This is a genomic window from Flammeovirga sp. SubArs3, assembly GCF_947387565.1.
In the GTDB taxonomy this organism is placed as follows: Bacteria; Bacteroidota; Bacteroidia; order Cytophagales; family Flammeovirgaceae; genus Flammeovirga; species Flammeovirga agarivorans.
The window spans coordinates 346,029-403,699 of record NZ_CANDOA010000006.1 but is presented as its reverse complement, the minus strand read 5'-3'; the positions used below and the strand labels follow the sequence as shown (position 1 = coordinate 403,699).

The window sequence follows — 57,671 nt, the reverse complement described above, 5'->3', positions numbered from 1 at the left end:
TCTGGAAGAACAGTCGCTTTTTGAACACCAGCATAACCATTATAAGATAATTTGATTTTTTCGTTCTTGCCACCCTTTTTGGTTGTAACTAAGATTACACCATTGGCCGCTCTAGTACCATAGATTGAAGCAGATGCTGCATCTTTTAATACAGAGACACTTTCAATATCTGATGGAAGGATATCTTGCATACTACCTGGAATACCATCAATTAGAACTAGAGGACTAGAGTTGTTTAGTGTACCATTACCACGAATAGTAATTTCAGCTCCAGCTCCTGGCTTACCACCTGACTGTGTTAACTGAACACCAGCGATTCTACCTTGTAATAATGTTTCTGTGTTAGTGATGGCTTGGTTACCGATATCTTTATCAGGCGTAACCACACCTACAGCACCAGTTAGATTTTCTTTCTTTTGTGTACCATAACCTACAACTACTATCTCAGAAAGTAATTCAGTTGACTCTTCTAATACAATATCAAAATTTTGATTTGTACCTACTACTACTTCTTGAGCTTCATAACCCATAAAGCTAAATAGAATAGTATTGTCTGATGATACACCCGCTAATGTGAACTCACCATCAAAATTTGTAATTGTACCAGTAGTGGTAGATTTAATTTTAATGTTAACACCAGGAAGTGGTATTCCACTTTGGTCTTTAACAACTCCGGAAATAGTCTTGTCTTGAGCCTGAACAGTTAGCCCTAGAAAGATCATACTAAGCACAAGTAGATAGCGAAATGTTTGTGCTTGCTTCAGTGAATAAAAACTTTTCATAAAATAAAAAATACTTTAATTGATGGCTAAAAAACTTCTATTTGCTCTATAGAAATAGAATTGCCGATTCATTTCATTTTAAAGTGTGTTTGTAACGTTTGTGCAAATTTGATGAGTTGTTTAATTTTATGTTTGTCCATTTTCGTCAATGGATGACGAAAATATTTCATTCTGTTTAAGTGATTGAAAATAAGGATATTGACAGTGTTAGTGATTGTTTTCGTCAAAGATGAATGACCGATTTGGTCAATAAATTGATGAAATTAGTCAATAACAAATATACATTAAACTCTATTTTTGTGGTGTATTTGTAACGTTTAAAATGTTAATCACTATATAATGTTTGTCAATAATGGTTTGGTCAAAGCGATATATTTTCTTTTTTAGTTTGCTATCACTCTTCTCCTGTAAGAGTGAAAAAAGTAAGCATTATAAAACCACCGAGAAGTCACCAAATATTCTTTTTATAATAGCAGATGATTTAGGAGCACATGACTTATCAACAACGGGGTCACAATATTATGAGACACCTAATATAGATGGACTAGCGGCGAAGGGTGTACAGTTCGATCAAGGTTATGCTTCTTGCCAAGTTTGTAGTCCTTCAAGAGCAAGTATTATGACAGGGAAGTCACCAGCTAGGCACGGAATAACAGATTGGATCGGTGCACTTGAAGGGGAAAAGTGGCGTAAGAAGAAAAGAAACAATAAACTATTGCCTGCCTATTACCAACATGCATTAGATACTTCTTATGTAACCATGCCGGAAGCTTTTAAAGAACATGGATATACCACTTTCTTTGCTGGTAAATGGCATATAGGTGATGAAGGATCTTTACCTGAAGACCATGGTTTTGATATCAATATTGGAGGGTTTGAAGCTGGTTCGCCTAAAGGAGGTTACTTTTCACCCTATAAAAACCCAAGATTGGAAGATGGACCCAAAGGTGAAAACTTAAGCATGCGTCTAGCCAATGAAACGGTAGCTTTTATGAAGAATAATAAGGACAAGCCGTTTTTTGCTTGCTTATCTTTTTATGCTGTTCACGGTCCAATTCAGACAACGGAGGAGAAATGGAAAAAATACAGAGATAAAGCAACAACTAAAGAAATAGATCCAACAGGATATAAAATGGGTAAGTTCTTACCAATCCGTCAATATCAAGATAACCCAGTCTATGCAGGGTTAGTTGAATCAATGGATGATGCTGTTGGTAGAGTATTATCATCTTTAGATGAATTAGGATTAAGCGAGAATACTATCATTGTCTTTACAGGAGATAACGGAGGTGTATCTGCAGGAGATTCATTCTCTACATCAAACCTTCCATTAAAAGGTGGGAAAGGATATCAATTTGAAGGGGGATTAAGAACACCTTACATTATTAAAGTTCCTGGTAATAAACATCAAGGAATACATAGTGATGTTCCTGTAACAGGAACAGATTTCTACCCAACCTTATTGGATCTTGCAGGATTACCTTTGTATCCAGAACAACATCAAGATGGAATCAGTGTAGCTCCGATATTCGAGGGAAAACAACCGGAAGAAAGAGCTATAGTTTGGCATTATCCTCATTATGGTAATCAGGGTGGTGAACCTTCTTCAGTGATTCGTTCTGGAAAATGGAAACTGATTCATTATTATGAAGACAATAGAGAAGAGTTATATAATTTGGAGGAAGATGGTGGTGAATTAACCGATTTATCCGCTGACTATCCTTCTATTGTAAAAAACTTAAGTGATGGATTATTTACTTATCTGAATGATTTAGGAGCTAACTATCCTGAAGAAGATAAACTTTGGACAAAAGACAAAGAGGATAAATATCTGAATAAGGTTAGAACAGTAAAAATGAAAACCTTAGAGAAAAGCCGTATCAATATGTTAGGTGAAACGTACCAACCCAATGCAGATTGGTGGGGAAGCCAACTGATTGTTGATTAATTTTTCTAACGAGTAATAGGCAATAGTTTTAAATATTATAACTATTGTCTATTTTTTTCTAAATATTTCTTAGTGTAAATTTAACGCTAATTAAACTCGGGTTAAATGAATAGACTACTACACTTTTTTGTTCTTTTATTTATTACCAATATTGGCTTAGCCGATTCGAAAGAAGACTATTTATACGAATACCTGAATGTATCTAACGGACTGTCGAATAACTCTGTAACTAGAGTAGTTAAAGATCATTTGGGGCAATTATGGTTTGCAAGTAGTGAAGGTATTGTCAAATTGGATGCACAAGGTTTTGAATACTTCAAACCCTCTAAAAGGTATGACCAATTGATCAGTGAAGATATTGAGACCCTAGAATTAGGGGCAAATAATATATTGTGGGTAGGAACAAAAAGTGGTGGTTTATCTGCTTATGACATTGCAAAAGACCAGTTTACAAGCTATAATCATCTATTTGAAAAATATATTCCAAAGAATTCATACCTCAGAATTATCTCTTTGAAAGAAACGTCTTCTGGACATTTATATGTGGGCACTTGGTATCATGGTTTTTTTGTGATCGATTTAAATACGGGAGAACTTATATTTCATCGAAAAGACAAGAAAGTAATTCAGTCCATTATAGAAGTTAACAACGGAAATATTTGGTATGGTACATCTGGTAGTTTATATGAATACGATGTTCAGGAAAGAAAAGTAAAAAAACATATTGTAGATAAAGTTCGATGGATAACGAAATTAACTTACGATAAAAATAGAGACCTTATATACTTTGGTTCTAGTACCAGTTTAAATCAGTTTGACCTTAAAACTCATATCAATAAAAAAATTAGCGGTAAAAATTCTGATAAATTACGTTTAATCAATTCATTATTAATTGATAAACAAGGAAGACTTTGGGTAGGAACATGGAAGGATGGACTCTACAGAAGTAACCCAGAGAAAACACACTTCACCAAAATTGATCTATTGCCTGATGCTGAAATCAATAAGAACTATGAAGGGATTACTGATATTCTAATTGATGACCTTGGTATTATTTGGATTACAACTACTCATGGAGGTGTGGTAAGGTTAACCGAAAACAGAGGAATTTATAAAGTAGCGAACTCTCATCGAGAGAATATAGGTTTTACGGACAATAACATCAATAGTATTTATGTCGACTCAAATAACAATCAATGGATAGGAACTAAGAATGGGGGTTTGGTATATAAGAGTGCATCTGATAATAATTATAAGGAAATTACTGTCACTAAAAACCAATTAATTAATGCCTTCCAAGAGATCAATGGTTCTATGTATGTGGGGGCCTCTAATGGTTTATATATTTTTCCTCTCAATGATCCCAATAAGAAGCATCAGTTGTTTGGATCAACTAGATTTAGAAAAATAAAATCCATTTACCATGATCAACCAACAAAGTCCATCTGGTTTGGTTTACAACAAAGTGGTCTTGCAACAATTAAGAGTGACATAGTATTCTCTCTTGACCAGATTACTTTTTATGCTCCCGATGTGAGAAAAGAGAATAAATTCGTTTCAGATAGAGTTGAACATATCATTGCGGGAAACAATAATTCCATATGGATTGGGTCTTATCATGGCTTGTTCAGATGGAACACTATCACCAACAAATACCAATTTATAGATCTAAAAAGTAAATTCGATTTTCCGTCAAATATCATATTATCACTTTATACAACTCCTAGTTTAGATACACTTTTTGTAGGTAGTGCGAAAGGGCTATTAGTATTAGATAATACTGGAGAAGAATTACAATTTATCGATTTTTTCGATCAGTCATCTGGTTTAGAAAATGATTGTATCAATGCCATTACTTTAGATAATAAAGGTTTAGTATGGCTAGGTTTATCAAAAGGAATAAGTAACATTGATTTATCAACCAATACCATTCAGAACTATATTAAAGAAGATGGAGTTAATGTTTCTTCTATAAATATTGATGCAGTATTTAATACGAATGATCTGATCTATTTTGGTGGACAGAAAGGTCTACTTGTCTTCTCTCCACAGTTCCTTGATACAAAGAAAACGATTCCACAATTATACTTTTCTAATCTATTTATCGATAATAAGAACATAAGTGTAGGAGATAGCTTACATCAAAAAATCATATTAGATAAAATATTGGCCTTTACTAAAGAAATTGATCTTACTTATAGAGAGAAGGTCATTCGATTAGACTTTAATACGAATAATTATATTGATCAAAAAAATATCACTTATTACTATAGAGTTAAATCTATTTCTGATCAATGGATTAATAATCAGCATACCACTAGTATAACATTTACTCAGCTGCCTGTTGGAGAAAATATTATAGAAATTAAAGGCTGTAAAAATGGTGAATGCGGGGAATCAACTCAACTACAAATAAACATTAGTCCAGCACCTTGGCAAACAACCACTGCTTATGTGATCTATGTAATTGTAGTATTAATTATATTTTATGGGGTGTTCAGTTTCTTTATTAGAAAGGAAAAACTGGAGAACAAAATCAAACTAGTCAATATTGAGAAAGAAAAAGAACATGAAATCACAGAAGCGAAAGTAAGGTTCTTTACCAATATTTCTCATGAGATTAGAACTCCACTCACATTAATACATTCACCATTAGAGGAAATATTGGAAGAGGAAGACCTACCCAATAAATACAGAACAAAACTTCAGATTATAAATAAAAACGCCAATAGCTTATTGGTATTAGTTAATCAATTACTTGATTTTAGGAAGGTTGAAAATAATAAAATCACACTTTCTTATCAATTTGTCTCACTCAAGAAGCTAATAGAAAATAAATGTTGGGAGTTTCAGTCACTTATTCAAACTGCTGGTTTAAAGTTAGACTTTCAAACCCAGGTATCAGAAAATCAACTTTATAAACTAGATCAGGAAAAGATTGAAATTGTGATTAATAACTTGATCTCAAATGCTATAAAATTTACACCAAGAGGTAAAAAAATCACAGTGAATTTAGAAGTAAACGAGAAAATTAAAATTAGTATCAGAGACGAAGGAGTAGGGATAAAAACAGAAGACCTCGACGCAATCTTCACAAGATATTACCAAGGAAGTACAAAAGAACTTACTGAACAAAGAGGAACTGGAATCGGGCTATCTCTATCTAAGAACATTATCAACTTGCATGATGGTGAAATCTATGTAGAAAGTACAGAAAACGAAGGAAGTACTTTTATCATAGAATTACCTATAATTGAAACCAAAGAATCTGAAGTTGAGAACAAAATTGAAGATCGCCCAATAAATAAAAATAATACCTTATTGTTGGTAGATGATAACCATGATATTTTACAATACTTGGAATCAATATTTACAGATCAATACCATATTCTAACTGCGACCAATGGGAAAGAGGGGTTAGATATAATGAATAAGCAAGATGTGGATTGTGTCATATCTGATGTAATGATGCCAGTGATGGATGGCCTCACTTTTTGTAAAGAGGTAAAAGGTAATCCTGAATTACAACATATTCCTTTCTTACTACTTACAGCAAATGCAACAACAGAAAATGAACTAGAAAGTTTAGGATTAGGAGCTAATGATTTCTTAAGAAAACCTTTTAATAGCAAGGTGATTAAAGAAAAAGTAAAAAACCTTCTCGCCTATAAGTTACAGTTGATCGCTTTCTATCGATCGACCCTTAACCCAATACAAAAAGCAGAGCCAAAGATAGATAAACCATTAACAGAAGACGAGAAGTTTATCCAGAACGCCGTACAGTTTATTGAAGATAATATAGACAATGATGAATTGAATGTAGAAGTACTGGCTCACCATATGGCAATGAGTCAATCCACTATTTACAGGAAGCTGAAAGCATTGACAAATAATACTATAGTTGGGTTTATACGTTCAGTTCGACTTAAAAAAGCAGCACAATTAATCTTAGAGACAGATGATTCAATAAAGGTAATCGCTGAAAATGTCGGAATTAACGATGTGAGATACTTTAATAGAGAGTTTAAAAAACAATATGAAGTAGATCCTAGTGTGTATAAGGAATATCAACTAGATGATAATACCTGATTTTTGTTCTATAATACAATCTAGTTATGTATTTTGTGATACAAATAAACAACTAAATTCTCAATGTTACTTGTATTATGAACAGATCGATTACCTTAAAAACATTTTATTTTACATTGCATGTTATTTTTTCAATTTCTATGCTTTGCCTTATCTATATTTTTAGATTTGGAATGGAAGAGTTTAATGTGATAGAAGTAGTAAAGGATAATAAATACTTGCTACCTTTTATATTATTTATCAGTTGGAGAATGAATTTTAAAATTAAATTATAAAGATCATCTTCCTGTGGATTGCTTCATAACATTGATTACTTCTGGAGTGTTGGTGTTGGTTAGAATATCACTAATTGAATATTTATAGTGCGTAATTGATAAAGTATTAACATCCTTCTCTTTCTCATCAACTTCATTTTTTTATCAAAGATTGATTGAAATCTCTTTAACATTTATAAGAATTGAGAAGGAGTATCTCCTAATTTCTATTCACAAGTAATGCCTCACATTTTACTGCTTTTCTAAATAATAGTATTAAAATCATACAATTATTTACGTAATGTATAGGATTATATTTAGAAAATTGAACTTAATGTATTTATAGTTTTACTATGGCATAACCTTTCTAAGGAATCACCGTAATGTATCTTAAATTTAAATTAATGTTAATATTATAAATGTAAACTAGATGAAAAAATTCTACTATTCTAATATTGAATGATACTATCGAATAGAAATAATATACAAAACATATTAAACGTTGTATTATTCTAAGATGTTTTAAGTAGTTATTGTGGATTTGCTTAAAAAGTTAATGAATATTAATATGTTGCAGTTGCAAGACGTTCAACATCTACAACTTTTTAATTTTTCATACTATGCTACACAATCTTAAAGAATAATTTTTCTCAACATTTATATTAAAAATTGAGCAAACTGGTGCTCTTAATTTAAATGGATCTTTTAAGATCATAACATTACGTATCAAATCTTATTTAAACTATTTTACTACGCTAAAAGTGTTTTAATCGGTTACTAAATTTACTACATCACGACTCTATATTTTTCTCGTAAACTATGAGGCTTACACTACTACTCTTACTAAATCTACTAATATTTAGTTTGTCTCTGTATGCGCAATCTGGAATTGTAGTACAAGGTATTGCAAGAAACTCCGCATATGCAGCCATAAAAAGTCAGGAATTGACTTTCAGTTTCACATTAAAAGATGAAACATCACAAACAGTATTTTCAGAAGAATCTACTATTACAACAGACCCTTATGGTGTCTATCAGCATGTACTTGGTACAGGAGTAGGAGATGACTTTTCAACTGTGGATTTTAATGCTAGCGATTTATCTATGATTGTTAGTGTGATTTATAATGGAAATACCTTAGTCATTTCAGATGCTCCATTTTATTATGTTCCCTATGCCAAATCAGTAGATAAAGCGACGTTTGTTGACGATGCTGAAACAACGCCTTACTCCAATGATGGCTGTCCTGTCGGTACAATTGTAGCCTATGTTGGTATTGAATCAACAGTTCCAGACGGTTGGTTAGTCTGTGATGGTAGTATTATCCCAAGCGAAAGTAGTCTTAGAGATTTAATCAACTCTACGACAACTCCAGATTTGAGGGGAATGTTTCTAAGAAACATTGAAACAAGTGCTAGGTACCGACTAGAAAATGGAAGTTATGCAGAAGGTCCAGCTTTAAATGAAATACAAAAAGACCTTTTTGAAGAACATCGACATTATGCCTCTTTAACTTCAAGTGAAGACGGAGCCCATACCCATGTTATTGATGCAGATGAAGCCAGTAATCTAGGTGGTGATGGTCCTGATAAAGTCTTAAAAAATTCAGGTCATGAATCAACAGTTTATAGAGAAAATACGGTCTCTGCAGGAGCACATGATCATGATGTTGAAGGATACACAAACAATACTGGTGCTATTGATACCCGACCTATTAATTACGGTATCTTATTTATTATCAAGATATAATTAATCTCAACGACTTTTACTTTCTATCTCGTAACTATGAAACTCTTATATATATCTTTCTTTTCATTTCTCTTGAGCCTAAGTGTGAATGCGCAAACAGGTATTGTCATTCAAGGTATTGCTAGAACAAGTGCACATACAGCAATTCAAAATGAAACAATGACATTTACTTTTGCTATTAAAAATACACTGAATCATACAAAATTTACAGAAACTCAGGTGATCCAAACAGATGATTACGGTGTCTTTTCTCATGTAATTGGTACTGGAACTGGTGGAGACCTTAACAATGTAGACTTCAGCGAAGATGAAATGTCATTAAGAATCAGTGTTGAATATAATGGAAACACCATTGTTATTTCAGAGGAACCTTTCCAATATGTTCCCTATGCCAAATCAGCTGAAAAAGCAGTTGCAGCAGTAACAGCAGAGACATCAATTTATGCAGATAATGGTTGCCCTGTGGGTACGATTATGCCTTTCCTTGGTACTTGGAGGGATGTTCCTGATGGATGGTTATTGTGTAATGGTCAATCAATACCACAGTCGAGTGATTTGATCGGAGTATTACAAGATACCAATGTACCGGATTTAAGAGGTCTATTTTTAAGAGGAATCGGAACAAATGGAGAATATACAACGACTGGCGGCTCTGCGCCCGTTGGTCCTTCATTAAACCAAGTACAAAAAGATCAAATTCAATCACATAATCACTACTTAGATATATCTACTTCAACAGATGGAGCCCATGTTCATGAAATTGACGCAGATAATGCAAGTGATGTTCTAGACCATGAAGATGGAGATAGAGTATTAAATAACAAGGGTAATGAAAGTGAAGATTATGATGAAAATACTTTATCAGCAGGTGATCATACCCATACTTTCTCAGGTAATACACATAATACAGGTGATAACGAAACACGCCCAATTGCTTACGGTGTAAACTATATCATTAAATATTAAGATCTCCCATTTAAATAAATGCATATGAAAAATATTTATTTCATACTACTTCTAATTTTCGGAGTTGTAAATGGGAGGAATGTACTCGCTCAAGACGATGAATTTGCTCCTAAAGTATTTACAGGTTCGGGAGGTAATCAGCAAAGGTTAATTACTTCCGATGGTTCTTATATCGATTTTCAGATTGGTAGCCCTATTATGTTAGGGAATATGCCACATAATTCGAATAGTATTTCTTTAGGATTTCCTTATAACCGATTATATGCCTTCCCAACTTTTAGCCATGATGGTTTTGAAGTATCTAAAGGATATTATGGGGATAAAATCTTAATTCAATGGGAAGTTTTTGATAATAATCAAGACATCACCAACTTTAAAATCTACAGAAGAGTATTCGACGATAACAATGTCAATGATGAAGATAATTTTGTAGAAATTGCCCAATTGGCAAGTGATGTTTATGAGTACGAAGACCCTTATGTTGATGGTAGTGTAATCTATGAATATAAATTACAAGCCAATGGAATCTCAGCTATTCCAAAGGAGTTCCTGACTTATATTACTGGGGTAGGTTATAGAAATCCTACAGCAATAGTTTCAGGAAATATATCATTTGAAGGGGGAAACCCTGTAAAAGATGTTGTGGTAAGAGCGGAACCTGAAGGGAGCATTATTTCAGTAGGTAGTAGTGTTGAATTCGATGGAAGCGGTTACCTTACTTTAAACTTGACAGAAGATGAAATTTCTGATAGCCTAACAATTCAGTCTTGGTTTAAAACTGCAACTACTTCGGTGTCGGGTACACTGTTTGAATTAGAGCCATTATCTTCTTCTGTTGGTAATTATTCATTGAAGATGGAAACCTCATCTTCTGATATCAACTTTATTGTAGCGGATCATCATAATAATACTTATGAGATTCATTTAGAGGATTCTCTACCTTCTGGTCTTGTTGATGGTAGAGGTGCAGATATCTTACTTCCTATAGATGAGATTTTAGATCAGTTCAATAATATTTCTCTAGTGCTGAAAGAAAATAAAGCTCCTTTGCTTTATTTGAATGGCCGATTGATGAATGAAGAATATAATGCGACTTTACCAGAAGAGTATATTGGACCTACAATTACTATTACTGATGATAATAATTGGACGTACGCAGCCTACAAAGAAGGAAGTTTTGATGTTTTTGTTGGGGAAGGATTCTCAGGAAATATTGATGAATTTAGATATTGGAAAAGAAGCTTAACTGATGCTAAAGTTAGAGCAGATTTTAGAAGATATCTTGGTGGCGACGAGGCAGACTTTGTCGCTTACATTCGAATGGATGAAGCAAATGGTGAATATGCGTATGATCTTTCAAAAGTAAGTTTTGAATTCAATAAAAATCATGCAACTATAATTAATGGTACATGGTCTGATGACATCCCAACCGCAAGTCAATTAGGAGTTTACGGTATTACAGACGAATATGGTAATTATGTTATTTCTGCTATCCCTTATTCAGGAAACGGTGCATCATATACTATTATTCCAATGTTTGGAGTACATGAATTTGATCCAATCCGACAAGTAACATTTTTAGGAAAAGGTTCTGAGGTAGCTAATGGTATTGACTTTAGTGATATTTCAGCATTCAATTTTAAAGGTGTGGTCATGTATGATGTGACGAATGTATTTGATCCAATAGAAACATTATCAGACGTTATTCAAATACAAGAAGAAGGCTACAACCAATATAGAGTTACCACCTCATCGGGTGAAAGGCTTTTAAACAAAGCAGATTACTATGCTCCTGATATAAACGGTACAGTTATCTACGACCAACCCAATGTATTCCTCGAAGGGGCAAATATTTACATTGATGGTGAATTGGTATTAGATGAGAATAAAAATCCGGTTGAAACGGAGTCTGATGGATCATTTAATATCAGTGTTCCGATCGGTGATCACTTTATCGAAGTCAAGAAAAATAACCACACATTAGTACATGCAGGCCGCTTTCCATCTACAGGATTTTTCGAGTTTTTTGAACATCAGGAAAGTCAAAGAGTTTTTGTTGATACAACAAAAGTGACTGTAGTCGGAAGAGTGACAGGTGGTGCTGTAGAATCATCAAAAGAAATTGGTTTTGGTTATGATGGTTCTGTTCATTATGAATTCTATTCAGAAACTGATTCAGCATATTTTGAATCAGTTTCTTCAATAAATAATATTGGTTCAGCAAAAGTAACTTTTAGCTACTTACCAGAAGGTGCAGACCCTGTTACAGGATCACTAAAACATCAAGTAACAACAAATGATGAAACAGGGGAATATAGAGTGGAACTTTTACCTCTATCTTACGGAATTGAAGCAGATGAAGTGGTTATTCCAAGTAATACTAATTTAAGGTTATTGTCTCTTAGAGAAGAGGTAGATTTTTCTGACGTGATAGATCCTGTAATGTCAGAATTTAAGGATGATGATGACAATATTCTTTTACTTTCTGATCCATATCAATATGTACAAAGCTTTAGTTATAGATCTACACCAGAGATTAGTGTTTTATCACAAGAATCTGAAGATATAGTAACGATTGAAGGAGTTGATTATGATACAGAAGGTTTTGAATTTCCGGTGTACAGTCAGTTCCAAACTTATGGTGTTGAATTATATTCTTACGAGAAGTACGAAAACTTTGATGTAGACCCTAGTAACCCTGTTCGTTATGATGTACCTGTGGTCGATGGTGAGTTTATCATCAATAATAACTTAGCATTAGATGATTCAGAATCACTGACAGTAAGAGCTGATGACCAAAGTAAAGCGTTGTATACTTTTAGAGCTGGTGCTCCTTCGGTCTCATTACCATTTACGAAAAATATCAATATCAAATTAAGAGTAAAGAATATTGATTATGAGCCAATTTCTTATTTGAAAGAAGGGATAATTTTAGGAGGTCAATCTGATGGATCACAGACATTTGTAACCGCAGCACCTGATATTCCAGATATTATTTTAAGAGACCCTCCAGGTTCTAATAGTTTTGCAACCATTGAGGCTGGTGAATCTTTTACTTTCTCTAAAACTCTTGCTACAAGCTCGTCTATTGCTTCTGCGATGTCTAGTACAGTCAGTATGGGTGCAGATTTCAAAATCGGTGGTGGATTAGCAGGACCTGTAGTGGAAATTGAATCAACTCTTGATTATGAATACGGTATCGGAGTGGAAGTTAGTTCGGATGATGCCAGTACAATTACTAAAACATATACATTCTCACAAGCGATTTCTACAAGCGATGACCCGAATTATGTAGGAGCTGATGGAGACTTATATATAGGCCAATCTATGAACTATTATTATGGTACTTATGATAATATTGAGCCTAAATTAGAGGCGGTAGATGGAAGAGATGTATATACTTTGACCAATACAAACGGAGACAAAATTTATGTCAATAAAATGAAGGCCATGTATTTTAATGAAGAGCCTTCAGAGACTTTATTTATCTACTCTCAAAACCATATCTTAGGAACGTTAATTCCCGAATTAGAATTGATTGTTGAAAATATCGATAACGGTTCTGTAGATCCTGACAATACCCCTGGTATGTTATCTAGAGCAGAATATGTTCAACAAATCGATTTATGGCAGAAGATTGTACAGAATAACGAACGTACAAAATATATGGCATTGTCTGAAAGAGAGACTTTAAAAACGGAATTATTTAATACTCCTCTTTTCTTAGAGCAAGGTGATGATTTTTATGATTTTGCAGATAATAATTTCTCTGAGAATATCTCTTACGATGCTGGTGTTGGTGAATTGACAAGAACGATTGAAACAGTAAAAGTTACAGGTGATGAATATGAATATACAGTAGCTGTAGATGCTTCATTTGCAACGACTGTTGGTTTAGAAACTAACGGTATTGGTTTTGAAGGATCGGTTGAAGCGAGTGCTGCTAACAGTGAAACGAAAGTAATTGGTACTGAAAATGAAGAGACATTAACTGTTTCATATACTTTTATTGATCAGGATGATGACAACTTCTTAAGTGTGGATGTGATTAATACATTTGACGGTAATGGTCCAGTATTTAGTACCATCGGAGGTAGAACTTCTTGCCCTTATGAAGATGCAGCTGAATCAGAGTTTTATGTTCATGATGGTTTTGATCCCAATGTTTTAGGTGAAGGTGGAGAACAACTTTCTTATGCTACCCAAAAGGTTGAAGATCCAATGATATCAGTTGAAGTTGTGAGCCTAACAGATATCAATGAATCTGGACAAGCTGAGTTTTTATTGTATTTAGAAAATAATAGTGCCTCTGAGTCGGATGTGAATTTCCAGTTACTAGTGGATAATACTACTAATCCTAACAGTGCAGAATTAAATATTCAAAAAAATGGGGAAATTGTTTATATCCCATATGGACAAAAAGTACCGTTTGCCTTAACCTTGAAGAAGACTATTTCTGATGTTTATGAATATGAGGATATAAGAATCATTTTAGCATCACTATGTGATGATATAGGAGATCTGAATGTATATGATGAAGTATATGTTTCTGCCAGTTTTGTTCCAAGTTGTTCGATGGTACAAATTGACCTACCATCAGATAATTGGGTGAAAAACACAACAAATACTTATAACGATGATGGAACAGTAAATGGTGTACCTATCCAGTTGTCAGGATATAATAGAACATTCCAGAACTTTGATCGAATAGAATTAGAATATAGAAAATCTACTTCCCCATCATGGACAAGGTTAAAAAGTTACTATAACGCTCAAGAGGATTACGACTATGCGGAGTCAATTGGAAAAAGTAATATCGAATTAATTACTGAAAATACCATTCATTATACATGGGATATTACCGACCCATTATTGGACGATGGATCTTATGAGGTAAGAGCAATTTCTTATTGTAAAAATGGAACTGAATTTACATCAGATATAATTTCGGGTACGATTGATTTAAATACTCCGGTTGTATTTGGTACGCCAACTCCTTCAGACGGAATTTTAAATGTTGGAGAAGATTTAAAGGTGCAGTTTAATGAGAATATCATTTATAACTCGGCAATCAGTAAAATTGAGATTACTGGAGAAACAAATCAACAAGATGTAAAGCATAATGTATCGGTATATTTTGCAGGAGAATCAAATACTTTATTTCTAGAAAACCCTCCAATAAAAAATGGAGACTTGTCTATTGAGTTTTGGATGAATAATGCGACTGTAGCTGCTAATGCCACAATTTTCAGTCAAGTTAATGGAACATCTTTAACAGTGACTGGCACAAGTTTGACATGGAATTTAGGAGGAGAATCAGTAACAGGGATTATAAGTAATGATGGTCTTTTCCATCACTATTCATTAACTTATGATGATTCTAATGGTAAAATGGCGATCTACCAAGACGATACAGAATTAGATTTTACTGTAACTGATGAACTAGAGATTATCAATTCAAATCCACTAATTATTGGAGGGAATACCTTCATAGGAAATATCCATGACTTCAGAATCTGGGATAAGTTCCTATCTCTTTCTGTTGCTTACTCAAATATGTATAGCAAATTAGTAGGTTCTGAAGTAGGCCTAAAAGGTTTTTGGCCGATGAATGAAGGACAAGGTGAGCTATGCTATGATAAAGCAAGAAATCGCCATGGTATTATGGGAGCTGATTGGGACATTAAACCAAAAGGTACTTCATATGCTTTCGATGGAATTGACTATTTAACACTAGACAATGTTGATTATGTTCAGTTAACTAGTGAAATGGATGTGACTTTATCATTCTGGATTAAAGCAGATGAAGCTCAAGAATCAACAATTTTCTCCAACGGAAGAGGAAACGGAGAAGATATTATTCAAGCAAATGGAGCAGCAAATAAATGGTCTGTTGATCTTACAACAGATGGTAAATTATACCTTGAAAATGAAGGTACAGCTTATGAATTGACCCATGAAATAATTGATGGGGGATGGCATCATATTGCGATGATCCTTACTCGTCAAGGGACATTGAAGACCTATGTTGATGCTGAACTTATTTCATCTAATGCTGCTACAGGAATATCTGGTTTCTCAGGGAATATGATATGGATAGGAGCAAGAGGTTATTATGATGGAGGGAGTACTATTGTTGACCGTCAGTTTAAAGGACATCTAGACGAAGTTCGCCTTTGGAATACTGCTAGAACAAAAGAACAAATTACCAGAGACGCTTTCAATGAAGTAGATTACAATACTACTGGTTTGATGTTGTATTTAGATATGAATGCCCCAGATCCATTGACATCTGATGGACCAACATATTACCATGCCTTTAAAAACGAGACAGTGATTTCGACTAAGGCGTTAATTCCATCTACCAATACTTTCTCTGATGATGCTCCTAAGATCAAGCCAAGTAGAGAATTGGAAAGCTTTGAAATTTATCATGTGATTAATGGTGATGAATTATTGCTAAGTCCAATCATCAGTAACTATGCTGTTTTAGAAGGACAAACTGTAGATATAACAGTACATAGAATGTTTGATGAAGCAGGTAACTTACAGCAATCACCAATTACTTGGACTGCTTATGTTAGAAGAAATGAAGTGTCTTGGTATGTTGGTGATGAGACAGATTACTTGTCTATCGAAAAGCAGGTAGGAACATCGAGTTCATTTGAAATCACAATTGCCAATGAAGGCGGTAAAGATCAACCATTCTTTATTGAGAATATTCCTACTTGGTTAACATTATCTGAAACAGGTGGGACTTTATCACCAGATAGTAAAAAAGTAATTACAGCGACCATAGATCCAAACTTATCAATTGGGCAATATAATCTAGACTTATATCTGAATACAGACTATGATTATGATGAGAAAGTAAAGCTGGATTTAAGGGTGTTTGAAGTAGAGCCAGAATGGTCTGTTGATCCAATAGATTATGCTTACAATATGAACATCATCGGTAAAATTAAAATCGATGGAGTATTCTCAGAAGATAGTCATACGAAGATTGGTGCATTTGTAAATGGAGAACCCAGAGGAGAAGCAAGCTTAGCATACGATGAATTTTACGATGACTATTTCGTTTTCTTGGGGATTTACAGTAATGAAATCTCTGGTGAAGATATAGAATTCCGTATATGGGATGCTTTGGCGGGTAAAGCATTAAATGCAAGTATCAATGATTTAGAAACGATTGAATTTATCAACGATCAGGTGATTGGTTATAAGACGAACCCTGCCATTTTCGAGGATACAAATATCGTTCAACAAACTATAGTGTTAAATGATGGATGGACTTGGCTATCTTTCTTCGTTGATCAAGAATCTTTCAGCGATATCAACACCATGACAGCAGAATTAGATTTAACCAACCAAGATAGAATTTACTCTCAAACGTATTTTGATACCTATGATAGTATTTCAGGTTGGACAGGTACTCTTTCAGCTTTTGGTGGATTAAATGCTGAAAAGATGTATAAAATCAAATTAGAAAAAGAAAATATATTATCTCTGGAAGGACATGAAATAGATCTTGAAGATTTAGAGGTAAGTCTAAAAGAAGGATGGAACTGGCTTTCATATCCATTGGCTAAGAATATGAATGTAAATGATGCTTTGGCTCATTTAGAAGCTTCAAATGGAGACATTTTAAAGAGTCAACATGCTTTTGCAATCTATGATCAATTTAGCGGTTGGACAGGTTCATTGAACTATTTGGAAGATGGAATTGGGTATATGTTGAAAACCCAAAATGAACAATCATTTACTTACCCAAGCTATTTATCGAATGCTAGAACACATGTTGTTTCTAATCACAATAATAGCGAAGAGGTAGCTTCAACTAATTTTGTATTGACTTCATATCCAACAAATATGAATGCGGTTGTATTAGTAGATGATGAAGTGAGCCAGGTAATTATCAAAGATGTAAATGGCAATATTAGAGGTATAGCACCAACAAATACTATAGAAGATAGAAAGCTAGCCTTTATCACAATGTTTGCTGATAATGAGGAGCATCTTAAATACTATATAGAAGTGGGAGAAAAAGTGATTGAAATGGAAAAAGAATTACAGTATCAATCAGATGCATTACTTGGTACTATTACTCAACCAGTAGATCTCCGTCGAGGAAATTACGCTGAGGAGATGAATGTTTATCCAGTGCCATTTGATAAAAAAGTTTCGGTTTCACTCTTCCATGAAAATGAAGAAAAAGCGAATGTAAGTGTGCTGGATATCAATGGTAAAGTAATGCTTTCTTCAGAAATGACTTTACAAAAAGGGGAGAATCAATGGGACATGTCATTGAATCTTTCTTCTGGAGTATATCTAATACATATCACTACTCCTTCTAAAACTTACACTAAACGTATTGTAAAATAACTAATGATTCCCTTATTATCGGTTGAAGATAATAAGGGAATACATCAAGATATGATGAAAAAACTATCCATATTACTTTGTATTCTCCTTGGTTGGGTAACCATGGTAAATGCTCAAACTCCTGATTGGGATTTTGATTTGAATGCATATCAATACAGCATGTCTTTAACGGCTTTTATCGCTGTCGATGATGTGGTATTGGCTAATGAAAATGATTTGGTAGGTGTATTTGATGGTGATGAATGCCGAGGATTCACACAATTAATCTATATAGAGTCTACTGACAGGTATTTGGCTTATTTACAGTTCTATTCTAACACAAATGGTGAGGAGTTAAACTTTAAAATTTACAACTCAGAAAAAGACGAGGTAGTTGATGTATCACAAACTATTACGTTTGCAATTGATGAACATTATGGAAATGTTTTTCAAGCATACAGTATAGCAGAACCAAGTCTTAATACAGCAGCTACTTTCATTATTAATGGTTTCGAAGAGGTAGAAATTCTAAACTCTTCAACATCAAATGATACCTTATACTACCAAGTGGAATATGGCACAGATTTAAGAAAACTAACTCCAGATGTAGAAATAAGTGAAGGGGCTTCGCTCTATAATGGAAGAACACCTTTAACCCTATTTGATACAAATGAAGAAGTCGATTTTAGCAATCCGATTAATATAGATGTCATGTCAGAGGACCAATCGACAATTCAATCTTATGTGATAAAAGTTGAATTGAAGAATAGAGAGTTAGAAGAAGCTCCAGTTTGGTCGGTAGATCCAACGATCTATACTTACAGTATGAATATTATCGGAAAAATTAAAATATCCGGTGACTTTTCATCAGATCTTTACACAAAAGTGGGAGCGTTTGTGAATGGTGAAGAAAGAGGAGAGGCGGTATTGGAATATGATGATGCTTATGATGATTATTTCATCTATTTAAGTATTTACAGCAATACTATTTCAGGAGAAGAAATCGAATTCAAAATTTGGGATGCATTTGCAGGAAAATCTCTTCATGCAGTAATTGACGAACAAGAAAGCATTGAGTTTATCAGTGACCAATTGTTGGGTAACCTTGCAGAACCAGTTGTTTTTGAGAATACTGATATTGTTCAGCAGATTATTTCTTTAAATTCTGGTTGGACATGGTTGTCTTTGTTTATCGATAAAGATGATTATTACGATGTCAATGCTTTAACAGAAAATCTAGAATTATCTGACTTAGATAGAATCTACGATCAGTATAATTTTGATATGTATGATGAGCGAATTGGTTGGACTGGTTCGTTAAGTGCTTCTGGAGGAGTAGATCCAACAAAGATGTATAAAACAAAATTGGCTCAAGAAAATTTCTTATCTCTGGAAGGTCAGGTAGTCGATACCGATGATCTTGTGATTTCACTTCATGAAGGTTGGAATTGGTTGTCATATCCTATTTCTAAAACCATGAGTGTTACAGAGGCCCTGGAAAATTTAGATGCCCAAGATGGAGATATTATTAAAAGTCAAAACTCATTTGCCATTTATGCCACATTAAAAGGTTGGACAGGTACTTTATCTCAATTAGAAGCGGGAAAAGGTTATATGATCAAGACGGGTAAGACTCAAGAATTTTCATATCCTTCAACTACATTTACTTCCAATACAAGAACAAAAACATCTACTGTAATTCCAACTACAACATTTCTTTTACCTCAATATTCAACCAATATGAATGCGGTTATAGAAGTTGATGATTTAATTGAAAATGTGCAAGTAGTAGATAAGGAAGGGAATATTAGGGGAGAATCAACTACATCAATTGTAGAAGATAAAAATTTGGCATTTCTAACCATTTTCGCTGAAGAAGGTGAAAACCTATTTTTCTTATTAAATGGAGAAAAGACAGTCGATTCATTCCAATTTACATCAGATGCATTACTAGGAGACTTAGAACAACCTTATACTGTAAGTAATCCACAGATTGATAAAGGTATATCGGTTTATCCTATTCCATTTGACCATCAAATGACTTGTTCTATTGTTCATTCACAAGAAGAAAAAGCTTGGGTTGAAGTGATTGATATGAATGGTAAATCCATCTTTAAAAATGAACAAATTTTACAACAAGGTTTGAACAGTTGGAATCTACAATTACAGGTCAATCCAGGGGTTTATTTATTACATATTTCAACACCTACCACTTCATATACAAAACGTATTCTAAAATAATTTAACGATCAGGCTTTATTGAAAAAAGCGAATACAAGGCACAATGAAAAAACTATCAATATTACTCTTAGGAATCTTTTATCTGACTTTTCCAACATTGGCACAAAATGGAAATTGGAACGTTAATGTAAATGATTATCAGTACACGATGTCATTAACAGCTTTTATCGCTGTAGATGGAGAAGTTCTCCAAAGTACAGAAGATAAAGTTGCTGTATTTAATGGAAGTACTTGTAGAGGAGTCACCAACTTGATATATGTAGAGGCTATAGATAAATACCTGGCCTATTTAACGATCTATTCGAATAGCAATAATGAAGAATTGTCATTTAAAATCTACAAATCAAATGAGGACAAAGAAGTAGAAGTACAAGAGACTATAACTTTTGCAATCGATGAACATTATGGAGATGTTTTTCAATCTTACAGTATTGCTGAACCTCAGCTAAGTACTTCTGTAGAACTTGAAATTGAAAGCTTCAATAATGTTGAAATATTGGATAGTTACCAGATTGAAGATTCTTTGTTTTATGTGGTGGATTTTGATGCAGACCTAACGAACTTATATCCTAACTTTTCGATGAGTGAAGGAGCAAGTATGTATCAAGACCGGGTACAAATGAATGACAGTAGTGTAGGTATTAATTTTACAGACTCTATGGTAGTTGATGTGATGTCAGAAGATCAATCTACAATGAAAACCTATACAATTTTTGTCGATAATCGTTTTGCTAATGACCAAACAGAAATTATCTATTTTGCTGTTGATGGTATCATTCTAGATTCTTCAATAGACGACGAAAGAGTATGGCTATTATTACCCTTTGGTACCCAAATTAGTGATGTAACGGTCGATTATGAGATCTCTGAAAATGCTTATTTGTATTATCAAGATTCACTAATAAATAGTGGACAGAAGTTAAACCTAACATTGGGTGATACACTAAAAGTGATTTCTGAAAATCTGGCCAATGAACAATCCTATGTATTAGATATTGAATTTAATGGTTTAGGAGATGGTGTAGAAGCTCAAGCGACCAATGTAATTACACCAAATAATGATGGGTATAATGATTATTGGATCGTCAATGAAATTGATCGTTTAAGTGAGGCAAAATTTCAAATATATACGATCAATGGTACTATCCTTTATGAATCTATAGGTTATGATAACACTTGGAATGGTTATTATAAAGGTCAGCCGTTACCGGTTGGTAATTACTATTATCAAATTACAAATAATGCTACAGGAGAGTTTTTCTCTGGTGAAATATTAATTGTTTACTAAGTCTGTATCATCATGAAAAAATTACTTCTATTACTCTCGTTTTTTACTTTACTATTTTCTTCAACGTTTGGTCAACATAGATCATTCTTATTTAATAATACTGAAGAAGAATACATTTATACACCTAGTAATGATATAGACAATGAATTGGCTTATTTAGGACATCAAACAGATGGATCTCAGAGCAGTTCAATACAATCAATCATTGCGGGTGTTAGGATGAAGGCTAAAGAGAATATTATGTTTGGTGTACAATTTCTACAGTCATCAGAAACTCTATTAGACAACAATACATTGGCTATTAACTTTACTCAGAGATTTAATCTTAATAAACTGAGTGATTTATCATTTAATATTGGTACAGGTTTATTCAATACAAATTATACGGCAGGAGACCTAGTGTATTTGAATCCTGATGATCCCGTTTTAAACGACAATATGGATTTGTATAGTTTTCATATCAATACGTCTGCAAGTTATGTTTTTAGAAATCGATTTACGATCAATATTGGTCTTCCATATTTATTGAAAAGAGGAAATTTTAATACAGATGAATTTGTATTTAATATGGGTTATAAAATCATGACAAAAGAGATTGATTATACTATACAAGGTAATGTAGACCGTTGGAGTAAAGAACTTATATATGGAGCTTCAGTTCGTGGAAAATGGAATGATATACTTGGGATTACTTTAGGAGGTGACAACTTTAGAGTTTATGGCGGTACGGAGATTAATGTAAAAAATTTAGGGATAGAATATGTTTATGCTCAGAACCATAGCAAGCAACTTAATTCACATCCAACACATCAGTTTGTTTTAAGCTACAGATTAAAAACGAAGAAAAAAGACAATTCTGTTAAGCTATCCATGAAAAAACAAGAGCAGAAACAGACATTGATATTAAGAAAACTGCAAGAACAAAATGAGCAATTGCAACATGCTACGGATATCATTAGTGAGCAAGAACAAGTTATCATGGATTTGACTCAGCGAATTGATGAAATCTCTAACCATGAAGATGTATATGAAACGAGATTTAGTATCTCTGCACAAGAAGATGTATCGACAGAAGACGGTATCTACTTCCTAATTATTGCTGCAGCAAATACAGAAAAAGAGTTAGATTCTATTAAGGCGGCCTTAAAGCCAATGGGTATAGATGGAAAGATCATCTTTAATAATGAAACTAATTATTATTATCTGTTCATCGATCAGTTTAAAGAAAGGGAAGATGCAGTGAAGAAGATGAAAGAATTAAGAGAAATAGGATTAGATAAAACATGGATTCATGTATATAATTAATCTTGTTGAGTTTCTCTTGTAAAGTCATAATGAATGGATATCCTTATCGGGTATCCATTTTTTTGTAAAAAAGCTATTTGTTTGAGATTGACCAAAATGTGTAAAATTGTAACTAAATAATGTAAATGATTGACTTGTAAAACGATGACCTTTGTAAGGTGATGTTTAGGGAAATGATATCACAAAAATGTATCACTGTTAATCATTATATTATTTATGAAATACATATTATTCATCGTTAGTTTAATTACAAGCTTTAATCTATTTGCTCAAGATATCTTAATTAAAAACATTGATGTTTTTGATGGTAAAAACGAAAAATTAAGAAAAGGAGTGGATGTATTAATCCATGAAAATAAAGTACAGAAAATAGCTAAAAATATTCAAACTGATTCTTGTGAAGTGATCAATGGAGAAGGAAAAACATTAATTCCAGGATTGATCGACGCTCACTGGCATACATCATATGCTTATACGCCTGCGGAAATTTTATTCCTTAATCAAGGAGATATGCCGGAAGTAGCCATACGAAGTATGAAAGGCGCAGAACAAACATTATTAAGAGGTTTTACTACCGTAAGAGATCCAGGGGGAAATCCTTTTGCTGTAAAGAAGTTAATCGACTCAGGAGAATATCCAGGACACCGTATTCTTCCCTCAGGGCCATTTATGAGTCAGACTACTGGACATGCCGACCATTATTGTGTATTGGATGAGCCTAGAAAATCACCGGGCGATATGAGCTATTGGGAGAGAAATATGATGGCCATTACTGCAGATGGTGTACCAGAAGTTAGAAAGGTTACAAGAGAAATTTTGAAATATGGTGCCACTCAAATTAAAATTTGTACAGGTGGTGGAGTATCATCGGAATATGATCCGTTAGAAGTGATGGAATATTCTATGGATGAAATCAAGGCTGTAGTTGAAGAAGCAGAAAACTATGGTACCTATGTGCAATCTCATGTAATGATTGATAAGGGTATTATTGCAGCAGTAAACGCTGGTGTAAAATCTATTGAACACGGTTTCTTTGCGTCGGATGCTACTCTTGAATTAATGAAGGAAAAAGGTGTTTGGCTAAGTCCTCAACCTTTCTTGGAGGGGGATAATAGTTTTGCAGATCCTAACAGTCAGAAAAAATGGTTAGATGTTGTGGCTGCGGTAGACAATGTATATCAAAAAGCCTCTAAGATAGGAGTGAAGGTGTCTTTTGGTACTGATATTCTTTTTGATGGCGAATCAGCCAAGAATCAAGGTGCATTACTGGCAAGGTTAGGCAATTGGTATTCACCATATGAAGCATTAAGAATTGCTACTTCGGGTAATGCGGAGTTATTAGAAATGGCGGGGTCAAGACATCCATATCAAGAAGGTCCTTTGGGAGTTGTACAAGAAGGTGCATATGCTGATATGATTATCGTTGATGGTAATCCATTAGAAAACTTAGATCTAGTTGCTGATCCTGAGAATAATTTCCTGATGATCATGAAAGATGGTGTGATCTACAAAAACACAATGGATTATTAATCTTATTTGATGATGCTTCAAATCAGTAAATAAATAATTATCAATCTATATACAATCAAAATTTTAGTCTCATGAAAAACAATCTTTGTTATATCATTTTACTGCCATTTATTATGCTTTTTTCATGCAATAATGATGAAGATATTAGTCCGAAACCACAAATATCAAATTTTAGCGTAAGCGACGGTCATCACCATCATGGAGCACATGGAGGTACTATTATTATTGCTGGTGAGGAGGCGATTATTGATGCTGATTTAGAAGGGAATAAATTATCTACTGTCAAATTGGATATACATTGGGGTGAAGGTCATGAACATAGCATCACTCATGATGAAGATTCAATACCATGGGCGACCAATATCATTTGGCAATTTGGCGTAAATGATGGCTTAACTCCAGAAGGTGTATATCCTAATAATCATCAACTACATGAACATATTGATATCCCTTCTATGGTAGAAGGTCTTCCAATTAAAGAAGGTAATTATCATTTCTTATTGCATCTCTGGGATCAAGATGGAAATGAAACTCAAAGTGTTCTTAATGTAGAGATTATTTCAAATCATGAACATGAATAACATCTAGTTTCGTTTATAAATTATAGACTCTTCTATTTTCTTCTCTTTGGAAGAAAGTAGGGGAGTTTTTTTGTGTTCATTCTCATGTAGAATATGAGTTAATCAGTTTTGTGTTATCATAAAAAAAGTAAGTTCTACAACAAATCGGTTTACTCATAACACATAATACCCGTTACCAAATAATAACCAAAATAACATTCTAAATTCAAGTTGCTATTTTTTATATACTTATACACTATAAGACGACATGAACTTAAATAAGAACTTCATTTTATTAGTTCTCATAACCTTATCAATAACTATTACTGCAGAATGTAAATCTTGGATTGGAGCTAATGGGAATTGGTCGGTTGCTGGGAATTGGGAGGATAATTCGGTACCTACTACAGATGATAATGTAGAAATTGATTGTGACTGTAGGGTAACCATTAACCAATATAATGTTTATTATAAGACGATAACGATTGCTAGTGGGTCAACATTAAGATTCAGATCTAAAACGAATCAAGAAATTACTGTAACTATGTCTGGTGGAAATATTTCAATAGATGGTAATCTATATATTGATACCGATGTAATTCTTTCTGATGACATAGATATTAAGGTAGAAGATGATGATGCCATTATTACAATTACAGAGAATGGATCCATATCTGGAGATGGGATTGAAATTAAAGCGGAAGGAAGTAATTCAGGGGTTGATGAAGGCCCTTATATTTATAATTCGGGAGAAATTACTTTTGACAAGTTAGATTTAGGGAAAGATGGAAATGGAGAATTATATAACTACGCAACAGGAATAATTAATGTAAGTGTTGAATTACATTTAGATGGAGATTTATGTAATATCGGATTGATTAACGTTATTCAGGTTGATGGAACTGCAAAGTTGAAGCTTCATGGAGCTAAAATTGAATGTGGAGGACAAATTAATGTCAATATACTAGAATTAGATGATAAGGGAGATAGGTCAGCTGATCTTGTAGATCAAGTGATCAGTGACGGCGAAAATTGTTCTGGTGGGGGCGATAGTGATACACCTATTTATAAGGTAGATGGTTCAAACTATAATTTTACCGATTTACTTACTGAAGATGATGATAATGATAATATTTCAGTAGATCGAGATAATGTTTATTCTTGTACGAAAAACGCAAGAAATGAGGATCTACCGGTAGAGTTAGTTTATTTTGAAGCCATTACTAATAATGATGCAGTCGAACTAATTTGGGAAACGGCATCAGAGGAAAATAATTCCCATTTTCTAATTGAAAAATCGACGGATAAGAGAAATTGGTTGGTAGTAGATCAAATTAAAGGAATGGGCAATTCTAACATTTCTATTTCTTATCAACTAATTGATAAGGCTCCTTACAAAGGTATTTCATATTATAGACTCACTCAAGTAGACTTTGATGGAAGCTATGAAATATTTTCACCTGTAATGATTTCTGTTGGTGAAATTGAAATAGTGGAGATACATGCATTTCCAATTCCCTCAGCAAATGCTATAACTATTACATCAATACAGAAAATATTTTATGATAAAATTATGGTATTTAATATCAATGGGCAATCTGTACTTGAAGCCGTAGATATCCAGAGATATGGCGAAAATCAGCTGACCATTAGTCTTGAGAAACTAGATAATGGAGTTTACTTCTTTAAGAACTATAATGAAGTGGTGAGATTTGTAAAAGAGTAAAAGCCATAGAATAGAGGTTATGAAGAGCATAACCTTTATTTCAAATTATTCTATTAAACATAATGTATATTATGTTGATATAGTTGTGATGTTCATTCAATATTGAATAATAATGCCTTAAGGGCAATTTTTGATATTACCATTTATATTATTAATCTTTACAATCATATTAAAACGGCACTTTCTAATTCTATCCTTGATAGATGATTTTTTCAAATGCATTCTTATGAAGACATTAATATTACTTTTTGCTATTCTTTCTTTATCACTTCGTCTTTACTCTCAATCAATCATCAAAGAAGAAGAATTTATCAACAAGGGTACACATAAATTTATCGATGAAGATTTAGGTAAAATCACTTACGATTATTCAATCAAATACATTGTAGGGATTCAAGAAAACAGTGGTCGTTTGTGTAAGGATAATAATTTTACTGTATTTATTGAATTTAAGGATTTAGACATTAATCAGATTCGTGTAAATAAGCAAACCTTAAATATGGTGGAGTATCAGTCTATATATGAAAGAAGAATTGACCTCAAACCCTCTTTTTTAATTGGTAATGATAAAGACGAAATACAAATCAATTTTCTTGATTTACAATCAGGAATGAACTACAGAGGTAAAAGATATTATTGCATTAATGAAAAAGTAAATTTATTCTTGGGTACTTTAGTCCAAACTTCAGAGGCTTCTGACATCAAGATTAATGTCAACTTTTTTGGAGTAACAGATTTGCCTGAAACAAGTATTTCATCATATATACTTGATAAGAAAGATGAAGAGAATATTTCTGTAGACTTTACAACAACAGAATATGAGTTTGTAAAAAACTTGGTAGAGATTAATAGTCATAATTATCGATTAGGTCATGCAGTCCGTGGAGTAAATACAAGACGAAGTTTAGTAATGAAGACGATGTCAGAAAAGACACAAGATATTATGCAAAAAAGTCTTGAAGCATTTTATGCAAATGATCATCGTATAGGAATATTAATGTACAATTACTCCAATGGCTATTTGTATTCGACATTTTTCAGACCAAAAAGTAAAGTATTAATACAGAAAAATAAGATAAAAAAGAAAGAGCTTGAGAGACTAGTCAATGACACCAACCAACTTTTGAGAAATGGAAACTTAATAGATGAAAGTAGATCATTAAAAGTAAAAAACAATAATAAAGCTACAAACCAAGAGTTATTGGCATCCTATGATAGGCTTAAGAAAATTCTATATTTCAATGAAAGTTTAATTTCGAGCTTTGATCATCTAGTGATAATTCCAACCCATAACATTGGGACTATTCCTTTTAGTGCGATACGTTTCTCAGATCAATCCTATTTTATTGATCACCTCTCCTACTCTATCGTTCCCAGTGTTGTGGATTACATCAATAACATCATGGATAATTTCTTTACACTAACTGGAACTGACCCTTCTGAAATAGAATTATTTTTTCAGGTATTAGATAAAGGGAACCAATACTCAGCAGTTATTGAGTTGGATGAGCAAGATAGCTACATCTTTCAATTAGGAAGTGCGGTGAATTTTGACATTGAAAATAAGTCAAGTATTGCCTGTTTTTATAACCCTAATTTTAGTTATTCCTCTGAGTTTACACAGTTACCTGGAACAAAATTAGAGGTAGATTTAATCTCAGAAAGAATACATGATTACTTTGATGTAAAAAAATATTCAGGTGACAAGGCAGTATATGATAATGTGATAGAGAATATTTATATGAATGACATTCTGTATTTTGGAACACACGGTGTCACCGATCCCAAAAACCCTTATGAAGGTAGTTACCTTGCCCTATCTAAACAGAGTAATGGTGTTGATAAAATTACTGGTCGCGATATTCTAAACCTATCTAATAATCACAAATTTGATGCATGGTTAACAGTAATGAGTGCATGTAATACAGGTCTAGGAGCATCATATGATTGGGGAATTATTGGTTTATCGAGAGCATTTTCAAAAGCTGGTGTCAATCATATCATGATGTCATTATGGAGCATTGATGATAAGTATACAGCAAAGTTTATGGAACTCTATTTTGAATGTTTGGTAGAAGGAAGTCCACTTTTCCCATATTCTCCTTATCAAAAAGCAATTAAACGATTTAGGAAAGAAGTGAGTGATAACCCTTATTATTGGGCATCATTTTCTATTATGGGGGTTCCTTTTTAGATTAAATTTAAAAGAAATAAACTAAAAAAGAGCTGTTTTAGATTGTTATAAAGATAGCATACATTTTTGTAATACTTTTATATAAATTATTGTTAATGAGTGATGTTTCTTGGAAATATATTAACACTTAGTTAAATTTGTCATGTAAACTATTCAATTATTTATCAATTTTTTACTTTTTATTATGAAAGCAAACTACTGTCGTAATGTATTTTTTATGCTTACATTACTTTTTCTATCATCCTATAACTATGTCTTTTCTCAAACGTATTCTTCCGTTACTGCAGTAGGAAATGCGTTACCAGAAGGTGTGACAAGTTACCCTTTAACTCTTCAAGGTAACTATACTAATTATTCTCAAAACTATGAAGGGTTTTTACTTTTAGAAAGAGGTAAATCGTTCCAAATAAAAGCAGATGATACTTTTTTTGGTGCAAGCAGAGATACAGACCTTGTAGAAGGCCTTAATTTTACTACTTCTGGTGAAGAAGGAATTGGTTTTTATTATATAAAAGTCTCTCTAGGTGATTATAAAAAATTCACTTTATCAGAAATCAAATCATTAGGAGTACAAATAGATCAAAATAGTACAGGTAATTTTTCTAATGAAATTCCATTGTCCATTGAAATCGATGAGGCTAATTTATCGGTAAAGTGTTCTGTAGGAAGTAAAATTTTCTTAGGAGAAAGATTTAAGGTCTCGATAAACCATGATCCTCAATACTATCTTACTCAAGAATTAACTTCATATCATGTACATTGGGATGGTATATCTGGATTAAACTCATCTGATGTACCAAGTGAGTTTAATTTAAATTTTTATCCAAAATTCGGAGAAAAAGATTTACAGATTAATACAGAAAAGTTTCATCCCCTTACTTCAGTTGAAGCGGCAGATGATGACTATATGATTTTTGATACTCAATTAGATAATAATGAGAATGTTTATTCTGTAGGAAGTTGTAATTCTTGTGATGCCGATAAAAGGTCAGTTATCATAAAAGATGATGGTACTCAATTGCAAAAAAAATATTTTAGTATTGAACTTGAGGGTAAAAAAGGACATCAACTTGCTGTAAGTAAAGATGGAGAACATATTGCTATACTTGCTAGAAGACGCAACGGTGAGGGTTTTAATTATGCTGGTCAAAGTTATGAGATTGATGGGGATGCCCAATTAGTATTAATACTCTTAGATGAAAACTTAGACATTAAAACCACAAAAGACTTGCATATCTCTCAAGTAGCTGATGATTTGATCTCTGATGGCTATGGAGTTACTGTAGATAACAGTGGAAATTTCTTGACTCAACATTTTGTAAATTCTAATGAACTAACAATTAATGAGAGTCAGCAAACAATTTCTCATACTAGTGCTGTAGTTATCTCTAAGTTTAGTAATAATGGTGCATCTCTTTGGAATACAAGGTTAGATTTAGATAATCAAACCGTTTTCAATACATCACTTATTGCTGTAAATGAATATAATGAAATTGCTTTAGCAATAGATGCTAGATTAGATAACTTCTATAAAGATGGTTCATACTTTTTAGACTTACCAAGTCAAGTAACGGGACAGAAATTATTTATATTCAAGTTTGATAATGCTAATGGTAGTATCTCTGATTCTAAAAATATTACCAATTCACCAGACTACGAAATAAGCGATTATTCAGAATTGTTTGCCCTAGAAGGCGCCTACAATGATTTTTTTCTTGCTGGTAGAAAAGCGTACTTAGATAGATTATTTAGTAGAAGTGATAATACTGAAGATAGTCATGAAGAATCATTTTTTGTTCTAAACTTGTCTTCAAGTTGGAGTAATTACCAATCTTATTGGTCAGTTTTATTGACTCCCTTTAAAAATCAAATCGGGATTGCTCAAAACGAACAGATAAAATTATTTGTAGACAAAAATCATGATTGTTATTTGGCTTTTCTTCACAAAAGACCTTTTGAGGTTTATAATGATAGGGAACATTTGATGAGCTATGACAATAGTAAAGGATTGAGTTTTTTGAAAATTGAAGACCTTAATGGACATGTGAAAGTAAAAGTAGTTGAATCAGGAAGTATTAAACTTATATCTGACTCATTTGATTTTAACCTTCATAGTATCTTTGAGAAGAACGGTATAGTAAATATTATTGGTAGTTCTAATCAACAATCTTCTTATATAAATAACGATGAGGTTATTTCTTTTGGTAGTGATATTAGTAAAAACTTTAAGTTAACTTTTGACAGTACACCTTACATTTCAGACACTCCTTTAGATAATTATTGGTCTTCTAAATCTTTCGTGTTTGGTGGTACTGATGTTGATGAAACACCAATTCATTCAATAGATGGTAGTCTTTTTGAAGGACTTATTTTTATTGAGAATAACGAACCATTTAATATCATAACATCTAATGGAGATAAATGGTCGGTGGATGAAGAAAATAATATTATTGTTTCGGAAGACCCGATCTATTTGGAGGGAAAAAATGATCAAAATATATATATCGCTCAATTAGATTATCAGAAACAAAAGATGGTGTTTACTGAGGTCGAAACTGTAGGTTATACTTATTATAAAGACGAGGAAATTGATCTTGAAAGTGTAGTGTCTAACAAAGATTATGAGTTTTTAGAAGAAACAAATTCTTTTAAATTTAGTTTTGAGGACGTTACTTTAAAAGATAGCCTGATTTATATTATTAATTCAAACCCAGAGTTAACATATGGAGAAGCCACTTACTCTGATGATACTGCAATACCAACACATAATGGAAATGTAGCAGACATCCATGTTTATTTTGACTGTAATCATTCTCGCTTTGGTCATGAAATTCTTCATGAAACTTCAAATAAAATTCTAGATGTATTGATAAGTGATTCTTTTGATTACAAAGCGATTGAAAAGGATAAAGAGAATAACATTTATAGAACAGGTCTATATATTAATAATGAAGATACTGAAGGATCTGTTATTGAGAAGTTAGATGCAGAGGGTGAACTGATTAAGCGTAAATATTTTACATTGGAAACACAGAATGATTTTGGAAATACATTCAAAGTGGATCCATATTCAGGAAATATGATTCTAGCTCTTAATAACTCAGAAGGTAAAACATCTTTTATCTATGATGGCAAGGCATATAACGTGAGTTCAGAAGACCGAACAATATTTTTATATCTTAATAATGAGTTGGAAGTACAAAATGTTGCTGGAGGAAGTGCTTATCAAAGTTCAGAATATTCGGTTACAATTGATAATAATGGAGTGGCATATTATTGTGAACGTATAAGGATAGATCAAAATTCAGATTTTAATATTTATAAGTTGACAAATGATACTTATGAGCTATTTTCAACAATTCATGTTGATGAAATTTCAGGGTATTATTTCAATATAATTACAGTAGATCAATCTAACCATTTATATCTCACTGGTGAATTTCGTTTTGATAAAATATCTCTAAATGAAGAAGAAATATTAAAGGATGTAGCTTCAAACTTCCCAATCATTTGTATTAATACAGAAACAAAAAATTTAGAATTTGCTAACACAATACTTAGCCAACCGTTAATGAGTGGTGGTTATACAGGATGGCCTACTGGTTTCCAGGCAGGAAAAAATTCTGTACATGTGACAGGTTGGGTAAAAAAAGATGACAACGTGATTGGGGATCTTTTTGATCCATATGGAGAAGGGAATGCAGAGGATTATTACTCCAACTTTATTCTAGAAGTCGATAGCAAAGGGAATCCAATTTGGGGACAAATATTAAGAAATAATATTACTTCAGGAGGAAACTATGGTTACACTAGGTTAGAAGTGGATGAAAATAATAATGCTTATTATCTATTAGATATACGAGATGGATTACATCTTAATGAAGAAGAAGTAATATTAATGAATGAAAAAAGATGGAGATTTTTTTCAGTTCTAAAATACAATAATGGGGAATTAAAAAACAGATTAATTCTTAAATCGATAAATTGGTATGAAGATTTAGTACATATTGATAACAAAATATTCTTAACGGGTATGGTTTCAACTCGTGGAGAGTATTTTAGATATCAAGACTTTACGCATCAAGGAATTAACGATACTTATTATGGCGTTTCAGTGATTGCTTCAGACCTTAGCATTGATGATTATGAAAATACTGGAAATATTACTTGGGAAATAGACATGAATAATGCTATCGAGAATAACAGTTTTACTTCGGGTGATGAATTGGTTTTAGAGATCTCTGGAGAAAATGGCTATTCATCAAATAGTATTGAAGAACATTTTAATAATGTCTATACCTTCACAAAGAATATCCCTTATGGAGATATTGACTATACACTTTATATCAATAATGAAAAGGAGGAGATTTCTTATCAAAGAACTTACACAGTTGAATCAGATAAAGATACTATTCATGTTATTTTCCAAACAGAAGATGTAGTATCTACTGTATTTGAGAATGTGAAAATTGACGTCACTACAGAAGGGGTTTTCAAAACAACTTTAGAGAACCAATATTTTACAACTTTGGGTGATGAGTTAGAATATACACTTGTATTAGAATCAAATGAGACAGCCCCTACTTGGTTTGCGTTTGATATTTCTTCGAAAGAATTAAGTGTTGATCTTAATGATATAGATGGTGGTCTAACTAGTTTAGAGAAAAAACAATTATTGGATGATTATAGAATTGATTTAATCCTCGCTGATAACAAAAATCAAAGTGTGATAATTGAATTAACTTTAAATTACAACAATCCTAATGATGATATAACAGCACTACAAGGTGAGTTAGAAAAACATTTTAATGTGTATCCAACATTGACTAAAGATATTCTTAATATCAATAGTATCACAAGTCAACCATATACTTACAATGTTACAAACCTAAAAGGGCAATTGATTGAAAATGGTATTGGGTCTTCTACAACAAAGATTAAAACATCTGAATACCAAAGCGGATTATATATCTTAACGTTAAAAACAGATGAAGGTATTTATGTAGCTAAGTTTATTAAAAATTAAGGATAGAATTTCACTATAAAATAAAGGCAGTCTTGAGTATTTCGAGACTGCCTTTTTTAATAACACTATATCGAAACCCCCATCCAAAATCCAGAAACTCCAGATAATATAAATTGAATACCCATAGATAAGATAATAAGCCCCATAAATCTAGTGGCTAATTGCCCTCCTTTTGATGGTTTTTTATTTAATGAGTTACCTTTCGATCTAAAGGCAATAATCACCCACATTAAGGTTAATACTATTAGGATAGAAATCAGAGCTACTTTTGGGAAGTTACTTTCTGTTTCAGCTATGGATAAAGTTATTACGCCAGTAATAGTACCGGGGCTTGCTGCAAATAATATTAGTGGCATTAAACTCTTTTCTTTTTCTTCTGGTTGCTGATTCGATTTTTGATTTAACATATTAAACCCTATCCAGAATAGAACTATACCTCCTGCTGCTTGGAATGCATCTAAACTTATCCCTAATGTATTTAATAGTTTGGATCCTAAAAATGCTGAAATAGCTAAAATGGCTCCTATGCTTAAGACAGTTTCTGTTAGATCTTTGAGTTTATGTTGGTAGGATCTCCCCTTTTCAATTCCATTAAATATCTGCGAACAAATAAGAGGATTAACTAATGACATAATTGTAAGTATTCCTTGAAAGTAGATTTCCATAATGATATTTTTTTGATGAATATTATTTAGGTGTATACCTATTCACAAAGGTCATTTTTCTTGTGATCTACTTGTTACATAAAAAGGGAAACTACTTATACAAAAAAGGCAAAACTATATGCATTCTATGATTTAGATAAGATGAAATCCTTAGCTTTATATTTCAATTTGTAAAATATAGAATATGAGAATCAAAAAAGTTAGAGGTCACAGAAGAAGGTGGAAAAAGATTGATAATTGGATAGAATATAATAAGAATTTAAATCTTGATGTTCTAAAACGTTATGAAAGAGAATATGCGAAAGTATATATCCAACCTTGGTGTAACCTCTCTTTACGAAAAAGTGTGATTGCCCCTCCAAAGGGAAAGACAAAGATGAAAATACTTCAAGGGCTACTTGATATATTTAATTCTTGGAAAGATCAACTCAAGCAACTTGATGAAGAGTATTATTTGAAAATATGGCTATATGAAAGGGATATTTCTAAATCTCAGGTTGTTTGTGCAATAGGCAGTAATATCAGCTATTATGAAGAACTCTTCTATCAACCCAATAAAGAGAAGGTATTCCATTCTAAAAATTATGGAAATCTATATGATGAATTAGATAAACTCCAATGGACTAATGCTTGGGAAGAAGATCATTACGATGAACAGTTTATAGATGAACCGGAAAATTATGTGAGTAGAAAAGCTTATGAAGAAGAGAAATTATGGTTTGAAAAACTGTTAAAGAAACCCCATAGATTAAGCTATTTAGATTACTCAAGAGATAGAAAAATAGAACAATATTCCTTTAAAAAAGGAGAAATATGGATTGGTGAAGAATAATATCATTTACTTTTTCTCAGAGGCTATAAGTAGAACTTCTGAGAAAAAGTAAGATTTCCATTATTTATTTCTGTTTGGGTCTGAAGACTTTCATTTCCACCTCATTTGTTTCAATATAAGCACCTTCTATTAGGTCAATACAATATGGTATTGCAGGGAATACCACTTCTAGGCATTCTTTAATAGACTTTGGTTTTCCTGGTAAATTAACGATCAGTGTATTTTTACGAGTTCCAGCAGTTTGACGAGAAAGGATGGCCGTTGGGACATATTTTAAACTCATTTGTCTCATTAATTCTCCAAAGCCGGGTAATATTTTTTCGCAGACCGCTTCTGTTGCTTCAGGGGTAACGTCTCTCACAGCAGGGCCTGTTCCCCCAGTGGTTACAATTAAGCTACAGCCTTTATTGTCAGACATATCAATCATTTCTTTCTCCAATAAGTCTTGCTCATCTGGAACAACTGCATAAACCTCTTCCCATGGGGTAGTTAGCCATAGATTCATTAATCTTCTTACTTCTTTTCCTGGTAAATCTTCGTATTCTCCTCTACTAGCTCTATCAGATACATTGATAATGCCTATTTTTAATGTCTTCTTGTTCATTAATTTGGTGTGTTTGTTAAAAAGTAAGTGAAGTTAGTGAAAACTAGATATTTTATAAATTTCAACTTCAACATATCTAAATTCTTATTAAAGTATTAATTACTTCATCGATACTTTTTCCAATTTATAGTATTCTTCAGGTACTATAATCTTTTTAAGCTTTGAAGGGTCGCCATCATATTTGAAAGTATACTCAAAATAATCAGTGGCATTAATTTTAATAAAATAGCCTTCATCTTTTATAAATGATATAGTATACTCCTCATCAATATCGATATAACTTGAATTATATATATTTTCATCGGTACTGTAAAATCCTATTGAACAACGTAGAGGTTCTCCTTCATGATTAACAACATTTCCTTTATAGGTTATTATTAATTCTTGATCGTAATATTTATCGATATTGGTCCATTGAATATTATTTCCAAAGTCGATCTTATAACCTGATGTAATATTCTTTTTCTCTCTGAATGTATTATAGATTTTATATTTCTGATTACTTCTTCTGTATTCATTGATCTTGGCAATACGTTGATTATTGGCCTTAAGTGATGCCTTATATTGTTTATGATGTTTTTTTGCTTCTTTTTGAATTATGCTCAGAAGTTCTTTAGTCCTAAATTCCTCCTGTATAATAGGTTGATTTCCTTTAGAGATCTTTCTAGCGATAAATCCATTTTGTACGGCAACAATAGTATATGCTTCAATATCTCTGATAATATCTCCTTCTAAAGAAAACCTGGTTTCTTTTGTTGATGGATAGATATATCTTAAATAGATATTTTCGTTATCTTCATGGTAATAGTAACGCTTAATAATACTGAGTTCAGAGTTTGTAACTGGAAGTATATTGATATCAAATAAAGCCTTCTTTAGTTTCTTTTTCGTATAGAAAACTTTATGTATGTAATGGTTTTTCTCTGAATCAAATTGGTAAAGCTGTTCTGTATCTTGAATATAGTTGTGAAGATTTTCATAAGGATTTAAGTTCTTTTCTTTAAACTTTGGTTTCCTAATAATAAACTCTGAATGAGCATTTTTTGATGTATTTTCATTCATTTCACTCCACACTAAATTATTTGTTGAATCTAGAATACCCTCAAATATTTTCATTGATGGATTAGGCTCTCCTTTGATATAAAGATGACTATTACTATTGGGTTTTATCTTCAACTGCTTACCATCTTCAGATGAAATATTGACGTAAAAACTACCAGCTGTACTTAGTAGTTGATGATCTTTTGTGATGGTTCTTAAGTCAGAATTCGCACAATCATTGGCCCCAATAAATTCTTTTATTTCAAGTGTAATGAAGTCTCCATTGATATTCCCTTCTATATCATGACCATCAAAATAGAGTACATTACCTTTTGGAGTCTCTTTTACAAGAATAGAATCTTTATGTACAATGAATGTATCTGTTGCGATCTTCTGCCAATTATAGGTGAAGGGTATTCTTTGGTGAATTTTTTTAGGATGTTCTTTGCATCCACTAGCGATTAAAAGAATAAGGAGTAAAGAAAGCTTGGTGTAAGTAGACATAATAACTTTTTTATTTCTACTATTAAAAAATCATTCCAAGTTATATAACCCAACTATGGTTTTTCGATTAAGTGGATCTTCGAGTATTTCTTAATAGGTAATGTTTATAGCTTTCCTTATAAATTATTGAAATACTCCATCCACTAATAGTAATAAAAAAGGAGATAGCTTTTTTACTATCTCCATTCCAAGTAATTTATTGTTTTTGATATAGTTCGTTGCTAAAATTATCACCTCCATGAATTCCATAGCCACCACCACTGTAAGCAACACCATTAACTACGAAAGAAAACCCTCTATACCTTCCTGTATTTCCGATATTTTCTTGTTTAAACCAACGGTTGCTAGAGGGATCATATTGGTAACAATGACTGTCTTCGGTTCCTCCAATTCGAGTACCGTTTGCAACATACCCTTTACCATCTAATACAAAAGAATTCGTATAAGATCTAGCATTTGGGAAATCAGCAACTTTTGTCCATTGATCCGTACCAGGAGTATATTTCCATGAGTCGTACATGCCTGTATGCCTAGCTCCACAAGTAATATAGCCTTCACCTTGAAGTACGAAAGTAGATGTTTCGGTTCTACCAGTATAAATATCACCTAGAAAATCACTGATTTTACTCCACTGGTTTGTATTCACATCATATTTATAAAAATCTGTATATGCTATGCTTGTATATGGTTCTGTATCAGCTCCAATTCCCAAATACACTTCATTATCTATTGTAAACATTGATGCCTTATCTCTTCTTGGTCCAATGAAATCTGTTAGCTGTTTCCATTGATTAGTTACTGGGTCTAACTCCCAGAAATTATTTTCACCAGTGGCAGTATATACATATCCTTTTGTGGTTGAAGAAGTGCTTCTTCCACTGAATTTCATTTCAAATGGGAGAGTATGTTTTGTCCACTCTAAACTTTCAGGATGAAATTCCCATAAAGCTAGTTCATTGTCGCTATAATGGGCAGGATCAGAAAGCACATAAGCTTTATTATTCATTTCCATAGTACCAGGATCGCCATAAAAACTAAAAGGCAATGTGTTTGTGACCATCACCCAAGTATCTCGGATACAAACTTCTTTTTCTGTATCAGTTACTGTGTCGAAAATACCTACTGCAATTTTGGCTTTAGCATTAGGGTAAGGACCATCTGGGAAATAAACAGTGAGTTGATTTTCATTTCCATCAATAATTTTTGCTTCTACCCCATTGATATGTACTAAATTCTTAGAGTAGTCTGGATGAAAATACTTTCCTTTGATTTGAATGTAACTGTTTGAATAAGTACATGATGGAACAGATGAGACTTCTGGAGATTTTATTTGTAAAGGGTCATTATAGATTAGCTTCTGAAGTTGTGTATGCAATTCAATTTCAAGGATACTTGACGTTAAATCTTCGGGAACAATAAATGTAATTTCAGTACGACTTGATGACGAGATTTCAACTTTCTTATTGCTTATATATAAATGATTCCTTTCCGTATTATGATCAAAGTGTTTACCAAATATCGTTACTTTATCACCAAAGGTAACTTCCTTAGCAGAAATACTTTCTATTACTGGGTCATACAAGTGGAAAGTGGTACTGTCTTCTTGATCATAAGATCTTACATAAACAGTGACCGAAGTAGAATCAATATTATTTGGAAGAATACAGGTAATTAATGAATCATTCTGTTCTAGTATTCTTGCTCTATTTGTACCAAAATAGGTTTTGCTATCGTTCGAATTATTTCCAAAATATTCACCACTAATACTAATTGTATCACCTAAATATCCGATTTCTGGGATTATCCCATTAATTATTGGTGCTCGATTCTTTAAAGGAGTAAATGGTAATGTTTTACCATAAATAATACTGTCATGAATGGTATGAATGTAGGATTTGAAATAATGAATTCTATCAGGTAATAATCCAGAATATATTTCTTCTTTAAACTCACTTGAAGAAGTTGGAAGTCCTAGTTTTGTTTCACTATAAAAAGTGAAGTTGCTATCTAAGGAATAATAAAATCCATGTTCTGAAATTAGGTCACTATTATCTAAGGTACCATACAATTCTACACCGCCTTCTTCTAAAACAATAGCTGTATCAGTGGTTACCGTAGGAACTTCTACAGATATTTTGTCTTCATCTTCAACGGGATTTTTTTCTTTCTCACAGCTTAACAAAAAGCCCAAAAATATTAAATTTAAATACAATAAGTATGCTTTCATTGGAGTTGAATAGTTTAGCTCAATTATTATAATAGTTTGCTTTCCAAAGGTAAAAAATTATTGGTGAAACTGAATTTTTCCTTCCATCAATTTAAGTAACAATAACTATATCAGGTTACTTAATATTTGTTGTCATGATATAAGTAACAAGATAAAAAGAAACATCGTTACTATAATTGTTAATCATCTATTATTACAATTTTATTTTCCTTAAATACGAATTCCATGCATCAACTTTTACCCACAGGACAATACATTAGAAATGAAGAAAAACGAATATTCTTTGAAAGAAATAAACTAGGAATAAAATCTTTAGAGATAGTTTGGAAGGAGACCAATTTGGGTATTCAAGTATTTACTAAGAATGAAAGATTAAGTTTTAAATTGATTTTCTTTCTAAAAGCTTTAGGGTTTACTTATCTGGAAGAAAAAAGTAGCTTTGAGTATTCACAGGTAATCGATCAATTAAATACATGGATTAACCAAAACTTACAAGAAGTAGCTTAAAATATTGATCATAAAAAAATAGCTTCAATGATTTAATATATCATTGAAGCTATTTTTTTATTCAGCTTTAGCTTTGAAAAACTCTTTCACCTTAGGATGAAAAGTAAGTCCAAAGGAATAAGTTGCCATAATAAATCCAATTATTGCCTTTGCTGGTATAGATGCAATAAAGTCGAAAAGGATAATTGCTCTAAATAGTTTTAGCTTACCATTTAATGCTGAGGCAATCATACCGACAAGATTCACTATATATATACCTGTAGTGTAAAGGATATAATCAGGGTTAGCATTTGGAATCTCCAATTTTCCACTACTAACTGCATAATATAACCCAAATGCAATAAATACTTTTAGTAAAAACGAAACCATAATTACGCGTAATGCGATAGGTTTTTGAGGTGCTGTTTGAAGAGTAACTGTATCCATAATAAATTAAGTGTTTGTGTTTTTGTATGTTACAAATGTCACTCTTCTCACATTATTTACTTTGGAATATTAGTTCAATGATTGTGATTTTTCGTTCACCAAAAGTGAGAGATAACTTAGAAACGTTTTTATAGTTGATCCCCATGTATAACCATTAGTTATACTAGTATCAATATTATCAATTTTACTTATTCAGGGTTGTCGGCTACTTTTGTACTACAATTTAATCAAACAGAAAGTAAATTCTACACATCAGAATTTCCATCGATTTACTTTTTAAATATCATCATTATTAACTCGTTAGTTATGAACAAATTATTCCAATTTTCCTTGTCACTCATGACTGTCTTTGCAGTGGCATGTACAAACAATAACGAAGACTCAACAGCAGAAAAATCTAGTGGAGGTTGTCCTTTTGGTTTTGATAAACTCCATAAAAAAGAACAATTAAAAACAGCTAAGACAAATGAAGATTGGTGGCCTAACCAATTGAATGTAAAAATTCTAGCTCAAAATTCAGAGAAAACAAACCCAATGGGTGAAGACTTTAACTATGAAGAAGAATTTAACTCACTAGATTATTATGCATTAAAAGCCGATATAAAAAAAGTACTAACTACTTCTCAAGATTGGTGGCCAGCGGATTATGGTAATTATGGTCCCCTATTCGTTCGTATGGCATGGCATAGTGCAGGTACTTATCGTACAGGAGATGGACGTGGAGGCACAAGAATGGGTATTCAACGTTTTGCACCACAAAATAGCTGGCCAGATAATGGAAACTTAGATAAAGCGAGAAGGTTATTATGGCCCATCAAACAAAAATATGGAGATCAAATCTCATGGGCTGACTTAATGATACTAACCGGTAATGTTGCTTTAGAATCTATGGGTTTTAAAACGATAGGTTTTGCTGGTGGTAGAGCTGACGTATGGGAACCTCAAAATGATATCTACTGGGGTTCAGAAGCAGGTTGGTTAGAATCAAAACGTCTGAATGAAGAGGGTGAGTTAGATTTGGATAAGGAGAATCCATTAGCAGCGGTTCAGATGGGATTAATTTATGTAAACCCAGAAGGACCAAATGGTGTACCTGATCCGTTAGCATCAGCAAAAAACATCAGAATCTCCTTCGGAAGAATGGGTATGAATGATAAGGAAACTGTAGCATTAATCGCAGGGGGACATACTTTTGGTAAAACACATGGTGCGGGCGATGCTAAACATGTAGGAGCAGCACCCGAAGCAGCAAAAATTGAAGAACAAGGTTTTGGTTGGAAAAGTACTTATAAATCAGGTAAAGGAAAGGATGCGATTACTTCTGGTCTTGAAGTAATATGGACACCTACCCCAACTAGATGGAGTCATTCGTTTATTAACTTATTGATGAATAATGAGTGGGAATTAACTAAAAGCCCTGCAGGTCATCACCAATGGGTGGCAAAAGATGTGGGCGAAATTATTCCAGATGCTTTTGACAAATCGAAAAGACATAGACCTACGATGCTTACCTCTGACTTAGCATTAAAAGAAGATCCAGGATATAGAAAAGTAATGGAAGAGTTTATGGACGATCCTCTTTCTTTCGATAAAGCTTTTGCTGAAGCATGGTTTAAATTAACACATAGAGACATGGGGCCAAAAACAACCTATTTAGGTCCTGAAATTCCAAAAGAGGAGTTTATTTGGCAAGATCCAATTCCTCAGAATAATACTAAATCGTTATCTAAAGCGGATATTAATAGGTTAAAGAAAGAAATTAAGAATGCAGGTATTGCTCACAACGAATTAATAGAAACAGCTTGGGCTTCAGCTTCATCATATAGAGGTTCCGACCGAAGAGGTGGTGCCAATGGAGCAAGAATCCGTCTAGCTCCTCAAGTAAATTGGGAAAGTAACAACCCTACTCAGTTGAAAAAAGTATTGGCAAAGTACGAAGCTATCCAATCAAAATTTAACAAAGGAAACAAGCAAGTTTCTATTGCTGATTTGATTGTATTAGGAGGAAATGTTGCGGTAGAAGAAGCAGTGAAAAAAGGTGGACATTCTATTTCTGTACCATTTACTCCAGGTAGAATGGATGCCACACAAGAACAAACTGATGCAGCATCATTTGCGGTACTTGAACCTATGGCAGATGGTTTTAGAAACTACCAAAAGAAAAAGTATACTTTAACAACAGAAGAACTTTTAGTTGATAAAGCTCACTTACTAACATTAACTGCTCCTGAAATGACAGTTTTATTAGGCGGAATGCGTACACTAAATGCCAACTATGATGATTCATCATTGGGGATCCTAACGGATAATCCTGGTACATTATCAAACGATTTCTTTGTCAACTTATTAGATATGGATACAGAGTGGAGTCCAGTAGATAAAGATGAATTGGAATTCGTTGGAAAAAATAGAACTTCGCAAAAAGAAGTGTGGAGAGCCTCTAGAGCGGATTTGATTTTTGGTTCAAATTCTGAATTGAGAGCCATTGCTGAAGTTTACGCAAGCGAAACATCAAAAGAAAAATTTGTTCGTGACTTTGTTAAAGCTTGGACAAAAGTGATGAACCTAGATAGATTCGATGTAAAACAATCATAATAGATAAGTAGTATACCGATTGAAGTTAAGGAGGCATAGAGATATGTCTCCTTTTTTATTGGATTTTATGTTCAATTTTTCCCTTTAAGAGACTGTTTTTCCCGCTAATGTTACCTCCATTAAATATCATCATCTCTTATGGATGTGTCTCGTTTGATTAACTATAACAATTATTCAAAAACACATTCAAAAATATATCTACTATGAAAAATCTGTTCACAACTTCGATTATCGCATTATCATTACTTTCAATGGTAGCTTGTAACCATGACAATGAACCACAACCTATTTCGCCTGTTCAACAATTAAAAGTTCAACATTTTGAGACAAAGAGTGCAGAACAACCAGACTCAACTATAGTCAATCATAATGAAGAACAGAAAAGTTTGAATAAACAGCTTATTGATGAAGTAAGTCCAACGGATGAAACTACATCTAATATTCAAAAAGTAAAACTAGTAAAAACGAATACTTCAAAAGCAATCATTGATGAGGTTACTCCTACCGAAACTACTCGTTTGAATATTCATAAAAGTAAATTAGTGAAATCGCATGCTGATAGAACAGTTGTTGATGAACCTGAAATAACAGACACCAATTCGTTTGAAGTACATGAAAAAACACTAAGTGAATGGACTAGAGAGTTACGTCCAAGTACACACCCAACAAATGATTGGATGGCAAGTGAAGCTCCACAAGTAGCAGATGTTAAAACAATAACACTTCCTGATGGTACGAAAGCTTATGTCGATCCATCTTTCGAAGGCCGTCAATTAAAATTAATGATTGTCTACTATAACAACCCTGATGATATGTACGATGATGGATTTGAAGTTTTAAGAAATGTTGATTGTAGTTACAGTGGTACTACATTGATATTTACCCTAGAGGGACATAGATATCAAATCAATGATTTTAGAGGATAAATGATAAGTATGTTTTCAGTTATGATAGTTGTAAAGCCATCAATCGAAAGGTTGGTGGCTTTGTTGTTATATATTAAACGTAATCCGTATTAAAAGAAATAGAGCCATGCGAAATTCACACAGCTCTATAGTTTAGCAAATGATGGTTTGATTGATAAATTAGGAGTTAAAAATTGCTTTTTAACCGAGTACATCTAATATCATCAACCGTTTTAATCAATACCCTAGGGCATCCATCACTTTTGCATTCAGTTTCCTGTTCTTTCCTTTATACGGATGACAATGAATATGGATGGCAGGATTAAAGTTCATTTCAATAATAGCATAATTATTTACATTTGCTTCTTCCTTTATATCATCAATCATCATGTCTAATCCAGTAATTTCGACATTGAGTGCTTTGGCAGCATCAACGGCGATTTTCTTGTAGGAATCTGGAATGTCATCAGTGAAATCTAGACTATCACCTCCGGTTGAAATATTTGAGTTTTCTCTTAAATATATAATTTGATCCTTATCAGGAACAGTACTAAATGAGTACCCCTGAGTTTCTAAAAACATTTCTTCAGCCTCACCAAGAGCAATTTTTTCTAAAGGAGTCTTATACCCTTTTCCTCTTAGTGGATCTTTATTTTTTTCAATTACTAATTCTCTGATGGTATTTTCACCATCTCCTTTCACATTGGCAGGAACTCGATGTAAAATACCCACAACTTCATCTTTGATAATGAAAATTCGATATTCTTTTCCAGTCACAAATTCTTCAATCAAAATTGAATTATCATGTTCAAAAGCCATTTGAATAGCTCTATGATAGAACTCCTCATTTTTATTTTCTTTAATGATTGTAATGCCTAAGCCAAAATTAGTTGACTTCGGTTTGATCACAATGGCTTTACCTTTGAAGAACATAAAGTCTTCTTTGGCTTTGATAACATCAGAATACTGTTCTCCTTTTGGAGTTCTAATATTGGCAGCTTCAAGTAGTTTCTTAGTCATTACTTTATTTTCCATCATTAGGACACTCACATAGTTATCTAATGATGTTCTTGTCGCTTGCATTACATGTTCGATATGACCTTCTTTTTCTAAACGAACGAAATTTTCGGGTCTATCCATGATTTCAAAATTGACCCCTCTAAATACAGCCTCTCTCAATAATAATTGAGTAGAAAGTTCCATATCCTCTAGACCAAAAAACTTATAGTTTTGATCGTTACTTTCTTTGTAATATTGCTTAGCTTGTTGTAAATGGAATTCTAAAAAAGTAGTTTCCTTAATTCCTTCTAAAACTCTATATGCAGGGCGATGTTTTAAATGATCCGACAGATTTCTTAGATGCTCTAAACTTGCCATATATTTTTGAGGAAGGATATCTTCAACAGTTTTTTCTATGGCTCTATATTTTAGCATAATCTCTCTTTGAAGATTAACCTTCTTCCCATCAATTTTAAGGTCTGCAGTCATCGACATCCCTTGTTCTGCAGCTATTTCTTGATTAAAATGTGCTTCAGTTTGTTCTTCATCACTGATCCCTTCTTCATCTTTTAAAAGACAATAGATTAAGAAAATATGGATAATTTCTGCATTCAGTGGATTGATGCCACACTTAACTAAAGGATCTAAATCCAATAGTCTTACTTCGATATGTGAAAGCTTACCATTAATTTCTTTTAATCGCAGAGTTGAATAGTTTTCTTTTTCAGAAGAAATTACACCTTTATCAATCCACGATTTTATACTTTTCTTATAATTCTCAATTGATGAGTAATCAAGTATTAAATCGATATTATTTTTATAACCACACATACTACTTCTCATCGATGTGGCATCACAAAAGTGGTGGGCATCGGAAGTAGCTTTTGGTAATTCATCGATACAGCTTTTATTGTACGTATTGTGTAGTACTGGACTGTTTCCTAATAATGCAATTAAAAACCATCTATCTTTCAAGAAGTTTCTCGTGATTCTTAGGTAAATTTCTTCCTTGAACTTATCATAAGATATATTTTTCTCGGAAGTCTTGTAATAATGCTCTAATGCTTTCTCTGGAAACGAAAAGTTAAAATGAATACCCGATAAAAGTTGTTTTTTCTTTCCGTAGGTATTGGCTAAATGCTCTCTATATTTTTCATTTTCTATGCCTTTCTCTCCGAAATGTGCAATGTTAATTTTTGCCTCATCTTCAGGTAATAAAGGTGGAGTACTCTGAGGCCACAGCAATTCATCATTATCTAAGTTTAAGGTAACGATATCATGAATAGTCTCTAAGAAACCTAACGCCTCTTTTACAGAAGGGCGAATAGGTGTGATCATTTCAATCTGACTTTCGGAAAAATCAGTTGTAATGTAGGGATGTGTTAATTTATCACCCAATTTCTCTGGGTGTGGAGTTAATGCAATATGTCCTGATTTATCTACTCTAATATTTTCTTTTTCAAAACCGAAGTTGCCTTCAAATAATCGAGAGGATAAATGTTGATCGATGATATGGTTAACTGACTTCATTTTTCAATTTTAAAATCACTTTATTTCTTGTATAGTTATAGGCTATTGTTAAGCAAATAGCTCGTAAGAACATACTTACACCAATTGATAGCCAAACACCATCAATTCCTAAACCTAGGTTTTTAGCAAAGTATAGTGCCATTGGAATTCGGATTACCGTCATACTTATATTAATATAGGCAGGGTATTTGGTTTTACCAAGACCGTTAATAATTCCACTAGTGACCATTTCAACACACATAAATACTTGTGCTATACCTAAGATTTCCAGGTAGCTTGCTCCCATTGCAATAGTATCCTTTTCAGAGACGAACAATTGGATTAAAGACTCAGAGAAAATATAGAAAAATGCACCATTAATTAACCCAATTAGGATTGTGAATGCCATGGCATTTTTATATCCTTCTTCTATTCTTTTGTATTGTTTTGCTCCAAAGTTTTGCCCTGTAAATGACATCATTGCAGAGGACAATCCGCCAATGCACATGTACGTAATTCCTTCTACTTGGTTACCGATTTTTTGAGCTGCAATCGCATCACTACCCCATTCTGAAACAATCTTTGCAATCACAATTCCTACTAATGTAAATAGGATGCGTTGTAGCGATGCGGGGAACCCCACTTTAAAGATTTCTCCTACTTTTTCGAATCTAAAAATCCATTCTTCTCTATCACCAAAAAATGCTTTCGCATAACGTTTTAGGAATAAGAAAAGTGTAATAAATTGGGCAACACCTGTAGCTAACGCAGCACCCATTACACCCAAATCAAAAGTGAAGATAAATAGTGGATCCAGGACAAGGTTTATAAATACTCCTATGGTAGAATACTTTAATGAAGTTTTAGAGTCTCCCCTTGCATTACTTATCTGTGTCATAAGTAAAACAGTTAAAGAGAAGAATAAAAAGCCTGACATCCATGTTAGATAAGTGTAAGCATAATCTTCTACGATGGGTTTCTCGAAGTTAAAAAATGAAATTATCGGTTGAAAGAAGATTTGCATCAAGACCCCCATCAAGAGAATAATACCAAATAATGCAATCAGTGATTCTCTACTGTATTCTCTTGCTTGCTGTTCATTATTTTTTCCAATGGATTGTGATACCAGAATACCTGAACCAATAAGAAATATGGAACAAATAGACCATACTAATTGAATAAAAAAAGAACTAGTACCTACTCCCGCTACGGCGTCACTACTTATTTTTCCAATCCAAGCTATATCAATTACATTATTGGCAGTTTGCATAAACATGGCACCAATAATGGGTAAGGCTAAGGTAAGGATCCCTTTTAAAACAGATCCTTTAGTTAAATCTTTTTTCATAAGAGTTGCCTAAGTATTTAGGCAAGTAATTTCGATAATACCTTGAGGGATTAAAGGATATTGGCATTCATTATTCTACAGGAAATAGTGACTTTGCTTTATGATTGATTCCCTCTATTCGTTAATAACACAAATTACAACAACTTCTTAAGAAAAAGCAGGTATTAAACTTTATTATATAGAATCTTTAAGTAAATGTAACAAGTCTGTAATACCAACATCTTGGAACTATTACCTAATGATCTTGATCTCAGTTCTTCTATTTAATTGATGTTCACTTTCGCTACAATCTTTACAATCAATAGCGGTTACTTCTTCACCAAAATATCCTAGAATCAATCGGTCTTTAGAAATACCTTTTCTAACTAAATAACCCATGGCAGATTCCATCCTTTCCAAAGATAATTGCATATTATATCCTTCAGTTCCTCTGATATCACAGTGTGACTGCATCTCAACTTTATAGTCATAATTAGTTCTTAGTAATGCAAATACTTCATTTAGAGTTGATATAGATTTGTCTGTAAGGAAAGAAGAATCAAAAGGATAATAGATGTTTTCAATATCCACAACATTTTCGGACATAATTGGATCTAAATAGATGTCTTGATAAATCACACCAAATCGATCAGGAGTCGGATTAATCAATTTCATATTTTTAGTGATGTACCCTTCAGCATTAGAAATAAAGTAATGATGATCTGGTACTTCAGTTATAATGATAGAATAATGCCCATCTCTTACATCACCAATAGACCGGATTCTTGTAGAATCGTTATCATAAAGGAATACATGTGCACTTTTGATTTTCTTATGTGTCTTAGAATCGAAAACGTCTCCAATAAGTTGTAAATTTCTTCCTTTTACTAATTCAATGACAACAACATTACGTTCCTCTTTTCTGTCTTTAATATTCTTTTCTTTGTACTTATAGTTTGAAGACATAGCAGCGATAGTTTGAATCATCTTTTTGTCTCGACTGTTGAAACGTACATAACCTTTTTCATCCGTTTCAAAATTCATTACTGCCATACGGTCATTATCATAACACTCTACAATGATATTTTCCAATGGTTCTCTTGTAACACTATCGATAACAAAAACGGTAAAATCAAAAGAATTATGCTTAAAAGAGTAAATATCATCATCTCCTTTACCATCGAAACGATTGGACGTAAAGTACCCTTCATTAGGGTTTTGGAAACAGATACCAAAATCATCCGTAGAGGAGTTAATTGGAGCCCCGACGTTTTCAATACCTGTAATTTCACCTTTTACCACGATTGCTTTAAAGATATCCAAGCCTCCTAAACCAATATGTCTATCTGAAGAGAAATATAGTGTATTGTCGTCATAGACATAAGGGAACATTTCATTTCCTGAAGTATTAATTAGATCTCCAAGGTTTTCAGGTTCAGTCCATTTACCGTTGATACCTTTCTCTGTTTTATAAATATCTGTACCCCCATGACCACCCGGCATATCCGAAACGAAATACATGGTATTTCCATCGTTGGCAATAGTAGGATGTCCTAAATTATATTCTGGATTATTAATATTGATACTTTCGGGTCTATCAAAATGATGATCAATAGGATCATAGTTGGAAACCACAATCTGCAGATTATTAATGGCATCAACAGACTTCTTTTTCTTTAAATTGACAGTCATGTAAAACTTGTTGTTGATCGTATCATAACAAGATGGACCAACATGCAGGTTGTTTAATACATGTTCATGAAGAATTTCTGTTTCATCATAAACTCCTAAGTCATTTTTTTGGACAAAGTGTAAGTCTAAAAACTGGTTTCCATCCCTATGGTGAATATCATTTTTCACATGATCTCTTCTTGATGAAGAATAAATCAATCCATCTTGAAGCAAGACGGGAGATATCTCTTTATGCTCCGTATTAAAAGATAGGTTTTCGACTATAGTAAGTGCTTTATTTTTTACTAACTCATCATAATATTGTGTTTGGCAAGAGAGGTATAAATCTCTTACATCCTTATCGTCAGCATGATCAAAAAGATACTCTTTAAAAGCATCTCCAGCTTTGCCGTATAAACCCATCGCTTTAGCCATCAAACCGTAATTTAGGAAAACTAAATCTTGGCCTTCCCATTTTACTTTTACGATACTCTGGTAAGTTTTTAGTGCCTTACGATAATCATCGATCATTTGGTATGAATAGCCTAATCGATACTTAGAAGAAACATCCAACGTATTGACTTTATTATAGTTTTTAATTGCTAAAACATACTCTTGCCTATTGTAATGCTTTTCAGCTCTCTGTAGTAAGGTTTCTTGTTTTTGAGCAAAAGTTACATTAATCGATGATAGTATTATGATATATAGTATGAACGTCCTCATCTTTAAAAATATCTTGGACTGGTAATAATTGAGTTATTATTCTTCGTAGGGAAATTAATACCTAATAATATTTCATGTGTACCAGAGGTATGGTTTTGTATTTCAGTATTTGGGTAGTCGTAGGCATAACCAATTCTAAATCTATCTTTTAGAACAACTTGTGACATAATTGCGAACCCGTCTTCAGTTCTGTATGATGCTCCTACCCAAAGCATTTTTTGGAAAATAAAAGTAGCTGTTACATCAGCTTGTAAATTAGAGTTGGTTACTTTCTTTAATAAAACAGAAGGTACAAAATCTATATGGTTTGATAAATTGAAATGTACACCACCTTTTACAAAAAAGTGTCTTCTATATAAATTATTGTCACCATCCGTCTTTGTCATACTGACCTCAAGAATACTAGGAACAGAAAAGCTAAAATAGAATCGGTCGCTATAGAAGTAGATACCAAAACCAGTATTAAACTGAGAAATAGATTCGCTTTCTGTACCAAAAACTGGATCATTGGTATGTTGTACTCTTAAGTCACCCCAATCGTGTTTGAAGTTTAATAAAGAAAGGTACATACCTAATGACATGGTGATGTCAGGTGTAATAGGCGTAATGTATGAAAAAGCCCCTTGCACAGTATTATTGGTTGAAATACCAATTTTATCATTGACGAAATTTAGCCCTACTCCCATTTTACCTTTGGCAATTGCTGAGTTGGCAGAAAAGTTTACCGTCGAAGGAGCACCTTCATAATCAGTCCACTGTTTTCTAAAAAGCATAGTGGCATCTACCCCATCTTTTGTTCCAGCAAAAGCAGGGTTAATCGCTAGTGTGTTGTAAGCATATTGTGAGAACATAGGCATTTGCTGACCTATGGCTTCTGTTATCCCAAAGCAAAATAAACAGAAGATGAGTAGTTTTTTCATACGAATTATTATCTTTTAATTACTACATAGCCGTTGTAATTGAATTCGTAAGGAGTTCTTACTTTTAAAATGTAGTAGTAGGTTCCGTCAGGTAATGGTTCATTATTCTGGTTATTACCATTCCATGTGTTGTCGTAACCGTTGCCTTTATATACAGGTTGTCCCCAACGGTTATAAATTGTGATATCATTGTCCGGATATCCACCTATTCCTTCGATTACAAATGCATCATTTAATTGGTCTCCATTCGGAGAAAAACCCGAATAGAAAGTAAGTAGAGGTTCTTCATATTTTGGTGTTCCATCCCCTTCTATTATAACTAATAACCCTTGCTGGCAAGTACCCCAAGCATCACAGATGGTATAATAGACATGATCAGTTCCTTCCATATTTTCGGGTGCTTGATAACAGATCACAGAATCCGAATAATTTAAGGAAGCACCTTCTTTTTTAGGATAGACATTGATAATATTTGATGTAACGTTTAAAGTCGAGTTTTCTTCAGCAAGTTTATTGGCAATAGAAAAACAACTTTCCTGAGAAGGTGATACATAGATTGTATCTACCCATAAGGTATCATTATTAGTAGTTATGGTTGCTCCATCTTCAGTAATAAAGATAAGTGCTAACGCATCGTCCGATAAATGAGGGTCTCCATCGTCATATACTCTGTACGATAGGACATCCATTCCTGTAAACCCTTCATTAGGAGTGTAATTGATAATTGGGATGGATTGCCCATTATTGACAAAGACATTTAATGTAGCTTCACCCCTTAATGGTGGCTTTACGATATATGAATAATCATGAACAATAATACCATCTTCATCAGAGTCATTATTATTGATCTCGATAGAAATCGGTGTATTCACATTAGTTACAACAGAGTCGTTTAATGCTAAAGGAGGAATATTTGATCGGTCTATCACTTCATCACCTTGTGGATCTACAACATTAACTGTAATTGTAGTGGTGTCACATAGTGTTGGAGTACCACTGTCACAGATCTCATAGATTATTTCATAAGGACCTGTAAAATCTGGATGAGGTACATTTTCAATTTTTCCGTCTACCACATTTACAGTTGCAGTATTGTCATCTGGTTTTGAAATGATGGTAAGAGTTTCCGGATCTAAAGGAGAACTACCTGGAGTATCATTACCCAATACATCCATAATAACTCCTTCTCCTGCATAAATATCGATTTCATCTGGATTGGCGATAGGGCCATCGTTCCCTCCAATAATAAATGATCCGACATCACAATACACGGGTGATCCTAAATCACAAACTCTATATAGAATGAAATCAGGGCCAGAATAATCTTGGTTAGGAGCAAAAGTAATTGTTCCACCTGTGATCGTTAGATTTAAGTTAGAATCAACATCACTCAAAATAGCAATTGTAGATAAATCTAGATTATCATCTGGATCAGTAGCGAGGTCGGCTACAGTAATTCCATTAATAAACAAAGGATCATCAAAATCAATCAATACACTATCTCTAGCTACTGGAGGTTCATTCTGATCACTTGTTGTTACGATGATCATACCATCATCACAAGTTTGAGGAAAACCTAGATCACAGGCTGTATAGAAAATGGTATCCGTACCAATATTTGTATCCTCACCCAACACAGAGATACTAGGTAAATCTTGTGTTGTCGTTAGCATAGGGTTTGAGATGGATGTAATTGTGATCACAGCATCTTCCGGAACTTCATCTTCTATCAGTGTTGTAATAGGTACAGTAGATGTTTGATTTAATGATAATGTAATGGTTGTATCTCTTGCTACAATTTGTTCATTCACGTCTCCATTAAATGTAATAATCGCATTTTCTGGTGATGAGTGAACAAAGAATACAGCATCGTTATAGTCGTAATCTGCATTTTCAATATCATCTTCAAAACATAATAAGAAATCTCTTTCTGTTGTTCTTCTGTTGGCCACAACTACTGAGTGAGTCAGGAATCCGATTTCTGTACCATCTGGGTCAACAACTCCCTCGTTCAAATCACTGTTAGAGTAAAGTGTATATCTACCATCGACAATAGCAGAAACTTTATCTGGAGCAGTATGATCCCAGCCTTGTGATACTAGGAAAAAGCCAATTACAGTACCCGCGGTGTAATCTCCAAGGTATAATTGAAAACCATTATTTATTGTGTTTTCAGTGTCCAATTTAGGGAAAACAATGGTTTTAGTGTTTTCTATATCCGCAATGCTCTCGGGTGGATCATTATGTGGGTAAGTATAGAAGCCTAAGGTATTAAACCAATCGGCATCTTCAAACCCTAAAGTGATATAAACTGCACCTGTTTCTACTACTAAAAAGTTTCTATTGTGTTCTTCAATAAAAGCCTCTGAAGCAATAGAGATCGTATCGTATATATACTGGAACAATTCTGCACTTTCAGCTGGTGGTGTAAGACGAGTTGATACAACATAAGTACCTTCCGGTCGTCCATCATTATTCCATGCTTGTCCAGCATTAGGATTATCACCCAATACAAGGTATGAATAGGTAGTGAAGATATAAGCACTACTACAAAGTCCTATTAATATTAGTGGTAAGAGCCATATGTAAGTTTTATTTCTCATCTTATTTTCTGATTGCTTTATCCCAAACTGAAGATTGGGTACCGGATAAGTATCTGAAGAAACCTAGCAATGCACAGTAATTCATAATTGCATAGTAGTAGGGCAACATGAATACTTTGTATGGTTTTGTTTTTCTTTTTATTGAATGGATTATGAATGCAATAGTGTACATTAGTGTTTGCCCTAAAAACAGTAAACTGTATAAAGGATTAACAAAAACCATTAAATAAAAGTTTGCAATGTATATCAACGGTAGAGCGAAGGGAACAAATAACCATCTTAAAACTCTATGTGATACATACTGAAAAGTGACCATTCCTCTTTTGAAAATATTGAATAGAGGCAGCAGTGTAAATATAATTTGAAAACCACCTGCAGCGATTCTAATTTTTCGCTTCATTTCCTCTCTTACCGAGACCGACGCTTTCTCAGAAGCAAAAGCCTTAGGCTCGTAGGCCACTTTATATCCTTGTAATAAGATTTTCATTGAAAGGTAGAAATCATCTAAAATGATCTTTTTAGGAATCTGTGGATATACATTAGTTCTAAAAGCGATTAGTTCTCCTGCACCACCCATTACAGATGTCAGTTCAGCATCTAATTTCTTAAGGAATGATTCGTATTTCCAATAAGCACCTTCTCCAGATGAAGCCACATCACCTGCTTCCTGAAGTACTCTTTTTTCCCCGCAAACGCATCCGACTTTTTTGTCCTTAAAGTTTTTGATGATTTCCTTAATTGCCATTCTGTTCAATAAAGTATTGGCATCAGTACATACAGTAATTTCTTCCTTTACCTTATTGATGACTCTATTGATAGCAGCTGATTTTCCTGCTCTCTTCTTGTCATAGAAATAATGGATATCAATTCCGTTGTTTTGTAAGTTTTGTATAACTTTTGAAGTATTGTCTGTACTACCATCTGCAACAACGTAGATCTTTAGTAATTCTTTTGGATAGTCGAGTGATAGCGTATTGTAGACTTTCTCTTCAATGATGTCTGATTCGTTATAACATGGGATAACGACGGCTACTTTTTCAGTAAACTCTATTTTATCTAAGGTTAAAGTTTTAGATGTGCCAAAGGTTCTTTTAATAAGCACAAGAGCATATAACACTATTGGATAGCCAATAATAGAATAAACTACGACAAATAAGCTTGTCCAGAAAAAGTAAGTAATGAGTGAGTCTAACATTAGGTTTAAATATTATAGAAATTTCAATCCTTTATCGGGAATATGGTTTTTGGTATTGATTAAATATGATATCGCATCTGTGTATCCCGTTAATAAAGCTTTCCTTAAGTTTTTGGTATTGGATTGAAATAACAATGAGAAATAACGTTTCGGTAGTGAGAAAATTGAAATAAATATAAAGAAGATGGGGAACTGTGTTGAGGAAGTATAATGCTTCATAAACAACAATCGATTTCTGAAAATAAAATATTCTTTCAAAGGACTGTTCTTTCCAACACTCATGGATTCTTTGTGTAGAATTTCAGCATTACCTTCATAATAAGTTTTTAATCCTTGTTTATGAAAGCAATCTGACCAAGCCAATTCTTCATAATATAGAAAGTAGTCAAGTGGCATCAATCCGACTTTTGAGATGTACTCTTTTTTAGTCATCATGGCCGCACCATGAATAAAGCCTACTTCATATGAGTGGTTGTATTCAGGGTTATCTTTTGCATATTCTCCAATAGTTTTATTTCTTCCAGTCAGGGTATCCACTAGGGTATATCCTGCGTACTGTATTGTATTAGGTTCATCATAGTATTTTATTTTAGGACTGACGATTCCAATCGTTGGATCGTCATTTAATATTTTGATTAATGGGTCTATACTATTTCTAAGTAGTATCGTATCGTTATTAACAAGATACAAAAATTCTCCTGAAGCTTTAGTAATACCTAAATTGTTTCCCGCTGAAAATCCTAGATTTTCTTTATTATGTATAACTACAATATCACTTATGATCGCTTGATAGATGGATGGATCACAATTTTGGCTTCCAAGCTCAACAACAATTACCTCAAGATCGTTCCGATTTAGTCCAATTATAGAATGTAATAAATCTAGAGTAACTGCATTATTCTTATAATTTACTGTGATTATTGATACCAATTTACTCATGAATTTTTTCCCACTTTTGTGTTCCGAAATTGAAACGTTTTACTAATTTGGCAGGGTTGCCAACAGCTATATGATAATCAGGGACTGATTTTGTAACGACAGACCCTGCTCCGATAACCGAATGTTTACCAATAGTTACGCCAGGTACAATGACAACATTTGCTCCGATCCAAGCTTCACTTTTTATTTGTATTTTTTTGGTATTGACTCCTTGGTCCACAATAGGTTGCTCGGGGTTTTCATAATTGTGATTTAACGCTGAGATAACAATATTCTGAGCAAGGATCACATCATTTCCAATCTCTACTGGACCAATAATAGTATTGCCTATTCCAATAACACAATTGTTCCCTACTTCAAGATCTCCAACAGCATTATTTAAAGTTACCCTACTTTCAATGATGGTATTATGTCCAACTTTAAAAGCATTGAAAGGAAACAAATCCCTTCTTACAGACCATCGTATACTCGACGAAAATGCAATAGTATGAACAAAAGGGTTCCAGAATAACCGCACCCATAAACGAGGACGATAATTGCTGACAATTAACGAATGAATAAACTGTTTTAAGCTGTCGTTTTGGGTAACAATATTTTTTAATGCACTAATCATTTTCTATGATTTCTAGAAATGTTCTCGCTTTATTCGACCAATCATTATTCTCTGCGAATTCTTTTCTTCGACTTCCTTTTTCGATATTCTCTTGTTTGATTTTATGGATTGCTCTTTCAAAAGATTTGACATCTGAAAAAGTATACAGTAAGTCTTGAAAAGAACTTAGATTGGTGAATTCTGTACTAATAACTGGTTTACCGATACTGAAATATTCATTAATTTTAAGTGGATAGATACATGATGTTAAATCATTGATGACAAATGGAATCATACATATATCTGCATGGTAAATAAAGTTAGGAACAGCTGAGGAGGGTCTTGCTCCTAGAAAATGAATATTAGTGATCGGTACTAAATCTTCTCCTTCAAACTCTCTTTCATTAATAGGGCCGATAAATATAAAATCGATCTCAGTATGTTTTAATGCAATACTTTTAATCAATTGATAATTAATCCTTAGACCTAGATTCCCCACATAGACTACTTTTAAACGATCTCCCAATTTCGAATATTCTTCTGGATAAGGATATTCATCTAATTGAAAATGAGAGAAATCAGCACCATTATGAACAACTTCAGTTTTCGAATTTAATTTGCTTAATCGATCTTTTAATTGATCTGAAGTAGTAATCACCTGATCTGCTTTTGCTACAGCTTTAATCTCTGCCTTAATACCATGTTTTGCTATATATCTTTCTCCTGAAATAAGATCTACACAGTGATAGATAGTTTTTTTAGGTTCAAAGGTTTTTGAAATGATATTATATACGGGATTGAATGAATTGATATAATAAAAATCAGTCACCCCAAAGTATTTCAATACCTTCATTACACTTTTTTCAAT

Annotated in this window: 32 protein-coding genes (2 of these 32 cut by a window edge); 17 read left to right on the top strand and 15 right to left on the bottom strand. The window is 33.0% G+C overall.

Annotated elements, in window-relative coordinates; all coding sequences use genetic code 11:
* Window positions 1–782, bottom strand: partial view of a TonB-dependent receptor gene (locus tag QL232_RS18605; protein WP_281615318.1) — the 5' portion only. It extends 2,272 nt beyond the left edge of the window; 782 of the gene's 3,054 nt are visible here — the first part of the coding sequence; it begins with the start codon at window positions 780–782; its stop codon lies beyond the left edge, outside the window.
* A gap of 352 nt (window positions 783–1,134) precedes the next feature.
* On the opposite strand from QL232_RS18605, the gene QL232_RS18600 reads away from it, so the two are divergent.
* The 13 genes from QL232_RS18600 (at window position 1,135) to QL232_RS18540 (ending at window position 34,019) form a co-directional block, all read left to right on the top strand.
* Complete coding sequence (locus QL232_RS18600; protein ID WP_281615317.1) at window positions 1,135–2,730, top strand: sulfatase; 1,596 nt, start codon at window positions 1,135–1,137, stop codon at window positions 2,728–2,730.
* A gap of 105 nt (window positions 2,731–2,835) precedes the next feature.
* Entirely contained in the window at window positions 2,836–6,819 is a 3,984-nt protein-coding gene (locus tag QL232_RS18595) for an ATP-binding protein (protein ID WP_281615316.1), read from the top strand.
* A 1,073-nt stretch (window positions 6,820–7,892) separates the two neighbouring features.
* The gene (locus QL232_RS18590) at window positions 7,893–8,822 is read left to right on the top strand and encodes a phage tail protein (RefSeq protein WP_281615315.1); all 930 of its coding nucleotides are present in this window, start codon (window positions 7,893–7,895) and stop codon (window positions 8,820–8,822) included.
* 36 nt (window positions 8,823–8,858) lie between these two features.
* A complete protein-coding gene (locus QL232_RS18585) occupies window positions 8,859–9,788 on the top strand; it encodes a tail fiber protein (protein WP_281615314.1) in 930 nt (309 codons plus the stop codon).
* A 24-nt stretch (window positions 9,789–9,812) separates the two neighbouring features.
* Window positions 9,813–18,170 (top strand): LamG-like jellyroll fold domain-containing protein, encoded by an 8,358-nt coding sequence (locus tag QL232_RS18580; RefSeq protein ID WP_281615313.1) that lies wholly within the window; start codon window positions 9,813–9,815, stop codon window positions 18,168–18,170.
* A gap of 3 nt (window positions 18,171–18,173) precedes the next feature.
* A complete protein-coding gene (locus QL232_RS18575; RefSeq protein WP_281615312.1) occupies window positions 18,174–20,390 on the top strand; it encodes a T9SS type A sorting domain-containing protein in 2,217 nt (738 codons plus the stop codon).
* 43 nt (window positions 20,391–20,433) lie between these two features.
* Window positions 20,434–21,678, top strand: a complete 1,245-nt coding sequence (locus QL232_RS18570; protein ID WP_281615311.1) for a gliding motility-associated C-terminal domain-containing protein — start codon at window positions 20,434–20,436, stop codon at window positions 21,676–21,678.
* 12 nt (window positions 21,679–21,690) lie between these two features.
* Complete coding sequence (locus QL232_RS18565; protein ID WP_281615310.1) at window positions 21,691–22,983, top strand: SPOR domain-containing protein; 1,293 nt, start codon at window positions 21,691–21,693, stop codon at window positions 22,981–22,983.
* 216 nt (window positions 22,984–23,199) lie between these two features.
* Entirely contained in the window at window positions 23,200–24,513 is a 1,314-nt protein-coding gene (locus tag QL232_RS18560) for an amidohydrolase family protein (protein WP_281615309.1), read from the top strand.
* Between the two features lie 71 nt (window positions 24,514–24,584).
* Window positions 24,585–25,094, top strand: a complete 510-nt coding sequence (locus tag QL232_RS18555; RefSeq protein ID WP_281615308.1) for a DUF4625 domain-containing protein — start codon at window positions 24,585–24,587, stop codon at window positions 25,092–25,094.
* A gap of 247 nt (window positions 25,095–25,341) precedes the next feature.
* Complete coding sequence (locus tag QL232_RS18550) at window positions 25,342–26,799, top strand: T9SS type A sorting domain-containing protein (protein ID WP_281615307.1); 1,458 nt, start codon at window positions 25,342–25,344, stop codon at window positions 26,797–26,799.
* Between the two features lie 226 nt (window positions 26,800–27,025).
* A complete protein-coding gene (locus tag QL232_RS18545) occupies window positions 27,026–28,993 on the top strand; it encodes a CHAT domain-containing protein (RefSeq protein WP_281615306.1) in 1,968 nt (655 codons plus the stop codon).
* A gap of 184 nt (window positions 28,994–29,177) precedes the next feature.
* Window positions 29,178–34,019 (top strand): T9SS type A sorting domain-containing protein, encoded by a 4,842-nt coding sequence (locus QL232_RS18540; protein WP_281615305.1) that lies wholly within the window; start codon window positions 29,178–29,180, stop codon window positions 34,017–34,019.
* A gap of 65 nt (window positions 34,020–34,084) precedes the next feature.
* On the opposite strand, the gene QL232_RS18535 is transcribed toward QL232_RS18540, so the two are convergent.
* Window positions 34,085–34,684, bottom strand: coding sequence for a MarC family protein (locus tag QL232_RS18535; protein ID WP_281615304.1), 600 nt, complete (start codon window positions 34,682–34,684; stop codon window positions 34,085–34,087).
* A gap of 184 nt (window positions 34,685–34,868) precedes the next feature.
* Between QL232_RS18535 and QL232_RS18530 the strand changes: the two genes are divergently transcribed.
* The gene (locus QL232_RS18530; RefSeq protein ID WP_281615303.1) at window positions 34,869–35,516 is read left to right on the top strand and encodes a hypothetical protein; all 648 of its coding nucleotides are present in this window, start codon (window positions 34,869–34,871) and stop codon (window positions 35,514–35,516) included.
* 64 nt (window positions 35,517–35,580) lie between these two features.
* On the opposite strand, the gene mog is transcribed toward QL232_RS18530, so the two are convergent.
* From mog to QL232_RS18515, 3 genes are all read right to left on the bottom strand, one after another.
* Window positions 35,581–36,120, bottom strand: a complete 540-nt coding sequence (gene mog / locus QL232_RS18525) for a molybdopterin adenylyltransferase (RefSeq protein WP_281615302.1) — start codon at window positions 36,118–36,120, stop codon at window positions 35,581–35,583.
* A gap of 99 nt (window positions 36,121–36,219) precedes the next feature.
* Complete coding sequence (locus QL232_RS18520) at window positions 36,220–37,665, bottom strand: hypothetical protein (RefSeq protein ID WP_281615301.1); 1,446 nt, start codon at window positions 37,663–37,665, stop codon at window positions 36,220–36,222.
* A gap of 196 nt (window positions 37,666–37,861) precedes the next feature.
* The gene (locus QL232_RS18515; RefSeq protein WP_281615300.1) at window positions 37,862–39,892 is read right to left on the bottom strand and encodes an IPT/TIG domain-containing protein; all 2,031 of its coding nucleotides are present in this window, start codon (window positions 39,890–39,892) and stop codon (window positions 37,862–37,864) included.
* 225 nt (window positions 39,893–40,117) lie between these two features.
* Between QL232_RS18515 and QL232_RS18510 the strand changes: the two genes are divergently transcribed.
* Entirely contained in the window at window positions 40,118–40,399 is a 282-nt protein-coding gene (locus QL232_RS18510) for a hypothetical protein (RefSeq protein ID WP_281615299.1), read from the top strand.
* 57 nt (window positions 40,400–40,456) lie between these two features.
* On the opposite strand, the gene QL232_RS18505 is transcribed toward QL232_RS18510, so the two are convergent.
* Window positions 40,457–40,825: a hypothetical protein gene (locus QL232_RS18505; protein ID WP_281615298.1), complete on the bottom strand. Its 369-nt coding sequence runs from the start codon at window positions 40,823–40,825 to the stop codon at window positions 40,457–40,459.
* Between the two features lie 306 nt (window positions 40,826–41,131).
* On the opposite strand from QL232_RS18505, the gene katG reads away from it, so the two are divergent.
* Both katG and QL232_RS18495 read left to right on the top strand, forming a co-directional pair.
* The gene (gene katG, locus QL232_RS18500) at window positions 41,132–43,420 is read left to right on the top strand and encodes a catalase/peroxidase HPI (RefSeq protein WP_281615297.1); all 2,289 of its coding nucleotides are present in this window, start codon (window positions 41,132–41,134) and stop codon (window positions 43,418–43,420) included.
* 203 nt (window positions 43,421–43,623) lie between these two features.
* Window positions 43,624–44,346 carry a hypothetical protein gene (locus QL232_RS18495; RefSeq protein ID WP_281615296.1) on the top strand — a complete coding sequence of 241 codons (723 nt, stop codon included), beginning with the start codon at window positions 43,624–43,626 and terminating at the stop codon, window positions 44,344–44,346.
* A gap of 216 nt (window positions 44,347–44,562) precedes the next feature.
* On the opposite strand, the gene gshAB is transcribed toward QL232_RS18495, so the two are convergent.
* From gshAB to QL232_RS18450, 9 genes are all read right to left on the bottom strand, one after another.
* The gene (gene gshAB / locus QL232_RS18490) at window positions 44,563–46,854 is read right to left on the bottom strand and encodes a bifunctional glutamate--cysteine ligase GshA/glutathione synthetase GshB (protein ID WP_281615295.1); all 2,292 of its coding nucleotides are present in this window, start codon (window positions 46,852–46,854) and stop codon (window positions 44,563–44,565) included.
* Window positions 46,841–48,181, bottom strand: coding sequence for an MATE family efflux transporter (locus QL232_RS18485; RefSeq protein WP_281615294.1), 1,341 nt, complete (start codon window positions 48,179–48,181; stop codon window positions 46,841–46,843). Before QL232_RS18485 ends, gshAB begins: the two co-directional genes overlap by 14 nt.
* Window positions 48,182–48,412: 231 nt before the next feature.
* Window positions 48,413–50,554 (bottom strand): OmpA family protein, encoded by a 2,142-nt coding sequence (locus QL232_RS18480; protein WP_281615293.1) that lies wholly within the window; start codon window positions 50,552–50,554, stop codon window positions 48,413–48,415.
* A gap of 2 nt (window positions 50,555–50,556) precedes the next feature.
* Window positions 50,557–51,474: a type IX secretion system membrane protein PorP/SprF gene (locus tag QL232_RS18475; protein WP_281615292.1), complete on the bottom strand. Its 918-nt coding sequence runs from the start codon at window positions 51,472–51,474 to the stop codon at window positions 50,557–50,559.
* Window positions 51,475–51,482: 8 nt separating this feature from the next.
* The gene (locus QL232_RS18470; RefSeq protein ID WP_281615291.1) at window positions 51,483–54,077 is read right to left on the bottom strand and encodes an Ig-like domain-containing protein; all 2,595 of its coding nucleotides are present in this window, start codon (window positions 54,075–54,077) and stop codon (window positions 51,483–51,485) included.
* A gap of 1 nt (window position 54,078) precedes the next feature.
* Window positions 54,079–55,272, bottom strand: coding sequence for a glycosyltransferase family 2 protein (locus tag QL232_RS18465; RefSeq protein WP_281615290.1), 1,194 nt, complete (start codon window positions 55,270–55,272; stop codon window positions 54,079–54,081).
* A gap of 12 nt (window positions 55,273–55,284) precedes the next feature.
* The gene (locus QL232_RS18460) at window positions 55,285–56,211 is read right to left on the bottom strand and encodes a glycosyltransferase family 2 protein (RefSeq protein WP_281615289.1); all 927 of its coding nucleotides are present in this window, start codon (window positions 56,209–56,211) and stop codon (window positions 55,285–55,287) included.
* Window positions 56,204–56,824, bottom strand: a complete 621-nt coding sequence (locus tag QL232_RS18455) for an acyltransferase (protein ID WP_281615288.1) — start codon at window positions 56,822–56,824, stop codon at window positions 56,204–56,206. The genes QL232_RS18460 and QL232_RS18455 overlap by 8 nt, the downstream gene beginning before the upstream one ends.
* On the bottom strand, window positions 56,817–57,671 hold the 3' portion of the coding sequence (locus tag QL232_RS18450; protein WP_281615287.1) for a glycosyltransferase. It continues 330 nt past the right edge of the window; 855 of the gene's 1,185 nt are visible here — the last part of the coding sequence; the start codon falls outside the window, past its right edge; its stop codon occupies window positions 56,817–56,819. Before QL232_RS18450 ends, QL232_RS18455 begins: the two co-directional genes overlap by 8 nt.

Excerpts from the sequence above, each read along its gene's own strand:
- QL232_RS18600 (WP_281615317.1), top strand. The coding sequence starts at position 1,135 with ATGGTTTGGTCAAAGCGATATATTTTCTTTTTTAGTTTGCTATCACTC.
- QL232_RS18595 (WP_281615316.1), top strand. The coding sequence starts at position 2,836 with ATGAATAGACTACTACACTTTTTTGTTCTTTTATTTATTACCAATATT.
- QL232_RS18590 (WP_281615315.1), top strand. The coding sequence starts at position 7,893 with ATGAGGCTTACACTACTACTCTTACTAAATCTACTAATATTTAGTTTG.
- QL232_RS18585 (WP_281615314.1), top strand. The coding sequence starts at position 8,859 with ATGAAACTCTTATATATATCTTTCTTTTCATTTCTCTTGAGCCTAAGT.
- QL232_RS18580 (WP_281615313.1), top strand. The coding sequence starts at position 9,813 with ATGAAAAATATTTATTTCATACTACTTCTAATTTTCGGAGTTGTAAAT.
- QL232_RS18575 (WP_281615312.1), top strand. The coding sequence starts at position 18,174 with ATGATTCCCTTATTATCGGTTGAAGATAATAAGGGAATACATCAAGAT.
- QL232_RS18570 (WP_281615311.1), top strand. The coding sequence starts at position 20,434 with ATGAAAAAACTATCAATATTACTCTTAGGAATCTTTTATCTGACTTTT.
- QL232_RS18565 (WP_281615310.1), top strand. The coding sequence starts at position 21,691 with ATGAAAAAATTACTTCTATTACTCTCGTTTTTTACTTTACTATTTTCT.
- QL232_RS18560 (WP_281615309.1), top strand. The coding sequence starts at position 23,200 with ATGAAATACATATTATTCATCGTTAGTTTAATTACAAGCTTTAATCTA.
- QL232_RS18555 (WP_281615308.1), top strand. The coding sequence starts at position 24,585 with ATGAAAAACAATCTTTGTTATATCATTTTACTGCCATTTATTATGCTT.
- QL232_RS18550 (WP_281615307.1), top strand. The coding sequence starts at position 25,342 with ATGAACTTAAATAAGAACTTCATTTTATTAGTTCTCATAACCTTATCA.
- QL232_RS18545 (WP_281615306.1), top strand. The coding sequence starts at position 27,026 with ATGAAGACATTAATATTACTTTTTGCTATTCTTTCTTTATCACTTCGT.
- QL232_RS18540 (WP_281615305.1), top strand. The coding sequence starts at position 29,178 with ATGAAAGCAAACTACTGTCGTAATGTATTTTTTATGCTTACATTACTT.
- QL232_RS18535 (WP_281615304.1), bottom strand. The coding sequence starts at position 34,684 with ATGGAAATCTACTTTCAAGGAATACTTACAATTATGTCATTAGTTAAT.
- QL232_RS18530 (WP_281615303.1), top strand. The coding sequence starts at position 34,869 with ATGAGAATCAAAAAAGTTAGAGGTCACAGAAGAAGGTGGAAAAAGATT.
- mog (WP_281615302.1), bottom strand. The coding sequence starts at position 36,120 with ATGAACAAGAAGACATTAAAAATAGGCATTATCAATGTATCTGATAGA.
- QL232_RS18520 (WP_281615301.1), bottom strand. The coding sequence starts at position 37,665 with ATGTCTACTTACACCAAGCTTTCTTTACTCCTTATTCTTTTAATCGCT.
- QL232_RS18515 (WP_281615300.1), bottom strand. The coding sequence starts at position 39,892 with ATGAAAGCATACTTATTGTATTTAAATTTAATATTTTTGGGCTTTTTG.
- QL232_RS18510 (WP_281615299.1), top strand. The coding sequence starts at position 40,118 with ATGCATCAACTTTTACCCACAGGACAATACATTAGAAATGAAGAAAAA.
- QL232_RS18505 (WP_281615298.1), bottom strand. The coding sequence starts at position 40,825 with ATGGATACAGTTACTCTTCAAACAGCACCTCAAAAACCTATCGCATTA.
- katG (WP_281615297.1), top strand. The coding sequence starts at position 41,132 with ATGAACAAATTATTCCAATTTTCCTTGTCACTCATGACTGTCTTTGCA.
- QL232_RS18495 (WP_281615296.1), top strand. The coding sequence starts at position 43,624 with ATGAAAAATCTGTTCACAACTTCGATTATCGCATTATCATTACTTTCA.
- gshAB (WP_281615295.1), bottom strand. The coding sequence starts at position 46,854 with ATGAAGTCAGTTAACCATATCATCGATCAACATTTATCCTCTCGATTA.
- QL232_RS18485 (WP_281615294.1), bottom strand. The coding sequence starts at position 48,181 with ATGAAAAAAGATTTAACTAAAGGATCTGTTTTAAAAGGGATCCTTACC.
- QL232_RS18480 (WP_281615293.1), bottom strand. The coding sequence starts at position 50,554 with ATGAGGACGTTCATACTATATATCATAATACTATCATCGATTAATGTA.
- QL232_RS18475 (WP_281615292.1), bottom strand. The coding sequence starts at position 51,474 with ATGAAAAAACTACTCATCTTCTGTTTATTTTGCTTTGGGATAACAGAA.
- QL232_RS18470 (WP_281615291.1), bottom strand. The coding sequence starts at position 54,077 with ATGAGAAATAAAACTTACATATGGCTCTTACCACTAATATTAATAGGA.
- QL232_RS18465 (WP_281615290.1), bottom strand. The coding sequence starts at position 55,272 with ATGTTAGACTCACTCATTACTTACTTTTTCTGGACAAGCTTATTTGTC.
- QL232_RS18460 (WP_281615289.1), bottom strand. The coding sequence starts at position 56,211 with ATGAGTAAATTGGTATCAATAATCACAGTAAATTATAAGAATAATGCA.
- QL232_RS18455 (WP_281615288.1), bottom strand. The coding sequence starts at position 56,824 with ATGATTAGTGCATTAAAAAATATTGTTACCCAAAACGACAGCTTAAAA.